The sequence below is a fragment of the Leisingera sp. SA32 genome, assembly GCF_056033425.1.
Genome location: NZ_JBVYHB010000002.1, coordinates 373,939 through 429,568 on the forward strand (window position 1 = coordinate 373,939; position 55,630 = coordinate 429,568).

At 65.0% G+C, this 55,630-nt stretch carries 53 protein-coding genes and 1 other RNA gene (2 of these 54 running past the window's edge); 25 read left to right on the forward strand and 29 right to left on the reverse strand.

The window, feature by feature from the left end; all coding sequences use genetic code 11:
- A protein-coding gene (locus AC0IPL_RS04425; RefSeq protein ID WP_474272439.1) for a helix-turn-helix domain-containing protein crosses the window boundary here: on the forward strand, positions 1–1,244 show its 3' portion. Its footprint begins 145 nt before the window's first position; the window shows 1,244 of its 1,389 coding nt (coding positions 146–1,389); its start codon lies off the left edge, out of view; the stop codon is at positions 1,242–1,244.
- A gap of 115 nt (positions 1,245–1,359) precedes the next feature.
- On the opposite strand, the gene AC0IPL_RS04430 is transcribed toward AC0IPL_RS04425, so the two are convergent.
- The 5 genes from AC0IPL_RS04430 to AC0IPL_RS04450 form a co-directional block, all read right to left on the reverse strand.
- Positions 1,360–1,623: a hypothetical protein gene (locus AC0IPL_RS04430; protein ID WP_474272440.1), complete on the reverse strand. Its 264-nt coding sequence runs from the start codon at positions 1,621–1,623 to the stop codon at positions 1,360–1,362.
- Positions 1,624–1,906: 283 nt separating this feature from the next.
- Positions 1,907–3,562: a choline dehydrogenase gene (gene betA / locus AC0IPL_RS04435; RefSeq protein ID WP_474272441.1), complete on the reverse strand. Its 1,656-nt coding sequence runs from the start codon at positions 3,560–3,562 to the stop codon at positions 1,907–1,909.
- A 109-nt stretch (positions 3,563–3,671) separates the two neighbouring features.
- Entirely contained in the window at positions 3,672–5,129 is a 1,458-nt protein-coding gene (gene betB / locus AC0IPL_RS04440; RefSeq protein ID WP_474272442.1) for a betaine-aldehyde dehydrogenase, read from the reverse strand.
- A gap of 66 nt (positions 5,130–5,195) precedes the next feature.
- Positions 5,196–6,704 carry a choline-sulfatase gene (gene betC / locus AC0IPL_RS04445; protein ID WP_474272589.1) on the reverse strand — a complete coding sequence of 503 codons (1,509 nt, stop codon included), beginning with the start codon at positions 6,702–6,704 and terminating at the stop codon, positions 5,196–5,198.
- Between the two features lie 122 nt (positions 6,705–6,826).
- Entirely contained in the window at positions 6,827–8,035 is a 1,209-nt protein-coding gene (locus AC0IPL_RS04450) for a BCCT family transporter (protein WP_474272443.1), read from the reverse strand.
- Between the two features lie 158 nt (positions 8,036–8,193).
- On the opposite strand from AC0IPL_RS04450, the gene betI reads away from it, so the two are divergent.
- Entirely contained in the window at positions 8,194–8,769 is a 576-nt protein-coding gene (gene betI, locus AC0IPL_RS04455; protein WP_474272444.1) for a choline-binding transcriptional repressor BetI, read from the forward strand.
- Between the two features lie 53 nt (positions 8,770–8,822).
- Here the strand turns inward: betI and AC0IPL_RS04460 are convergent, their stop codons facing one another.
- Together AC0IPL_RS04460 and AC0IPL_RS04465 are read right to left on the reverse strand one after the other, a co-directional pair.
- Positions 8,823–9,767, reverse strand: coding sequence for a DMT family transporter (locus tag AC0IPL_RS04460; protein WP_474272445.1), 945 nt, complete (start codon positions 9,765–9,767; stop codon positions 8,823–8,825).
- Positions 9,768–9,936: 169 nt separating this feature from the next.
- On the reverse strand, positions 9,937–10,539 hold the full coding sequence (locus AC0IPL_RS04465; protein ID WP_474272446.1) for a LysE/ArgO family amino acid transporter: 603 nt from the start codon (positions 10,537–10,539) through the stop codon (positions 9,937–9,939).
- A gap of 89 nt (positions 10,540–10,628) precedes the next feature.
- On the opposite strand from AC0IPL_RS04465, the gene AC0IPL_RS04470 reads away from it, so the two are divergent.
- On the forward strand, positions 10,629–11,513 hold the full coding sequence (locus AC0IPL_RS04470; protein ID WP_474272447.1) for a LysR family transcriptional regulator ArgP: 885 nt from the start codon (positions 10,629–10,631) through the stop codon (positions 11,511–11,513).
- A gap of 126 nt (positions 11,514–11,639) precedes the next feature.
- Entirely contained in the window at positions 11,640–12,488 is an 849-nt protein-coding gene (locus AC0IPL_RS04475) for a COG3904 family protein (protein ID WP_474272448.1), read from the forward strand.
- Positions 12,489–12,649: 161 nt separating this feature from the next.
- Here the strand turns inward: AC0IPL_RS04475 and AC0IPL_RS04480 are convergent, their stop codons facing one another.
- Positions 12,650–13,390: a YebC/PmpR family DNA-binding transcriptional regulator gene (locus AC0IPL_RS04480; protein ID WP_474272449.1), complete on the reverse strand. Its 741-nt coding sequence runs from the start codon at positions 13,388–13,390 to the stop codon at positions 12,650–12,652.
- A 122-nt stretch (positions 13,391–13,512) separates the two neighbouring features.
- Between AC0IPL_RS04480 and AC0IPL_RS04485 the strand changes: the two genes are divergently transcribed.
- Positions 13,513–15,288, forward strand: coding sequence for an SLC13 family permease (locus AC0IPL_RS04485; protein ID WP_474272450.1), 1,776 nt, complete (start codon positions 13,513–13,515; stop codon positions 15,286–15,288).
- Positions 15,289–15,557: 269 nt separating this feature from the next.
- On the opposite strand, the gene AC0IPL_RS04490 is transcribed toward AC0IPL_RS04485, so the two are convergent.
- The 4 genes from AC0IPL_RS04490 to mgtE form a co-directional block, all read right to left on the reverse strand.
- Entirely contained in the window at positions 15,558–17,336 is a 1,779-nt protein-coding gene (locus tag AC0IPL_RS04490) for an SLC13 family permease (protein ID WP_474272451.1), read from the reverse strand.
- Positions 17,337–17,547: 211 nt separating this feature from the next.
- Positions 17,548–18,360 (reverse strand): TIGR00282 family metallophosphoesterase, encoded by an 813-nt coding sequence (locus AC0IPL_RS04495; RefSeq protein ID WP_474272452.1) that lies wholly within the window; start codon positions 18,358–18,360, stop codon positions 17,548–17,550.
- A 113-nt stretch (positions 18,361–18,473) separates the two neighbouring features.
- Positions 18,474–19,046: a 5-formyltetrahydrofolate cyclo-ligase gene (locus AC0IPL_RS04500; protein WP_474272453.1), complete on the reverse strand. Its 573-nt coding sequence runs from the start codon at positions 19,044–19,046 to the stop codon at positions 18,474–18,476.
- Positions 19,047–19,055: 9 nt separating this feature from the next.
- The gene (mgtE, locus tag AC0IPL_RS04505) at positions 19,056–20,444 is read right to left on the reverse strand and encodes a magnesium transporter (RefSeq protein ID WP_474272454.1); all 1,389 of its coding nucleotides are present in this window, start codon (positions 20,442–20,444) and stop codon (positions 19,056–19,058) included.
- A 138-nt stretch (positions 20,445–20,582) separates the two neighbouring features.
- Here mgtE and guaD point away from each other — a divergent pair, with 138 nt between their 5' ends.
- Positions 20,583–21,869, forward strand: coding sequence for a guanine deaminase (gene guaD / locus AC0IPL_RS04510; RefSeq protein ID WP_474272455.1), 1,287 nt, complete (start codon positions 20,583–20,585; stop codon positions 21,867–21,869).
- 42 nt (positions 21,870–21,911) lie between these two features.
- Here the strand turns inward: guaD and AC0IPL_RS04515 are convergent, their stop codons facing one another.
- The 3 genes from AC0IPL_RS04515 to AC0IPL_RS04525 all read right to left on the reverse strand — a co-directional run bounded on the left by AC0IPL_RS04515 (position 21,912) and on the right by AC0IPL_RS04525 (position 24,822).
- Positions 21,912–23,255 carry an 8-oxoguanine deaminase gene (locus AC0IPL_RS04515; RefSeq protein ID WP_474272456.1) on the reverse strand — a complete coding sequence of 448 codons (1,344 nt, stop codon included), beginning with the start codon at positions 23,253–23,255 and terminating at the stop codon, positions 21,912–21,914.
- A 112-nt stretch (positions 23,256–23,367) separates the two neighbouring features.
- Entirely contained in the window at positions 23,368–24,159 is a 792-nt protein-coding gene (hisN, locus tag AC0IPL_RS04520; RefSeq protein WP_474272457.1) for a histidinol-phosphatase, read from the reverse strand.
- Between the two features lie 291 nt (positions 24,160–24,450).
- A complete protein-coding gene (locus AC0IPL_RS04525; RefSeq protein ID WP_474272458.1) occupies positions 24,451–24,822 on the reverse strand; it encodes a helix-turn-helix domain-containing protein in 372 nt (123 codons plus the stop codon).
- A gap of 351 nt (positions 24,823–25,173) precedes the next feature.
- Here AC0IPL_RS04525 and AC0IPL_RS04530 point away from each other — a divergent pair, with 351 nt between their 5' ends.
- Positions 25,174–26,142: an NADPH:quinone oxidoreductase family protein gene (locus AC0IPL_RS04530; protein WP_474272459.1), complete on the forward strand. Its 969-nt coding sequence runs from the start codon at positions 25,174–25,176 to the stop codon at positions 26,140–26,142.
- Between the two features lie 36 nt (positions 26,143–26,178).
- Here the strand turns inward: AC0IPL_RS04530 and AC0IPL_RS04535 are convergent, their stop codons facing one another.
- The gene (locus AC0IPL_RS04535) at positions 26,179–27,060 is read right to left on the reverse strand and encodes a LysR family transcriptional regulator (protein ID WP_474272460.1); all 882 of its coding nucleotides are present in this window, start codon (positions 27,058–27,060) and stop codon (positions 26,179–26,181) included.
- A gap of 126 nt (positions 27,061–27,186) precedes the next feature.
- Between AC0IPL_RS04535 and AC0IPL_RS04540 the strand changes: the two genes are divergently transcribed.
- The 3 genes from AC0IPL_RS04540 to AC0IPL_RS04550 all read left to right on the forward strand — a co-directional run bounded on the left by AC0IPL_RS04540 (position 27,187) and on the right by AC0IPL_RS04550 (position 28,948).
- Positions 27,187–27,408: a DUF1127 domain-containing protein gene (locus AC0IPL_RS04540; protein WP_474272461.1), complete on the forward strand. Its 222-nt coding sequence runs from the start codon at positions 27,187–27,189 to the stop codon at positions 27,406–27,408.
- Between the two features lie 194 nt (positions 27,409–27,602).
- Complete coding sequence (locus AC0IPL_RS04545; protein WP_474272462.1) at positions 27,603–28,379, forward strand: Bax inhibitor-1/YccA family protein; 777 nt, start codon at positions 27,603–27,605, stop codon at positions 28,377–28,379.
- A 95-nt stretch (positions 28,380–28,474) separates the two neighbouring features.
- Complete coding sequence (locus AC0IPL_RS04550; RefSeq protein WP_474272463.1) at positions 28,475–28,948, forward strand: N-acetyltransferase family protein; 474 nt, start codon at positions 28,475–28,477, stop codon at positions 28,946–28,948.
- A 33-nt stretch (positions 28,949–28,981) separates the two neighbouring features.
- Here AC0IPL_RS04550 and AC0IPL_RS04555 read toward each other — a convergent pair whose 3' ends face one another.
- The 7 genes from AC0IPL_RS04555 to gatC form a co-directional block, all read right to left on the reverse strand.
- On the reverse strand, positions 28,982–29,374 hold the full coding sequence (locus AC0IPL_RS04555; protein ID WP_474272464.1) for a hypothetical protein: 393 nt from the start codon (positions 29,372–29,374) through the stop codon (positions 28,982–28,984).
- Positions 29,375–29,612: 238 nt separating this feature from the next.
- Entirely contained in the window at positions 29,613–29,780 is a 168-nt protein-coding gene (gene rpmG, locus AC0IPL_RS04560) for a 50S ribosomal protein L33 (protein ID WP_008554190.1), read from the reverse strand.
- Between the two features lie 118 nt (positions 29,781–29,898).
- Positions 29,899–30,328: RNase P RNA component class A (gene rnpB, locus AC0IPL_RS04565), an RNA gene on the reverse strand.
- 120 nt (positions 30,329–30,448) lie between these two features.
- The gene (locus AC0IPL_RS04570; protein ID WP_474272465.1) at positions 30,449–31,141 is read right to left on the reverse strand and encodes an N-acetylmuramoyl-L-alanine amidase; all 693 of its coding nucleotides are present in this window, start codon (positions 31,139–31,141) and stop codon (positions 30,449–30,451) included.
- Between the two features lie 5 nt (positions 31,142–31,146).
- Positions 31,147–31,938, reverse strand: a complete 792-nt coding sequence (locus tag AC0IPL_RS04575; RefSeq protein WP_474272466.1) for a hypothetical protein — start codon at positions 31,936–31,938, stop codon at positions 31,147–31,149.
- Positions 31,939–31,979: 41 nt separating this feature from the next.
- A complete protein-coding gene (gatA, locus tag AC0IPL_RS04580; RefSeq protein ID WP_474272467.1) occupies positions 31,980–33,467 on the reverse strand; it encodes an Asp-tRNA(Asn)/Glu-tRNA(Gln) amidotransferase subunit GatA in 1,488 nt (495 codons plus the stop codon).
- A gap of 5 nt (positions 33,468–33,472) precedes the next feature.
- Entirely contained in the window at positions 33,473–33,760 is a 288-nt protein-coding gene (gene gatC / locus AC0IPL_RS04585) for an Asp-tRNA(Asn)/Glu-tRNA(Gln) amidotransferase subunit GatC (protein WP_019295734.1), read from the reverse strand.
- On the opposite strand from gatC, the gene AC0IPL_RS04590 reads away from it, so the two are divergent.
- Both AC0IPL_RS04590 and AC0IPL_RS04595 read left to right on the forward strand, forming a co-directional pair.
- Positions 33,759–33,989, forward strand: a complete 231-nt coding sequence (locus tag AC0IPL_RS04590) for a hypothetical protein (RefSeq protein WP_474272468.1) — start codon at positions 33,759–33,761, stop codon at positions 33,987–33,989. The genes gatC and AC0IPL_RS04590 overlap by 2 nt on opposite strands.
- Positions 33,949–34,641, forward strand: a complete 693-nt coding sequence (locus AC0IPL_RS04595; protein ID WP_474272469.1) for a metal-dependent hydrolase — start codon at positions 33,949–33,951, stop codon at positions 34,639–34,641. Before AC0IPL_RS04590 ends, AC0IPL_RS04595 begins: the two co-directional genes overlap by 41 nt.
- A 111-nt stretch (positions 34,642–34,752) precedes the next feature.
- Here AC0IPL_RS04595 and AC0IPL_RS04600 read toward each other — a convergent pair whose 3' ends face one another.
- From AC0IPL_RS04600 to AC0IPL_RS04610, 3 genes are all read right to left on the reverse strand, one after another.
- Positions 34,753–35,376: a DNA-3-methyladenine glycosylase I gene (locus tag AC0IPL_RS04600; RefSeq protein WP_474272470.1), complete on the reverse strand. Its 624-nt coding sequence runs from the start codon at positions 35,374–35,376 to the stop codon at positions 34,753–34,755.
- Entirely contained in the window at positions 35,373–35,666 is a 294-nt protein-coding gene (locus tag AC0IPL_RS04605; protein ID WP_474272471.1) for a YciI family protein, read from the reverse strand. Before AC0IPL_RS04605 ends, AC0IPL_RS04600 begins: the two co-directional genes overlap by 4 nt.
- A gap of 124 nt (positions 35,667–35,790) precedes the next feature.
- Positions 35,791–36,240 (reverse strand): nucleoside deaminase, encoded by a 450-nt coding sequence (locus AC0IPL_RS04610; RefSeq protein ID WP_474272472.1) that lies wholly within the window; start codon positions 36,238–36,240, stop codon positions 35,791–35,793.
- Between the two features lie 61 nt (positions 36,241–36,301).
- Between AC0IPL_RS04610 and AC0IPL_RS04615 the strand changes: the two genes are divergently transcribed.
- The 13 genes from AC0IPL_RS04615 to AC0IPL_RS04675 all read left to right on the forward strand — a co-directional run bounded on the left by AC0IPL_RS04615 (position 36,302) and on the right by AC0IPL_RS04675 (position 50,641).
- Positions 36,302–37,441: a pseudouridine synthase gene (locus tag AC0IPL_RS04615; RefSeq protein WP_474272473.1), complete on the forward strand. Its 1,140-nt coding sequence runs from the start codon at positions 36,302–36,304 to the stop codon at positions 37,439–37,441.
- Between the two features lie 173 nt (positions 37,442–37,614).
- Positions 37,615–38,520 (forward strand): 5-bromo-4-chloroindolyl phosphate hydrolysis family protein, encoded by a 906-nt coding sequence (locus AC0IPL_RS04620; protein ID WP_474272474.1) that lies wholly within the window; start codon positions 37,615–37,617, stop codon positions 38,518–38,520.
- Positions 38,521–38,538: 18 nt separating this feature from the next.
- Positions 38,539–39,729, forward strand: coding sequence for a toxic anion resistance protein (locus AC0IPL_RS04625; protein ID WP_474272475.1), 1,191 nt, complete (start codon positions 38,539–38,541; stop codon positions 39,727–39,729).
- Positions 39,730–39,732: 3 nt separating this feature from the next.
- Positions 39,733–40,674, forward strand: a complete 942-nt coding sequence (locus AC0IPL_RS04630) for a DUF2927 domain-containing protein (protein ID WP_474272476.1) — start codon at positions 39,733–39,735, stop codon at positions 40,672–40,674.
- A 26-nt stretch (positions 40,675–40,700) separates the two neighbouring features.
- Positions 40,701–41,891 (forward strand): SPFH domain-containing protein, encoded by a 1,191-nt coding sequence (locus tag AC0IPL_RS04635; RefSeq protein WP_474272477.1) that lies wholly within the window; start codon positions 40,701–40,703, stop codon positions 41,889–41,891.
- Between the two features lie 84 nt (positions 41,892–41,975).
- Positions 41,976–43,097 (forward strand): TFIIB-type zinc ribbon-containing protein, encoded by a 1,122-nt coding sequence (locus AC0IPL_RS04640; protein ID WP_474272590.1) that lies wholly within the window; start codon positions 41,976–41,978, stop codon positions 43,095–43,097.
- 48 nt (positions 43,098–43,145) lie between these two features.
- Positions 43,146–43,592, forward strand: coding sequence for a D-aminoacyl-tRNA deacylase (gene dtd / locus AC0IPL_RS04645; RefSeq protein ID WP_474272478.1), 447 nt, complete (start codon positions 43,146–43,148; stop codon positions 43,590–43,592).
- A 362-nt stretch (positions 43,593–43,954) separates the two neighbouring features.
- The gene (locus AC0IPL_RS04650) at positions 43,955–45,538 is read left to right on the forward strand and encodes an ABC transporter substrate-binding protein (RefSeq protein ID WP_474272479.1); all 1,584 of its coding nucleotides are present in this window, start codon (positions 43,955–43,957) and stop codon (positions 45,536–45,538) included.
- Position 45,539: 1 nt separating this feature from the next.
- Entirely contained in the window at positions 45,540–46,496 is a 957-nt protein-coding gene (locus AC0IPL_RS04655) for an ABC transporter permease (protein ID WP_474272480.1), read from the forward strand.
- The gene (locus tag AC0IPL_RS04660; protein WP_474272481.1) at positions 46,493–47,308 is read left to right on the forward strand and encodes an ABC transporter permease; all 816 of its coding nucleotides are present in this window, start codon (positions 46,493–46,495) and stop codon (positions 47,306–47,308) included. Before AC0IPL_RS04655 ends, AC0IPL_RS04660 begins: the two co-directional genes overlap by 4 nt.
- Entirely contained in the window at positions 47,305–48,942 is a 1,638-nt protein-coding gene (locus AC0IPL_RS04665) for an ABC transporter ATP-binding protein (protein WP_474272482.1), read from the forward strand. The genes AC0IPL_RS04660 and AC0IPL_RS04665 overlap by 4 nt, the downstream gene beginning before the upstream one ends.
- 236 nt (positions 48,943–49,178) lie before the next feature.
- Positions 49,179–50,015 carry an alkaline phosphatase family protein gene (locus AC0IPL_RS04670; RefSeq protein ID WP_474272483.1) on the forward strand — a complete coding sequence of 279 codons (837 nt, stop codon included), beginning with the start codon at positions 49,179–49,181 and terminating at the stop codon, positions 50,013–50,015.
- Between the two features lie 68 nt (positions 50,016–50,083).
- Positions 50,084–50,641 carry a DUF4453 domain-containing protein gene (locus tag AC0IPL_RS04675; RefSeq protein ID WP_474272484.1) on the forward strand — a complete coding sequence of 186 codons (558 nt, stop codon included), beginning with the start codon at positions 50,084–50,086 and terminating at the stop codon, positions 50,639–50,641.
- Between the two features lie 6 nt (positions 50,642–50,647).
- Here AC0IPL_RS04675 and AC0IPL_RS04680 read toward each other — a convergent pair whose 3' ends face one another.
- From AC0IPL_RS04680 to AC0IPL_RS04690, 3 genes are all read right to left on the reverse strand, one after another.
- The gene (locus AC0IPL_RS04680; RefSeq protein ID WP_474272485.1) at positions 50,648–51,574 is read right to left on the reverse strand and encodes an alpha/beta hydrolase; all 927 of its coding nucleotides are present in this window, start codon (positions 51,572–51,574) and stop codon (positions 50,648–50,650) included.
- A gap of 123 nt (positions 51,575–51,697) precedes the next feature.
- Positions 51,698–53,593 carry an acyl-CoA synthetase gene (locus AC0IPL_RS04685; RefSeq protein WP_474272486.1) on the reverse strand — a complete coding sequence of 632 codons (1,896 nt, stop codon included), beginning with the start codon at positions 53,591–53,593 and terminating at the stop codon, positions 51,698–51,700.
- A gap of 307 nt (positions 53,594–53,900) precedes the next feature.
- Positions 53,901–55,630, reverse strand: partial view of an ABC transporter transmembrane domain-containing protein gene (locus tag AC0IPL_RS04690; protein WP_474272487.1) — the 3' portion only. The gene runs 70 nt beyond the window's last position; only the last 1,730 of its 1,800 coding nucleotides appear in the window; the start codon falls outside the window, past its right edge; its stop codon occupies positions 53,901–53,903.

Genomic DNA, 55,630 nt, shown 5'->3' on the forward strand with positions numbered 1-55,630 from the left:
CCACGGTGGTTCTGGCCCTGGCGCAGGAATTCGGCATGGATGTGACCGAGCTGAATGCCGGTGACAGCGAACGACTGGTCAGCGACATGCGCGAGGCGATGGCCGACCCGGTGTTCGCCGATGATGCGCCCCCCCTGGCGGACCTGCGGCTGACGGCCTCCAACGCCCCGGCGCTGGCGCGGGCGTTTCTGTCGCTGCATCGGGCGTATCGGCAGACGCATGAACGCCTCGCTTCGCTGGATGAGGCGCTGGGGCGGGAGGATGCGCGCATTCAGGCCTCGCCGTGGGAAGAGGTGCGCGATTTCTTCCATTACTGCGACAATTACATCGACGCGGTGGATCACGCGGCGGAGCATTTTGCCGCCGGCCACGACATCCGCGCCGCCGCCCTGGCAGAGCTGGAGCGCGCCGGTGTCAGCCTGCGCCAAAGCGAGATCGAGGGGCTGCGCCACTATGATGCCGACGCGGGCGTGCTGCATCTGTCAAACCGTGCCGCCCCACAAACGCAGCTGTTTCAGATGCTGTTGCAGGTGGCGCTGTTGCGGCAGAACAAGCTTCTGGAGGCGACGCTGGATTTCGCAAGGTTCCAAAGCGACGAGGCCCGCGCCATCGCCAAGATCGGGCTAGCGAACTACTTCGCAGGTGCCGCTTTGATGCCCTATGGCCGGTTCCTGGCCGCGGCGCAGGCCTGCCGTCACGATCTGGAATTGCTGGCGATCCGCTTTGGCGCCTCGATCGAGCAGGTGGCGCATCGGCTATCGACGTTGCAGCGGCCCGGTGCCAAGGGGGTGCCATTCTTTTTCGTGCGGGTCGATCAGGCGGGCACGATCACCAAGCGCCACTCGGCCACGCGGCTGCAATTTGCCCGGTTTGGCGGCGCCTGCCCTTTGTGGAACGTGCACCGGGCGTTTGAGACTCCGGGGCGGTTCCTGCGGCAGCTGGCGGAGACGCCGGACGGGGTGCGCTACATCTCGCTGGCGCGGGACGTGTCCAAGCCCGGCGGCTCCTTCGGGGCGCCGGTGCGGCGCTATGCAATCGGTCTGGGCTGCGAGGTGCGCCATGCCGAGGCGCTGGTCTATGCCGATACGCTGGACGTCAGCCAGGACAGTGCCTTTGAGCCGATTGGCATTTCCTGCCGCATCTGCGAGCGCAAGGACTGCCACCAGAGGTCCGTGCCGCCCTTGGAGCGGCGCCTGACCATCAACACCGACCAGCGCGGCGTGCTGCCCTATGAGGTAAGCTGAGTGGCGTTGAGACGCAAAACGGGCCCTTGCGGCCCGTGACGGCACCAGCGGCACCGGTAAAGTCTTCAGCAAGTATTTTGCCAAGGATTTTACAGATGATCCTTGGGGGCCGCGATCAGCCGCGCAGACGGCCGAAGATCTGGGTGACCAGGGACTGTTTGGCCGCAGGTGTGGCAGCTGCGGTGCGCTGCGGTCTTGGTGCGCTGTCCCAGAACCGGCTACGGCTGGCGATCTCGTGATGCTCGCGCTCGACCTCGGGGTGCGAGACCTCCTCGGCGGTCAGAACCGCGCGCACCGCGGCCAGAATTTCCGCCTCGCTGGTTTCGACACTCTTGCCCTGGATCTCCAGCACGGCACCGGTCTGATAGTACTGTTCCATTTAAGGTCTCCTCGGCTTGATCCGCAAAGGCTGCGGTGCGGCGGGGCCCGACGGCCCATCGCGTCACTTCAATTCAAATTTAACCTATCCGCCGCAAAAGGGATGCATTTACCTAGAATTTGCCGAAATTGCCCGAAAAGCGGCCAAATTCCGGAAACAATACAGGGCGTCGTGGGCATTGTTGCCAAGCCGGCGCAACAACGGCGAGAATCATCGGACGTGGCGGCAAGAAAAAAGGGCGCCTGTGGCGCCCTTTTCCGTATATGTCCGACCCGCTCCGCGCTTAGCGCTGCGCCGCCTGCCAGTTCGGGTGGAACCAGGGTTCGGCGTTTGACGATGGCAAGCGCCGGCCAAGGATATGATCCGACGCTTTCTCGCCGGTCATGATCGACGGGCCGTTGAGGTTGCCATTGGTGATGCGCGGGAAGATCGAACTGTCGGCCACCCGCAGGCCGTCGACGCCGATCACCCGGCATTCGGGATCGACCACCGCCATCGGGTCATCCTGCGCGCCCATCTTGCAAGTGCCGCAGGGGTGATAGGCGCTTTCGGCATGTTCGCGGATGAAGGCGTCGATCTCATCATCGCTCTGCACATCAGCGCCCGGCTGGATCTCGTGCTTGACGAAGGGGTGCATCGCCTCCTGCGCAAAAATCTCCCGCGTGAGGCGCACGCACTTGCGGAAGTCGATCCAGTCCTGCTCGGTCGACATGTAGTTGAACAGGATGTTCGGCGCGTCTCTGGGATCGCTGGAAGCCAGGGTCACATGCCCGCGCGACGGCGAGCGCATTGGGCCGACATGGGTCTGGAAGCCGTGGCCCTCGGCTGCGGCCTGGCCGTCGTAGCGCACCGCGATGGGCAGGAAGTGATATTGGATGTCCGGGTAGTCGACGCCGGTGTCCGAACGAATGAAGGCGGCGCTTTCGAACTGGTTCGACGCCCCCAGACCGGTCTTGGTGAACAGCCACTGCGCCCCAACCATCGCCTTGCCGAAGAGGTTCCAGTATTTGTAGAGCGTGATCGGCTGTTTGGAGGCAAACTGGAAGTAGAACTCCAGATGGTCCTGCAGGTTCTGGCCGACACCGGGGCGGTCGGCGACCAGGTCGATGCCGTGTTCGGCCAGATGCGCCGCGGGGCCGATGCCGGACAGCATCAGCAGCTTGGGCGAGTTCAGCGAGGACGCCGCGAGGATCACCTCGGCTCCGGCACGGATCACCTCGACCTTGCCGCCGCGTTCGACCTCGACGCCGACAGCGCGGCCGTCTTCGATCACCACCTTGCGGGCGAAGGCGCGGATCAGGTCGCAGTTGTCCCGCTTCAGTGCAGGTTTGAGGTAGGCGTTGGCGGCGGACCAGCGGCGGCCCTTGTGGACCGTCATCTCCATCGGGCCAAAGCCTTCCTGCTGCTCGCCGTTGTAGTCCTCGGTCACCGGGTAGCCGGCCTGCACGCCCGCCTTGACGAAGGCGTCATGCAGCGGGTTGTCGCGGGGGCCTCGGGTGACGTGCAGCGGGCCGTCGCTGCCGCGCCAGTCCGCATCACCACCGTGGCCGTTGTCATCCCAGGTTTCCATGCGTTTGAAATAGGGCAGCACATCGGCATAGGACCAGCCTGCCGCACCGCTCTCGGCCCAGTGGTTGTAGTCGCCCGCATGGCCGCGCACATAGACCATGCCGTTGATCGAGGAGGAGCCGCCGATCACCTTGCCGCGCGGGCAGACCAGCTCGCGGCCGCCCAGATGCGGTTCGGGCTGGGATTTGTAACCCCAGTCATACAGCGGCATGTTCATCGGATAGCTGAGCGCGCCCGGCATCTGGATGAACGGCCCGGCGTCGGTGCCACCGTGTTCGATCACCAGCACCGACTTGCCCGCCTCGCTGAGACGATAGGCCATGGCGCAGCCGGCGGACCCGGCCCCGACAATCACGTAATCCGCGTTCATTTCTTCTCTCCATCCGGCAGCCGGTACGTCTGGACCGCTGCCGCTTTGTTCAAATGGGGCGGGCGCGCGGGGCGCCCTGCCCGGTCGTTGCTTGTCCGACGGGTGCCGATCAGAAGGCGGCTTCGACGTCGCCCATGCGCACGTAGACGGATTTCACCTGGCTGAAGTGCTTGATCGCCTCTTTCGAGTTTTCGCGGCCCACGCCCGACGCCTTGACGCCGCCGAACGGTGCTTCGACCGGCGCATCATTGTAGGAGTTGATGAAGCAGCTGCCGGCTTCGAGCTGGCCGATCACCCGGTGGGCGCGACTGAAGTCGTTGGTGAAGACGCCGGCGGAGAGGCCGAATTCAGTGTCATTGGCGCGGGCGATCACCTCTTCTTCGGTGTCGAAGTCCAGCACCGACATCACCGGGCCGAAGATTTCCTCGCGGGCGATGGTCATATCGTCGGTCACATCCGCAAAGACGGTGGGTTCGACGAAGTAGCCGTCCATGTCTGCGCGTTTGCCACCACAGATCAGGCGCGCGCCTTCTTCCTTGCCCTTCTCGATGTAGCCCAGCACGATGTTCATCTGGTTTTCCGACACCATCGGGCCAAAGTTGGTCGCCTCATCCATCGGGTCGCCGAGGACGGCGTTGCCGGTGCGTTCGGCCAGACGGGCGAGGAACTTTCCCTTGATGCCTTTTTGCACGAACACGCGGGTGCCGTTCGAACACACCTGGCCGGAGGAGTAGAAGTTCCCGTTGATGGCGCCACCGACGGCGTTGTCGATGTCGGCGTCGTCAAAGATGATCAGCGGCGACTTGCCGCCCAGTTCCATGGTGACATGCTTCATGCCCTCAGCCGCGGCGGCATAGACCTTCTTGCCGGTCGGCACCGAGCCGGTCAGCGAGACCTTGTCGACGCGGGGGTCAGTGACCAGCGCACTGCCGACTTCGCCCATACCCTGGATCACGTTGTAGAGACCCGCGGGCAGGCCCGCCTCATGCAGGATCTCGGCCACTTTCAGCGCGCAGAGCGGCGTGGTCTCAGACGGTTTGAACACCATGGAATTGCCGCAGGCCAGCGCAGGCGCGCCCTTCCAGCAGGCGATCTGGGTCGGGTAGTTCCAGGCGCCGATGCCGACGCACAGGCCCAGTGCCTCGCGCACGGTGTAGACCCAGTCCTCGCCCATCGGGATGTGCTCGCCGGTCAGCGACCCTGCAAGGCCACCGAAATATTCCAGCGCATCGGCGCCGGAGGTGGCGTCGGCGACCAGGGTTTCCTGCAAAGGCTTGCCGGTGTCGTAGGTTTCCAGAACCGACAGTTCGTGGTTGCGCTCGCGCATCATGTCGGCGGCGCGGCGCAGGATGCGGCCCCGCTCGGTGCCGGTCATCTTGGCCCATTGCTTTTGCGCTTCCTTGGCAGTGGAGAGCGCCTGCTCCACGATCGCGGGGGTGGCCGCGTAGACGGTTGCGATCTGCTCGCCCGTCGCGGCGTAGATCACCGGGATCGGGGTGCCGTTGGTGTCTTCGACGTATTCGCCGTTGATGAAGTGGCTGGCTTTGGGTTGGGCGGGGTGTGTCATGGTTTTCATGCCTCCGGCGGGGATATTTGGGGCCAGAAGAACTGGCGGGATTTATTGATGATCGGGTTACTCGCCGCGGGGAAAGCGTTTGCCTTCCTCCAACGTGTTGAGATCCATGTGGTTGCGCATGTAGCGCTCGGATGCCTTTTGCAGCGGCTGGTAGTCCCAGGGGTAGTAGCCGCCCTGGCGCAGCGCCTCATACACCACCCAGCGGCGGGCCTGGCTGGCGCGCACATCGGCGTCGAACTGGTCGAGGTTCCAGGGGGCGTCCGATTTGGCGCGCAGGGTTTGCAGGGTCCCGGCGTGGGCCGGGTCCTCTGCGAGGTTGGTGAGCTCGTGCGGGTCGGCGTCCAGATCGAACAGCTGATCGGGGTCCAGCGCACAGCGGGTGTACTTCCACTTGCCGTAGCGCATGCAAACCAGCGGCGCGTAGGACGCCTCTGCCGCGTATTCCATCAGCACCGGGTCGGTGCGGTCCTCCCCTTGGGCCAGCGGCACCAGGCTGTAGCCGTCGGTCCAGGGCGCGATCTCATCCATGTCGACACCGGCCAGCGCACCCAAGGTGGGCGTCACGTCGATGGTGGACACCGGCGTGTCGATGCGCCCCGCAGGCAGATCGGGGGCAGAGATCATCAGCGGCACGCGGGCGGAGCCCTCGTAGAAGCTCATCTTGAACCACAATCCGCGCTCGCCCAGCATGTCGCCGTGGTCGGAGACGAAGAGGATGATCGCCTCTTGCCGGGTGGTTTCCAGCACGTTCAGGATCTCGCCGATCTTGTCGTCGAGATAGGAGATATTGGCGAAATAGGCGCGGCGGGCGCGTTTGATATGGTCTTGCGAGATGTCGAAGCTGCGCCAGTCGTTGGCGTCAAAGATCCGCTGCGCGTGGGGGTCGTGATCGTCGTAGGCCATTGCCGGGACTTCCGGCAGCAGATGCGCGCAATCCTCGTAGAGATCCCAGTATTTGCGGCGCGCCACGTAAGGATCATGCGGGTGGGTGAAGCTGACGGTCAGCGCCCAGGGGCGGTCGTCCAGCCCGCGCGACAGCTCATACAGCTTGGCGGTGGCGTTGTAGGCGACCTCGTCATCGTATTCCATCTGGTTGGAGGTCTCGGCGACCCCTGCCCCGGTGACGGAGCCCATGTTGTGATACCACCAGTCGATGCGCTCGCCCGGTTTGCGGTAATCCGGCGTCCAGCCGAAGTCGGCCGGGTAGATGTCGGTGGTCAGCCGGTCCTCGAACCCGTGCAGCTGGTCGGGGCCGACAAAATGCATCTTGCCGCTGAGGCAGGTGTAATAGCCCGCGCGGCGCAGGTGGTGGGCGTAGGTGGGGATGTCACTGCGGAACTCGGCCGCGTTGTCATAGACGCCGGTGCGCGAGGGCAGCTGGCCCGACATGAAGCTGGCACGCCCCGGCGCGCAGAGCGGCGACGCGGTATAGGCATTGGCAAAGCGGGTGGAGCGCGCCGCCAGTTTCTTGAGGTTCGGGGCGTGCAGCCAGTCGGCCGGGCCGTCGGGAAACAACGTCCCGTTCAGCTGGTCGACCATCAGGATCAGGATATTCGGAGCACGCATCATGGACCTCTCAAACCGGGCAGTTTCTGTAAAGGCGCCCGGCAGGCCCGAAGGCGCTGCCAGGCAGGTGATGGTCGGCCCCCATTATCGGGGAGACAGGGGACCGACCAAAGTCGGTGGCGTCAGTGCGCCATCTTGATCTTTTCGAAATCGAGCGCATTCTCCTCAGGCGATGACGTGATGGCCATGACGTCGCGGCGCTTGAACAGCACGATATAGCCAAGGCAGGCCACGTAGATGCCGATCACCACGGTTCCGATCCACTGAATTTGCAGCCATTGGCTTTGGAAGGCGACGGTGAGGCCGAAGAGCACCACGGCATTGCCCAGCACGTAAGGCAGGGTGCCGAAACGCTTGGTCGTCAGGTTCAGGTTGTCGGTGTAAAGGCGGATCAGCGAGTCAAAGGAGTTGACCACGAAGATGATGCCCACGACCACCATGGAGACATTGATCAGCAGCGTCGTTTCGATGCTGTTGAGGTGGTAGTAGTAGAGAACCGAGAACCACACCCCCAGCGGGATCGACGGGAAGATCAGCAGCGAAGCCAGGACCTGCCAGGTGCGCAACCCGCCGACAAAGCGCGAGGTGAACTGGCCGATCATGATCGACCAGGCGAACCACCAGAACAGGTAGAATTCGTGGTAGTCGGTCAGCGGCAGGATGAACTTGTGGATGTTGGTGAAATAGCCGCCGATGTTGCCTGCGGTCTCGGCAAAGGCGTCCAGCCCCATGCCCGCATAGGCCCACATGCCCAGGATCAACACGGCAAACAGCGCGGTGGAGCCCAGCGACAGGATGCGCACGTATTTGATGTCGGTCGAGGAAAAGGCGGCAAACAGGATCACCAGGAAGGTGATGAGGTAGAAGGCCGGGATCACCGTCTCGCCGTCGCCCATGAAGGTGGCGTAATAGGGCAGATAGATCAGGAACAGCGCGCCGGTGAAGGCACAGGTGCCGATGATAACGATGTTGTTCAGCAGCTTGACCAGCGGGATCTCGAAGAACTTCACCCGCGGCTCGATCACGCAGAAATAGAAGGTCGTCAGGAAGTAGAAGCCCCAGATCAGGAAGCCCCAGAAACCGAACTCCAACGCCAGCGGGTTGGTGAAACCATAGGCCGGTTCCGCCGCTGTGTCCGCATACAGCGGGAAATCCCAGGCCAGCGGGAACATGATCAACCCGACATCAAGGCCCGAGGTGAACAGAATGGCGATGAAGGTGAAAAGGTGAACCGGTGTGACGCCGACGATGCGCAGGTTCCACCATTTGATCACGCAGAATGCCACCAGCGCAAAGGCCAGCAGGATCCCGAACGAGATGATTGCAGTCATGTGTTCCTCCCATTGCGGGGCAGTTCGCGCCCCTTGTCATTGGCAGGAGGCATAGCACAGACGGGTGACTGGCCCAATGATTTTTTGAACCGCCATTCAAGTTTTGGAGCAATGGAACAGTAGTTGAAACGCAAACCCTTTTGCCGCAAAAGGTTGAGATGAGCAGAAAACGTATCCGCGACATCCGTAACGAAGAGCTGATCGAAGCCACGATCATCGCCGTGCACAAGCGCGGCTATGGTGTTGTCACGATGGCGGAAATCGCGCGCGAGGCCGGGGCTTCGGCGGCCTCGATCAACTATTACTTCGGCTCCAAGGAAGGGCTGATGGAAGCCACCATGCGCCACCTTCTGGGCAAGCTTCGGCGCGCCATGGTCGAAGGCTACGCCACCGCAAGCACCCCGCGCGAGCGGCTCTATGCGGTGATGGACGCCAATTTCTCGGACGGGCTGTTCACTGTGCCGCAATGCAGCATCTGGATGCAATTCTGGGCCAATGCGCCCTATTCGCCGCGGCTGAGCCGGCTGCATCGAATCAACCGCGCCCGCGTGCGCAGCCATTTCCTGGCCGAATTGCGCGCCCTGCTGCCCGAGACGCAGCTGGAGACCGCGCGGCAGGCCTTGCAGTCCTATATGGACGGGGTCTGGTTGCAGGCGGCGCAGTCGGAGACGCCGCTGGACCCTGCCGCCGCCCGCGCAGCCGCGCATCGGGTCGTGGATCTGGTCACCGCCTGAGCGACAGGCCGCCGGTGTGAACGGGGGGGCGTGATGGGCGCCGACCCGGCGGATCAGGCGGCGGGCGGATTTGCGATGCTGGCCTGGGCGCGTTTCTTCGTCACCGCCTCGCGCCAGGCGATGAAGCTGACCGCCCCGAGGATCAGCCCGCCACCACCGACCACCCAGATGTCGGCTGGCTCGCCAAAGACCAATGCGCCCAGAAGCGTCGCCCAGACCAGTTGCAGAAAGGTGACCGGCTGGGTCACCGCCACCGGGGCGGCGGCAAAGGCCAGTGTCATGGTGTAATGGCCCGCAGTGGCAAAACAGGCGACCGCGAACAGCAGGCCCAGCTCTGGCACAGTCGGCGTCACCCAGACCGCCAATGCAAAGGGCGCAAGGCCAATGGTCACAAAGACCGACAGCATGGCCACCACCACCGCCGGGCTGTTGCTGCCAACGGTGAACTTGGCAATCAGGTAGGACGCGCCAAAGGTGATCGCGGTGAACAGCATGGCGATATGACCGGGGGAGATCTCGCGGAACCCCGGCCGCAGAATGATGAGCGCCCCCACCAGCGCCACCGCAATCGCCGAGATGCGGCGAAAGGCCAGCTTCTCGCCCAGGAACAACGCCGCCCCCAGCGTCACGTAGACCGGCGACAGGTAGTTCATCGCCGTGACCTCGGCCAGCGGGATCTGGGTCATGGCAAAGAACCACAGGATCACCCCGGCGGTGTGTACCACGCCGCGCCCGGCAAACAGCGCCCAGAGCCGCGGCGTCAGCTGTGCGCGGCGCAGCGCGCCGATCATGGGGATCAGAAATACGAGCCCCAACAGATAGCGCAGAAAGGCGCTTTCAGCGGGCGGGATGCGGTCGCCCAGATGTTTGACCAGCGCCGTGACCGCGACAAAGCACAGCCCCGTCACCACCATCCAGAACACACCGCGCAGCGGGCTTTGTGTTCTGTCACTGACGGGTTGGGCGGGGCTTTTGCGGCTGGCGGCGGTGTGGGTCATGACTGGACAGAACACCCATTCGGTCGTGGAGACAAGGCTTCACATGTGAATTACTTTTGACAGTCGTGGGCTGGACCTCTGCTGCCCTCGTCTTGCCGGGCCGCGGTCACGAGACCTGACCGGCGTCGGCAGTCAACTTTCGCCGGACAGAATGGCGCCGCGCGGGCCGTCACATCAGCAACAGCTTGGCGGCGATCGCCCACATGGTGAGGCCAACGATGGCGTCCAGAACCTGCCAGGCGCGCGGGCGGGCAAAGACCGGCGCCAGCAGGCTGGCACCATAGCCCAGGCTGAAGAAAAAGGTGAAGCTGGCGATGGCCGCCCCGGCGGCAAAGACCATGGGCTCTGGGTATTGCGCCGAGATCGATCCCAGCAGCACCACCGTGTCCAGGTAGACATGTGGGTTCAGCCAGGTCAGCGCCAGCACCGTCGCCAGCACGGGCAGCAGCGCCGCGCCGACGCCCTCGCCGCTGCTGTCCAGCGTCTCGCCGCCGCGCCAGGCCGACCGCAGGGCGCGCGCGCCGTACCAGAGCAGAAAGGCAGCGCCGCCGAGCCGCATCGCGGTTTCAAACCACGGCAGCGCCAGCGCCAGCGAGCCGAAGCCCAGCACCCCGGCGGTAATCAGCACCGCGTCAGAGGCCGCGCAGGTGAGGCAGATCCAGAACACGTGCTGACGGCGCAGCCCCTGGCGCAGCACAAAGGCGTTCTGCGCCCCGATCGCCATGATAAGGCTGAGACCAAGGGCAAATCCGGCGATGAGGCTGGGGGGCATGGCGGGCTCCTGTGGGGTTGTCGGGTTTGACTAGCCGCCCGCGCCCGATTAATCCAGTTAAAGAGATTTAGGCCAGATTAGGACTTCTAATGCTGATGGACCCCAGCCAGTTGGCGGCGCTGAGCGCGGTCTTGCGCCTTGGCTCCTTCGAGGCGGCGGCGCAGGCGCTGGCGGTGACGCCCTCGGCCATCTCGCAGCGGATTAAGGCGCTGGAGGAGCGCATTGGCACCGCGCTGGTGCGCCGGGGCGCCCCCTGCACCGGCACAGCGGCGGGGCGGCGGATTGCCAAGCACGCAGAGGACATCGGCCTGCTGGAAGCGCAGCTGGCGCGCGAGCTGGCGCTGGAGGGCGGCCAGGGGCCGGTGCGGCTGCGGGTGGCGGTCAATGCCGACAGCCTGGCCAGCTGGTTCATTGACGCAATGGCGGCGGTGGACGGCGTGCTGTTTGACCTGGTGGTGGACGATCAGGACCACAGCGCCGACTGGTTGCGGCGCGGCGAGGTCTCGGCGGCGGTGACCGCCAGCACCCGACCCGTGACCGGGTTCGAGGCCTACCCCCTGGGCGCGCTGAACTATGTCGCCACCGCCAGCCCGGCCTTCATGGCGCGCTGGTTTGCTGACGGGGTCACACCAAAGGCGGCGGGCCGCGCGCCCTGCCTGATCTTCAACGCCAAGGACAATCTGCAAACCCTGTGGCTGGCGCGGAACGTGGCTGCCGGGCTGACGCCGCCCGCGCATTTCCTGCCTTCGACCCAGGCCTTTATCGATGCGGCGGCGGCGGGGCTGGGCTGGGGCATGAACCCGCTGGAAATGGTGCGCGCGGACATGCGTGCGGGGCGGTTGGTGCCGTTGATCCGCGACACGGCGCTACCGGTGCCGCTGACCTGGCAGGTGGCGCGGGTGATGGCGCCGGCCCTTGCCGATCTGACCCGTGCCGTGCAGACTTCGGCGAAACGGTACCTGGCCCAGGGCTGAGGACGCCCCCGTTAAAGGAGTTTGTCGCATCGCCAGAGAGACGCGCGGCCACCGTCGCCGGAAGTTTCACGGTCTCGGGCCGATATTTCCCCCGGTGTCTCCCCCCGTTCGCCGCAGGCGCCGGGAATGAACGCGCCAGCCGACTCTCTGCTGGGGTGCCTCGTCCGGCAGCTGTTGCTGCCAAGGGCGGCGGTTTTTCTGGGTTGGCTGGCGGCGCTGCACTGGCTGCATCTGCCCAAGGGCCTGGTGCTGGCCCTGATGGCGGCGGATGCGCTTTTGCTGCTGTGGCAGGCGCGCGCGGTGCTGCGCGGCACGGACGCGCATGTGGCCAGCACTGGCGCCATGGCCCCGGTCTGGGGCAGCTATCTGCTGGTGCTGCTGGCGATCTTTGTCGCGCCGGTGCTTTGGTGGGATGCCCTGCTGAGCGCCCGCTTGGACGACTCCCTGCCCTACGCCGAACAGCGCCGCCAGGCCCGCGAGGCGCTGTACCGGCTGAGCCTGACAGAGGACGGGCGCACCCTGGTGCTGGAGGGCGAGATCACCCACGGGCTGACCCGCCGGATCGACGCGCAGCTGGCCGCGACCCCCGGCCTGCGACGCCTGCGGCTGACCAGCCCCGGCGGGCTGATTTATGAAGCGCGTGGCGCGGCGCGGCTGATCGAGCAGCACCGGCTGGACACCGAGGCGGCGGGGCTGTGCGCGTCAGCCTGCACGCTGCTGTTTGCGGCTGGCCACCACCGCCGACTGGCACCGGGCGGGTCGCTTGGGTTTCACGGCTATGGTCTGATGTTCGAGGGCGGGTTGCCGCAGGTGGACCTGCGGGCGGAACAGCGGCGCGACCTGGCGTTCTTGCAAAAGCAGGGTATCGATGCGGATTTCGCCCGCCGCGCCCTGGCGGTGGACCACCGCGGCCTGTGGCGTCCGACCCCGGCCGAGCTGCGTGCGGCAGGGGTTGTGACCGACGGCCTGCCCTGAGGGGGCGCTGCCCCCGCCGCAGGCGCGGCGCCCCCGGAGTATTTCCATCCAGAAAGAAACCGGAGCCGCGCCCGGAGCCGCAGTGGCTGGCCCGACAGGCCCCCACGCATGAAAAAGGCAGCCGCAAGGGCTGCCTTGTCTTGATCGGCGGGGGACGTGGATCAGAGCTGCGCCATGACCTCGTCGGACGCCTCGAAATTGGTGGTGACGCGCTGCACGTCGTCGTCATCCTCCAGCGCGTCGACCAGGCGCATCAGCTTCTGCATGCCTTCGAGGTCCAGCTCGGTGGTGGTTGTAGGCTTCCAGACCAGCTTGGTCGACTCGGACTCGCCCAGTTCGGCCTCCAGCGCGTTGGACACCTCGTTGAGGTCGGTGTCGGCGCAGTAGATGATGTGGCCGTCCTCGGAGCTTTCGACATCTTCGGCGCCGGCCTCGATCGCGGCCATCATCACGGTGTCGGCATCGCCCACGGCGGCGGGATAGGTCACCTCGCCCTTGCGTTCGAACATGAAGCCGACGGACCCGGTTTCGCCGAGGTTGCCGCCGTTCTTGGAGAAGGTGGAGCGCACAGTGGAGGCGGTGCGGTTCTTGTTGTCGGTCATGGTCTCGACGATCACCGCGACACCGTTGGGGCCATAGCCCTCATAGCGGATTTCGTCATAGTTCTCCGCATCGCCGCCGCTGGCCTTCTTGATGGCGCGCTCGATCACATCCTTGGGGACGGATTGCGACTTGGCTTCCTTGACCGCCAGGCGCAGGCGCGGGTTCTTGTCGGGATCGGGGTCGCCCATCTTGGCGGCCACGGTGATCTCCTTGGCCAGTTTGGAAAACAGTTTGGACCGCGCCGCGTCCTGACGGCCCTTGCGGTGCTGAATGTTTGCCCATTTTGAGTGGCCTGCCATGGTGCATCCTTGCTGCTGAATATCCGAATTGGCGCCCATATAGCCCGTGCGCGCCCCTGCTTTCAAGCACGCAGGCCCGCAGCCCCCCTTGCTGCGCGCCGCGCAGCGACTAAGGTGACGGAATGACACTTGATCAAACCATTCTGTTTTCACTGTTTGCTGCCGTTTTTGCCCTGCTTCTGTGGGGGCGCTGGCGTTATGATCTGGTGGCTTTCGCCGCGTTGATGGCCGGCGTGGTGCTGGGGGTGGTGCCTGCCGAGGACGCCTTTGCCGGGTTTGGCCATCCGGCGACGCTGGTGGTGGCGCTGGTGCTGATCGTCTCGGCCGGGCTGGTGCGCTCGGGCGCGGTGTTCCTGATCACCCGCACGCTGGTGGACAGCGCCCGCGGGCTGGGCGCGCATATTGCGCTGATGGGCGGTGTCGGGGCGGTGCTGTCGGCCTTCATGAACAACGTGGCGGCGCTGGCGCTGCTGATGCCGGTGGACATCCAGACCGCGCGCAAGGCGGGGCGCGCCCCGGGGTTGAGCCTGATGCCGCTGTCCTTTGCCACCATTCTGGGCGGCATGGTGACGCTGATCGGCACGCCGCCCAACATCATCATCGCCGCCATTCGCGAAGAGCAGCTAGGCGCGCCGTTCCGCATGTTTGATTTTGCCCCGGTGGGCGGCGTGGCGGCGGTGGCGGGGCTGGCCTTTGTGGCGCTGGTCGGCTGGCGGCTGATCCCGGCGCGGCAGAATGCGGCCGGGGCGTCGGAGGCGCAGCTGGCCCCCTATATCGCAGAGCTGACCGTGGCCGAAGACTCAGCACTGATCGGACGGCGGCTGGGGGAACTGGATGAGGAGGCCGAGAAGGCGGATGTTGCCATTCTGGGGCTGATGCGGGACGGCAAGCGGATGTACGGGCGTGGGTCTTCTGCCACCCTGCGGGCGGGCGACGCGCTGGTGATCGAGGCCGAGCCGGAGGCGCTGGACGAGTTCCGCAGTGCCCTGAAGCTGGATTTTGCCGACGCCGCCCGGCAGGAGAAACTGGCCGCCGCAGGCGAAGGCCTGGACCTGTTGGAGCTGGTGGTGCCGGAGACCGCCCGCATCAACGGCCGCAGCGCCCAGTCGGTTGGCCTTGCCTGGCGCCAGAACACGGTTCTGCTGGGGATCTCGCGGCAGGGCAAGCGGCTGACCCGGCATGTGCGCCAGAGCCAGATCGAGGCGGGAGACATCCTGCTGCTGCTGTGCCCGCGCGGACGCAGCAATGACGTCACCGAATGGCTGGGCTGCCTGCCGCTGGCGGAACGCGGGCTGTCGGTGACGGCAGATGACAAGACCTGGGCCGCGATTGGCCTGTTTGCGGCCGCTGTGCTGGCCGCCTCTGTGGGGCTGTTGTATCTGCCGGTGGCGCTGGGGCTGGTGGCGATTGGATATGTGCTGTTGAAGATCCTGCCGGTGGCGGAGATCTATGACCATGTGGAATGGCCGGTGGTGGTGCTTTTGGGGTCGATGATTCCCCTCGGGGCGGCGCTGGATGCCTCTGGCGGGACAGCGCTGATCGCGGGCGCGCTGACCGGGCTGACAGCGGGCCTGCCGGTCTGGGCGGTGCTGACGGTGTTGATGGTGGTCACCATGACGCTGTCGGATGTGCTGAACAACACTGCCACCGCAATTGTTGCCGCCCCGGTGGCGATCCAGATGGCCGATGCCCTGCAGGTGTCGCCGGATCCATTCCTGATGGCGGTGGCGGTGGCGGCCTCCGCGGCCTTTCTGACGCCAATCGGACATAAGAACAACACGCTGGTTCTGGGGCCTGGCGGGTACCGTTTCGGCGACTACTGGCGCATGGGGCTGCCGCTGGAGGCGCTGGTGATCGCGGTGTCGATCCCGGCTATCCTGTTGTTCTGGCCTTTATAAGACGCACCCCATCTGGCCTCCGGCGACAAAAATTTTGGCTAACGTTTTGCCAAGACCTTTCAAAAGGGTCGTGCCGCCGCTACCGCGGACTGCCCTGCCCGTGCGGTGTCCACCTTCAATGCCTGCGACGCCAGCGCGATTGCGGTCGCCCCCGCCAGCACGGTGACCAAGAAAACGTTTCTGAAATTCATCTGCTGCCCTGTTCTTGTCTTGCTTTGCAACACAATGCGCAGGACGCGCAGAAGTTCCCCCATAGGGCGACGACAGGATCAGAGCGGCCAGAAAACCGGGATCAGCAGCGAGGCGAGCAGGCCCACCGTCAGGTTCAGCGGAATGCCGACCCGCAGGAAATCGGTGAACTTATAGCCGCCGGGGCCATAGACCAGCATGTTGGTCTGATAGCCGATCGGGGTGGCAAAACTGGCCGAAGCCGCCACCATCACCGCCACCACCAGCGGTCGCGGGTCCACCCCCATGGCCTGCGCCAGGCCGATGGCAATCGGTGTCACCACCACGGCCACGGCATTGTTTGAGACCAGCTCTGTCAGCACAGAGGTCAGAAGATAGACCGCCCAGACCAGCAGGACGGGCGGCAACATGGACAGTCCCGGTGCCAGCGCATTTACGATCAGGCTGACCGCGCCGGAGCTTTCCAGTGCAGCACCGATGGCCAACATTGAAAAGATGAGCGACAAGAGCCGCCCGTCGACAAAGGAAAACGCCTCATCCGCGTCGATGCAGCGGGTGACGAAGACCAGCGCCACGGCAAACAGCGAGAGCATCAGGATCGGCGCGACACCGAAAGCGGCCAGCACAACGATGGAGAACAGCGCCACGATGGCAATCGGCGCATGGCTGCGGCGGTAGGCGCGCTGGGTCGGCTGCGAGACATCGGCCAGCTCCATATCCGCCGCCAGACGCTGGATGTCGGCGGGCGCGCCCTCCAGCAGCAGGGTGTCGCCAACCCGCACCACCAGATCCTCCAGCTGCACGCCGATATTCTGATTGCGCCGATGCACCGCCAGCGTATAGACGCCGTAGCGCCGCCGCAGGCGCATGGCGCCGAGGCTGCGGCCCACCATGCGGCAGCCGGGGGTGATCAGCACCTCCACCGTCTGGGTCTCCACCGCGGAGACCTGGTCCACCCGTTTCAGCTCCTTGTTGGACTGCAGGCTCAGCAGCTCCGTCATTCTTGTACGCAGGACGACCCGGTCGCCGACCTGAAGCTCCACCCCTTTGAGGTTGCGGCGCAGCGAATCGTCGCCGCGGATCACGTCGATCAGCCGCACGCCGGGGCGTTTGAACAGCTGCACGCCGGTGACTTCGCGGCCAATGAGGTTGCTTTCGGGCGGGATCACCGCCTCGGTGAAGAATTTCATCTTGGATTTGTCGCTGAGCATCGCGGCCATGCTGTCGCGTTCGGGCAGCAGCCGCGGCGCGATGAAGCGCAGGTACACCATGCCATAGACAACCAGGATCAGCCCCAGCGGCGTGACCTCGAAAATGGTAAAGGGCGCCAGCCCCTGAGCCCGCGCCACACCGTCGACCAGAAGGTTCGTGGACGTGCCGATCAGCGTCAGCGTGCCGCCCAGAATCGCCGCATAGCTCAGCGGGATCAGCATCTTGGAGGCGGAGACATTCAGCGTGCGGGCAATCTGGATGAACACCGGGATCATCACCACCACCACCGGCGTGTTGGAGACCACCGCAGAGGCCGCCACCACAAAAGCCATCAGCAGGGCCACCGCCAGCCGGGGGCTGACCTCGGCCTTTTTCTTGGCAATCTGGGTGAAGGCATCCAGCGCCCCGGTGCGCACCAGCGCGCCCATAATGATGAACATTGCGGCAATGGTCCAGGGCGCCGGGTTGGACAGCACCGGCAGCGCCTGCTCGTAGGGCAGCACGCCGGTGGCCAGCATTGCGGCAACACCGGTGAGGGCAACCACCTCTGTCGGGTAGGTTTCGCGCAGGAAGGCCAGGAACATGGCCAGCACGATGACAATTGCCACCACGGCGCTGCCGGTATCACCAGAGAGGAAAAACTGCATGTACTGTGACTATGCCCATGTTGTTGTCGGCAGCGGTGTCGCAGCCGCAGGCGCGCGGCCACTGCGCAGTTTCCCCGAAACCGGGTGGCTGGGCAAGACGTTCAGCACGCCTTGGGGCCAGAGACCGGTATCGGGGATCTTTTTCAAGAATTCCTTATCCCGGCAGAACAGAAGCGGCGACCGCGCCCGTTTACCAGTGCCGCGGTCCGCATCAGGGGGCGGCCTCTTGCAGCAGCCCGCCGTTGCGCACCATGCGAATCTGCTTGGCAGCACCGGTGCGGTCGTCGGTTTCGACAAAGACGCCGGACAGCGTCGCCGCGCCATTGGCCGGGGTGAAGCGCGCCTTGGGCATGCCGGTCAGGAAGCGGCGCATCGGTTCGGCCTTGTCCATGCCGATGACAGAGTTGTAGTCCCCGCACATGCCCGCATCGGTCAGATAGCCGGTGCCCTCGGACAGGATCTGCGCATCCGCGGTCGGCACATGCGTATGGGTGCCCACCACCAGCGACGCGCGGCCGTTGCAGAAATGCCCCATCGCCATCTTCTCGGAGGTGGCCTCGCAATGCACATCGACGATGATCGCCTGCGCCAGCCCGCCGCGGGGATGCGATTTCAGCACGGCCTCCAGCCCGCCGAAGGGATCGTCAAAGGCCCGTTTCATGAACACCTGTCCCAGCACCTGCACCACGAGCACCTTGCGCCCGCCCGGCGCCTGAAACAGCCGGTATCCGCGCCCCGGTGCGCCCTTGGCAAAGTTCAGCGGCCGGATGACGCGCTGTTCCTTTTCAATGAATTGCAGCATGTCCTTCTGGTCGAAGGCATGATCGCCCAGCGTCAGGCAGTCAACGCCCGCGTCCAGCAGCAGCTTGGCGTGTTCGCCGCTCAGCCCCATGCCATTGGAGGCGTTTTCGCCATTCACCACAACAAAATCGAGCCGCCACTCGTCGCGCAGACGCGGCAGGGTTTCGGTGATGGCGCGGCGCCCGGCGCGGCCCATCACATCGCCAAGAAACAGAATTCGCATCCGCGGGTGGTACGCCGATGCGCCCGCCAGAACAAGGCCCGCGGCGCGCGCACAAAACTATTCTGAATGGTTTTGCCAAGATTTTTCACAAAAATCTTGGGGCGACGCGGGGCTCAGCGGCTGAATTGCAGGATGCGGCTCTCCGTCACCAGCATGTCCAGCGGCTGGTCGGTGGGCTCCAGCGGCAGATCGTCCGCCTCCTGCGCATCAAAGGCAAAGCCAATCGCCAGCGTCGCCCGCTTGCGGCGCAGCTGCTCCAGCGTGCGGTCATAGAAGCCGCCGCCATAGCCCAGCCGCCCGCCCTGCTCATCGAAGGCCACCAGCGGCACGATCAGGATTTCGGGCTCCATGAAGTCATCAACCTGCGGCACCATGGCGCCAAAGGGGCCTTCACGCAGCGCGCCCTCCGGTTGCCAGCGGCTGAACTTCAGCGGTAGCCCCGCCCCCATGATGACCGGCACGCCCACCGGACCATGGGCCGCCGCCTCTGCCATGGCGGGGCGGGGGTCGATCTCGGTGCGGATTGGCAGAAAGCCCGACAGCGGCACGCCGCGATAGCCCGCCAGAACTTCTGACAGGTGGCCCGCGGCGCCGGGGGTGTTGCGGTCAAACGCAGCCTTGCGGCGGGCAAAGGCGGCCTTGCGGGCGGTGGCTTTGCGTTCACTCAGATCGGCAGGGTTGGTCATAACGCGCTCCTACAGCAAGACAGCCGCGGCCAGGCCGAGGAAGGCAAAGAAGCCCACCACATCGGTCACCGTGGTGACAAAGGCCCCCGAGGCCAGGGCCGGGTCAATTCCGCTCTTCTCCAGTACAACCGGGATCACGGTGCCTGCCAGCCCCGCCACGACCATATTGACCACCATCGCGACGGCAATCACGCCGCCCAGCGCCGGGGAGCCGAACCAGATCAGCCCCACCAACCCCATCGCCACCGCAAAGATCAGCCCGTTGACCAGCCCCACCAGCACCTCACGCCGGATCACCCGCCAGACGTTGGAGCCGGTCAAGTCGCGGGTGGCAATAGCGCGCACCGCCACCGTCAGCGACTGGGTGCCCGCATTGCCGCCCATTGAAGCAACAATCGGCATCAAGACCGCCAGCGCCACGATCTGCGCAATCGCCGCCTCGAACTGGGCGATCACGAGCGAGGCCATCACCGCCGTCACCAGGTTCACCGCCAGCCAGGGGAATCGGCGCTTGGTGGTCTCGATCACCCGGTCAGCCAGCGAGCTTTCCTCGCCCACACCGGCCAGACGCAGGATGTCTTCTTCGTGTTCCTCGTCCAGCACCGCCATCGCGTCGTCGATGGTGATGACCCCGACCAGCCGCCCCTCGCCGTCCACCACGGGGGCCGAAATGAGGTGATACTGGTTGAAGGCGTAGGCCACGTCTTCCTCGTCCTGATCGGCGGGGATGACCTGAAAGGTGTCCTCCAGCAGGTCGGTCAGCGGCACCTCGCGTTTGGCGCCCATGATCCGGCCAAGGGTGACATTGCCCACCGGATGGGTGCGCGGATCGACGATCACCATGTGGTAGAACTGCTCTGGCAGGCCCTCGGATTCGCGCATGAAATCAATGGCCTGCCCGACATTCCAATGCTCCGGCGCCATCACCACCGCGCGTTGCATCAGGCGCCCGGCAGAGTTCTCCGGGAAGCTCAGCGACTGTTCGACGGCAACCCGGTCGGCATCCTCCAGCACATCGAGGATGGCTTCCTGCTGCGGCTCCTCGAGGTCCTCCAGCAGGTCGACCACATCGTCGCTTTCCAGCTCTCGCACCGCGTCCGCCAGCACCGAGGGGGTCAGCGTGGCGATCACCTCCTCGCGGATGCTTTCGTCCAGTTCCGACAGAATCTCACCGTCGAACTCGCGGTCATAAAGCCGGATCAGCCGCGCCCGGTCCGCCGAGTCGACCTGTTCCAGAAGGTCGGCGATGTCCGCTGCGTGCAAATGCTCCAGCAGGCCGGTCAGTTGCTGCTGGTCTCCCTGTTCCACCGCCAGCAAGACCTGCGTGACCAGCTGGCGGTCCAACTCGTAGGCGTCCTCGACGGGCGTTTCGCCGGTGATATTGTCGCCGCTGCTCATCTGGCACCCCCAGAACTCTTGTGAATATCTGCAAAATAGAAGAAGCGGTTACCGGAAAACAATGACAATGGCATAATTTACCGGAACTGATGCGCCGGGTACCCTGCATCCGGCGATTTGGCAAGAAAGGCTGCGACGATGAGCACGGAAACGATCCTGAAGGGCCAGGTGCTGAGTTTTGACGGCTCTCCGTTTGCGGGAGGGCGGCCCGAGGACGCCTGCCGGATCGACGAGGCCGTGGCGCTGCGCGATGGCAAAGTGGCCGCGGTGGGGACGCTGGCGGCGCTGCGGGCGGACATGCCGCAGGCCCCTGTCAGCGACCATGGCCCGCGGCTGATCCTGGCCGGATTTGTCGACGCCCATGTGCATTACCCGCAGACCGCCATCATCGCCAGCTGGGGCAAGCGGCTGATCGATTGGCTGAACAGCTATACGTTCCCCGAGGAGGAACGCTTTGGCGATCGCGCCTACGCCGATGAGATCGCCGCCCGCTATCTGGATCTGACGACGGCGCATGGCACCACCACGGTGGCCAGCTACTGCACCATCCACCCCGAAAGCGTGGAGGCGTTTTTCGCCGCTGCGCAGGCGCGTGGGCGGCGGGTGGTGGCGGGCAAAACCTGCATGGACCGCAATGCCCCCCCCGGCCTGCAGGACACCGCGCAAACGGCGCATGACCAGTCGGCGGCGCTGATTGCGCGCTGGCACCGGGTGGACCGGCTGGAATACGCCATCACGCCACGGTTCTCGCCAACCTCCACGCCAGAGCAGCTGGAGGCGCTCGGCGCCTTGTGGGCGCAGCATCCCGACTGCCTGATGCAAACCCATCTGAGCGAGCAGACCGACGAGATCGCATGGGTGAAATCGCTGTTCCCGCAGGCACGGGACTATCTGGACACCTATGAGGAGTTCGGCCTGCTGGGCGCGCGCGGTCTGTATGGCCACGCCATCCATCTGGAGGAGCGCGAGCGCCACCGGCTGCGCGACTACGGCGCGGCGCTGGTGCATTGCCCGACGTCGAACACCTTTATCGGTTCCGGCCTGTTCGACCTGCACGGGCTGATGGCAGAGGGGCAGCGCATCGGCCTTGCCACCGACACCGGCGGTGGTTCCAGCTTTTCCATGCTGCGCACCATGGCGGCGGCTTATGAGATCGGCCAGTTGCGCGGCACGCCGCTGCATGCGGCGCAGCTGTTGTGGCTGGCGACCCAAGGATCGGCCACGGCGCTGCGCATGCAGGACAAGATCGGCAACATCGCACCCGGCATGGAGGCGGATTTGGTGGTGCTGGACCTCGGCTCGACCCCGGCGATCGCGCAGCGCAGCGCCCGCGCCGAGGATGTTTGGGAGGCGGTGTTCCCGACCCTCATGATGGGCGACGACCGCGCGATTGCCGAGGTCTGGATCGGCGGCCGCCGGGTGTAGGGAGAGACGCGGGCGCGCCTCTGCCCTCGGCATTGGGTATTTTCAGAAAGATGACGCCAGCGCCTGCGCCAACCTGCCGTGGCGTTCGATCAGCTGCGGCAGGTCAAGCGTGGTGATCTCGCCGCCGCGGATGATCTGCTTGCCCTCGACAAACAGGTGTTTGACCTGCGTGGGACCCGCCAGCAGCAGCGCCGCCGGATCCCAGCTGCCGCTGGAGGCGATGCCGGTGGTGTCCCAGACGGCCACGTCGGCGCGTTTGCCCGGTTGCAACCGACCGCAGTCAGGACGGCCCAGAACATCGGCGCCGCCGCGGGTGGCGATCTCCAGCGTTTCATAGGCGCTCATCGCGTCGGCGCCATTGGCCACCCGTTGCAGCAGCATGGCCTGCCGGGCCTCGGCGCTGAGACTGGCCATGTCGTTGCTGGCGGAGCCGTCGACGCCCAGCCCCACCGCAACACCCGCGTCCCGCATGGCGCGCACCGGCGCGATGCCGCTGCCCAGGCGACAGTTGGAACAGGGACAATGCGCCACTCCGGTTCGGGTTCTGGCAAAGAGATCAATCTCTTGCACATCGAGTTTGACGCAATGCGCGTGCCAGACGTCGTCACCAGTCCAGCCCAGTTCCTCAGCGTACTGGCCGGGGCGACAGCCGAATTTCTCTTGGGAATACGCGATGTCCTCGTCGTTTTCGGCCAGGTGGGTGTGCAGCATCACCCCCTTGTCCCGCGCCAGCAGCGCCGCATCGCGCATCAGGTCGCGGCTGACCGAGAAGGGCGAGCATGGCGCCAGGCCGACGCGGCACATGGAGCCTTCGGACGCGTCGTGAAAGCTGTCCACCACCCGGATCATGTCGTCGAGGATGGCCCGTTCATCTTCGACCAGGCTGTCGGGCGGCAGGCCGCCGTCACTTTCGCCGATGCTCATGGCGCCGCGGGTCGGGTGAAACCGCAGGCCGATCTCGCGGGCGGCGTGGATCGTGTCCTCCAGCCGGGAGCCGTTGGGGTAGAGATAGAGGTGGTCGGAGCTGAGCGTGCAGCCCGAGAGCGCCAGTTCCGCAAGGCCGAGTTGGGCGGAGGTGAACATCTCATCCGGGGTGAAGCGGGCCCAGATCGGGTAAAGCCGCTGCAGCCAGCCGAACAGCAGCGCGTCCTGCGCCCCCGGCACCGCGCGGGTCAGGTTCTGGTACAGATGGTGGTGGGTGTTCACCAGCCCCGGGGTCACCACGCAGCCGCGGCCCGAAACGATCTCGCCCGCCGTCTGCAGCCCCTGCCCGACACACGCAATCTGGCCGCCGCGGATCAGCACGTCGGCACCGTGCAACACCCGGCGGGCATCGTCCATGGTCAGGACGGTATCGGCATTTTGAATCAGGATTTCTGCCGTCATCACACACTCCTTTTGACAGCCCGCTTCATAGGAATGTGTGGAGCGCGGTGGAAAACGGGACAAGAACCGCGCCGCCCCACAATATGGGGGGCACGCGGGCTTTTCAAGCCGCTCAGCCGCCGTTCAGAAGCGCTAGCGCCGCACGGTGCAGCTCCGGAGTGGCGGCGGCGATCACCTGGCCGCCGTCATGCACCGGCCCGCCCTGCCAGTCCGTAACCAAGCCGCCTGCGGCCTGGATTACAGCAATCGGGGCCTGGATGTCATAGGCGTTGAGGCCTGCCTCGATCACCAGATCCACCTGCCCCGCCGCAAGCAGCGCATAGGCATAGCAATCCATCCCGAAACGGGTCAGCCGCACGCGGGCGGCGACGCGCTCAAAGCCTGCCCGCTCGGCGGCGGTGCCGACCTCTGGGAAGGTGGTGAAGAGGATGGCCTCCTCCAGCGCGGCTGTTGTGCGGGTTTTCAAGGGCGCTTGCCCCAGCGGGCCGGTCATGAAGGCCGCACCCGGACCGCCGCAGAACCGCTCGCCGGTGTAGGGCTGGTCGATCACCCCCAGGAAGGGGCCGCCCGCGTCACCGAGCGCGATCAGCACGCCCCAGGTCGGGGTACCACTGATGAAACCGCGGGTGCCGTCAATCGGATCCAGAACCCAAGTGCGCCCGGAGGTGCCGACGGTTGTGCCAAATTCCTCGCCCAGGATGGCATCCTGCGGGCGCAGCTCCGCCAGCACGGCGCGCATCGCCTGTTCGGCGGCGCGGTCTGCCACGGTGACCGGGTCAAACCCCTGTGCCAGCTTGTTTTCAGCTGTCAGACTGGTGCTGCGGAAATGCGGCAGGATGGCGGCGCGGGCGGCGTCTGCCATTCTGTGCGCAACGTCAAGATCGGAGATGTCGGCCTGTGTCATGCTGAAACGGGTGCCATCCGGAGGCGACCATTGCAAGTATAAATGCGCAGGCGCACAGGCGCCGAGGGTCTGCCGCGCAGAGCAAGCCGGACCCCACAGATCAGTGGGCGGTTTTCTGTCATAGTTTGTCTTTGCAGGCCGGTTTTCACCCCGCCCAACAGCCCTGCGCCCATGACCGTCGGGATGTCTGGCTGTCGCCCCCTAGGCCCGTTTGGCGAACGACTATCACGGAACAGCACCCTTGGTGCTGCTCCGTGTCGGATTTATTCGGGCCGACCAGGTTCCGGGCGATCAGGCTGCGTCGCTCAGTACGCGGGCCAGTTCGAACAGGCGGCGGCGCTGGTTCTCCGGGATCGCATAGTAGGACCGCACCAAGTCCAGTGCTTCCTTGTCCCCCATCAGATCCTCCGGCACGGCGGGCTTGTCGCCGGTCGCCTTGTCCTCGTCCTGCAAACCTTCGAAAAAGAAGCTGACAGACACCTCAAGCGTGTCCGCGATGTCCCAGAGCCGGGACGCGCTGACCCGGTTGGCACCGGTTTCATACTTTTGAATTTGCTGGAACTTGATACCGACCTGTTCGGCCAGCTGCTGCTGTGTCATACCAATCAGCCACCGGCGGTGGCGAATGCGCTTTCCCACATGCACGTCAACGGGATGAGCCATGCGTTTCTCCTAAATCTGTAAATCCGGTTGCATCCCGGATCACCTCTACCATCAAACCAGGTTCGGCAGCGCCTAAATCCTGCCGGAAACACGGTTCCCCATCAGGGCAATCCAAGCTCAACCTCCAAGTAAAAGTGTACAACCATTGCGATTGATTGCAAGAACGCAAACGCCCCGTGCGCAAATCGCACACCCAAATGATTGATTTCCCCTGCCATTTTTTAAACGTTTTATTGACAGGTAACTGTAGATCCGGCCCCTCCCCAGAAATAGCGAGGTGAAGCTGCCTGTGATACCCACCCAATGTGGTCGGCGAATCACCCTGATTCCCGCACAAGCTGAGGAGACGACATGCAGGCATTTCAGGTGAACAGCTTTGACAGCCCGGCGGTCCTGACCGCGCTCGCCGCCCCCCGGCCCGGCCCCGGCCAGGTCGCGGTCGCCTTGCGCGCCTGCGGGTTGAACTTTGCCGATCTGCTGATGCAGACGGGCCAGTATCAGGACACGCCCAAACCGCCCTTCACCCTGGGGCTGGAGGCCGCGGGCGTTGTCACCGAGCTGGGCGCGGGCGCCGAAGGGTTCGCGCCGGGCGACCGGGTGGCGGTCTTTGCAGGTGCGGGCGGTCTGGCTGAGGTCGGGGTATTTGACGCGGCGCGGCTGATCCACATCCCCGACACAATGCACTTTGAGCACGCAGCAGCGATGCAGATCGCCTATGGCACCAGCCACATCGCCCTGGACCACTGTGCGCGACTGCAACCGGGCGAGACGCTGCTGGTGACCGGTGCAGCCGGCGGTGTCGGGCTGACCGCGGTGGAGATCGGCAAGCTGATGGGCGCCACGGTGATCGCCCAGGCGCGCAACCGGGCCAAGCTGGAGGTCGCCGCCGCCGCCGGCGCCGATCACCTGATCGACGCCGAGCAGGATCTGCGCCGCGCGGTCAAGGATCTGGGCGGTGCGGATGTGGTTTATGACGCCGTGGGCGGTGACGTGTGGACCGCTGCTTTCCGCGCGGCCAACCCCGGTGCGCGGCTGCTGCCGATCGGATTTGCCGGCGGCGCGGTGCCGCAGATCCCGGCCAATCACTTGCTGGTCAAAAACCTGACGGTGATCGGTTTCTATCTGGGCGGCTACATGAAAATCCGGCCCGAAGTTGTGCGACGCTCCTTCGAGACGCTGTTTGCTTGGCACGGCGAAGGCCGCATCAAGCCGCATATCAGCCATTGCCTGCCGCTGGCCTGCGCTGACGAGGGGCTGGAGCTCCTGCGCAGCCGCGCCTCCACCGGCAAGGTGGTCATCACCATGGGCGCCGACACCTGAGGCCGGGCGCGGGACCCGGCCCTGCGCCGCTCGGGCCTAGCTCGCGACCCGCAGCGGCACCGAGCGCATGGTTGAAAAACCCTGCCGGATCAAGCTGGCCAGTTCCTCGACATAGGGCGCGCGCACCTTGTCGCCGCCATAAAGGTTGATGTGCTGCCCCGGCAGTTCCGGCAGCGCACCGCCGTGGTCGATCAGTTCCTGATGCGGCGGCTGGGTGCCTTCCAGCAGAACCCCCACCGCCAGATCAGCGCTGACCGTGGCCTCGACCGTGCGGTCGGATTCACTGTCGAGCGCCATCTCCCATTTGCGCCCCGCCGCATCCAGCGCCGCCGTCGCCACCGAGCGGAAACTGCAGTTGCGGCAGAACCCCAGCCGCAGCGGCCGCTGCCGCCAGGCCGAACCGTTCACCGCCCCGACCCAGCGCAGCGGCATTTTGTGAATGGTCTCGCTGCCCGGCTCGGCGCCGGTTTCGGTGGTCAGGATCAGGTCCAGCCTGCCACGGGAGAAGCCGTCCTTCAGCTCGCGGGTGTTGGAGGTCAGCAGATTGACGTTCACCCGCGGGAAGCTGGCGTTGAACCGCTGCAACACCTGCGGGATCGCCGGGTAGACGATGTCATGCGGCACGCCGAGGATCACCTCGCCCTCGTACGCCTGATCGGTAAGCCGCCCGATCACCTCGTCGTTCAGCGCCACCATGCGACGGGCATAGGCCAGCAGCTGCTCGCCCGAAGCGGTGAGCGCTATGCCGCGCCCGGAACGGTCCAGCAGGTTCAGCCCCAGCACGTCCTCCAGCCGCTTGAGCTGCATCGAGACCGCCGATTGGGTCAGGTGCAAAAAGCCCGCCGCCCGCGTCACGCCGCCATGGTCCGCCACCGCTACAAAGGAGCGCAGCGTGGTTACATCGAGATTTCTAGCCATCACAACACCTGATGCTTGCCATCAAAAACATTCGTTTTGAAAATATGACAGAGGACGGCATATATATCAACATAATTGATCGCCCCAAAGGTAAGCATCACAAACCCCACTGAAGGACCCGTCGCCATGACCCACGCAACAGCCTCTCGCCCCGCCTGCTGCACCCCGCATAAGCCGAAGCTTTCGCTGTTCAGCCGCCTGCGCCTGTACATGGCGGTCCGCCGCCAGCGGGACCACCTCGCGGCACTGGACGACCGGGCCCTCAAGGACATCGGGCTGACCCGCGCCGAAGCCGAGACCGAGGCCGACCGCGGTTTTTGGAGCGCACCGGCCCACTGGCTGCGCTGAGCTGCCGAACCGACCGTTCCCCGGTTTTCCACGGGCTGCCTGCGGGCGGCCCGTTTGCTTGGTTTTTCATGTATTTCTTTGCCGGAAATACTTGAACAGCAACGCCGTTGCCCCGATATTCAACGAGAAAGCTGCGGCTGGCGTCCCCGGACCCGTGTCGGCAGCGAGGGAGTAGATTACGGAGACCACCTGAGATGGCACAATTCGACACCATCCGCTCTGCCGCCGGCGCCAGCGCCGCGCAGATCGATGCGGGCCTACGCGCCCACATGAACAAAGTCTACGGAACCATGGCCGTGGGCACGTTCATCACCTTTCTGGCCGCCTGGGCCATTTCCGGGCTGGCCGTAACCGCTGACCCGGCGAATGCCGTGGCCCAGCTGAACAGCGACAAATATCTGACCAACATCGGCTATGCGCTGTACGCCTCGCCGCTGAAGTGGGTCATCATGTTTGCCCCGCTGGCCTTTGTGTTCGGCATCGGCGCCGCTGCCAACCGTATGTCCGCGGCTGGTGTGCAGCTGCTGTTCTACGCTTTTGCCACCGTTATGGGCCTGTCGATCAGCTCGATCTTCCTGGTGTTCACCGGCGAAAGCATCGTGCAGGTGTTCCTGATCACCTCGATCGCCTTCGCGGGTCTGTCGCTGGTTGGCTACACCACCAAGAAGGACCTGTCCGGCATGGGCGCCTTCCTGATCATGGGTCTGATCGGCCTGATCGTGGCCTCGATCGTCAACATCTTCCTGGCCTCCTCGGCCATGGCGTTTGCGATCTCGGTCATTGGTGTGCTGATCTTTGCAGGCCTCACCGCCTATGACACCCAGCGGATCAAGAACGACTACCTGCAGCACGCCCACATGGGCGACCAGGAATGGCTGGCAAAATCCGCCATCATGGGCGCGCTGAGCCTGTATCTGGACTTCATCAACATGTTCATGATGCTGCTCCAGCTGCTGGGCAATCGCGAATAAGCGACCCAGACAATCCAGACACAGCGGGGGCGGATCTGAGAGGATCCGCCCCTTTTCCGTTTTGGCGGGGACGACGACAAGAAAGCAGTTTTGAGATGCAAATCGTTGATATTCCCGCAACCGGAGCCGACCGGTTGCTGCCGTTGCTGAAGGACCTGCACGCCCTGCATGCGGCGCATCAGCCGAGCCGCCACCTTGCCGCCCCCGCAGAGACAGAGCTGTCGGCGTGGCTGACGGGCTGGCTGGCGGAGGACGGCGTCACCGCGCTGGCGGCGGAAAGCCCGCAGGGCGCAGTGCTGGGCTATGCGATCTACCAGACTGAGGCGCGCCCGGCGCTGCCGGTCCGCGCCGCGGAGACCCGCGCGATGCTGCACCATATCGCGGTGAGCGAGAACTGGCGGCGCATGGGCGTCGGCAAGGCCCTGGTGCACGCGGTGCGCACGCGCGCCCTGGCCGCGGGCGCGACGGTACTGGCGACAACTTACGCGCCGTTCAACACCGCCTCTGCCGGGCTGATGCAGAGCATGGGGCTGGAACCGGTTCTGACCATGGCCGAGTGGCGGGCCTGACCTTCGCCCCCTCTTGCGACGCCAGGCGCGCGATCAGCCGTCGGCGGGCAGCGGACACGCCACCCCGGCCGACAGCGCAAGGGTGCCCCGGGCCCCGGAGATCCGCACAACGTCGCCCGCAGGACGGCAGCCCGTAAGCTCGGTCACCAAGGCCTGGAACTGCTGATCGCCGATCTGCGGCAGGGTTGGCAGCAGGCTGCCCTCAGCAGCGCTGAGAACGGCCGTTCCTGCGCCTGCGGCCTGCATCACCGCCAGCGTCAGTTTTCGCCCCATCAGGCGCAGCGCCTGACGCTGCACCGCCCCCGTGTCGCCGTCCCTGGCAGCTGCTGGCGGGGCCGCGTCGGAAGCCGCGGTTGCCGCCAAGGTCCGAACAGAGACCAGTGGTGCCAACGGTACCGCGATGCCGGGCTGAAAAGAACTGGACACCGGCGCCCCGACCACTGCCAGAAGCGTTGAAATGAGTAAAACCCGCACCGCACATCCCCCCGAATGTTCAAAAACCCACGTCTGCCAGGCTAGGCCGACAATGCGGCACAAACATGCTGCAGCGCGCCGTGCGGGGAGACAGGCGGCGGGAAGTTGCGGACAAGTTTAACAATTCGTAAACGCAAAACGGGCCGCGGCAGCCGCGACCCGTTTTGATATTCTTCCCGAGGGGAAAGGCTTACTTGATCTTGCCTTCCTTGTACTCGACGTGCTTGCGGACAACCGGGTCGTACTTCCGCACGACCATTTTCTCGGTCATGGTACGGGCGTTCTTCTTGGTGACATAGAAGTGGCCGGTGCCCGCGCTCGAGTTCAGGCGGATCTTGATGGTGGTCGGCTTCGCCATGGTGCTTCTCCTGCGTCCGGAAAGGCTGGAAGCCCTTCGGTAAATTCCTGTCTGAAGCCCGGCTTTTACCCGCCCCAGCCTGCAAGTCAATAGGTTTCTCCCCGGCCCTGGGGGATTTATGCACAGAAGGCCTGTAAGCCGGATCCTGTCCCCCCAACCCCGTGGGATTGGGATCGATGACCATTCATCTGGGCAGCACATTGCTGCGCCGCTCTAGCTGCCAACCCGGTCCCTCTCGGCTGAAGCGAACCTAGCGGCGGTTTTCCGGAAGCCCGGAACCTGCCCGCGCGGGGACCCTATTTGGCATTGCTCCCGGTGGGGCTTGCCGTGCCGCCCCTGTTGCCAGGGGCGCGGTGGGCTCTTACCCCACCGTTTCACCCTTACCCGCGCGGCTGATCCCTTGGCGAACCGCAGGGCCGGCGGGCGGTCTGTTTTCTGTGGCGCTTTCCGTCGGGTCTCCCCGCCCGGGCGTTACCCGGCACCGTTGCTTCATGGAGTCCGGACTTTCCTCGCGGGGGCAAGCCCCACGCGGCCATCCAGCCTTCTGTGCGGGTCGAGGCCTAGGAACTATGCCCGGCGGCGTCAAGCGCATAGTTTGACACAGGGGCGTCGCCCGGCTTGGCCATGCGGCCGAATTCCCCGCTGCGCGCGGCGGTGCCGCGCACGGGTCAGACCTGCCGCGCCATCCCGCCGAGCGCTGCGAAATCCGCGCCGCACAGCGCCCCCCTGCCCCAGGGGCGAAAGCGCAGCCGGACCGCCTGCAAAAGCGCCTCATCCGTCGTCGGCGCAGTAAAACCGGCAGCCTGGGCGGCGGCGCGGAAGGCTTGGACGTTGGGCGCGCCCGGCTCTTCGCCGTTGCCGCCAGCCGTCGCCAGCCCCTGTCGCGCCAGCCGCACCCAATCGAACCTCGGACCGGGATCGAATTTACGCCCCGGGGCCATGCAGGAATGGCCGATGACACCGCTGGGCGGGATCTGCCAACGGGCCATGATGCCCCGCATCAACGCCTCCAGCCGGGTCATTTGCGACGCGCTGAACGGATGGGTGCCGCGGTTATCAAGCTCAATCCCGATGGAGCGGGAATTGATGTCCTCCTGCCCGCACCAGGTGCCCGCCCCGGCGTGCCAGGCGCGGTCAGCCTCGGCCACCATTTGCCACAAAGAGCCGTCCGCACCGATCAGGTAATGCGCCGAGACCTCGGACGCGGGGTCGCACAGCCGGTCCAGCGCCGCGCTGGCGCTGTCCATGGCCGTGTAATGCAGGACGATCAGCGTGGGGGGCAGCCCGCCCCGGCGCACACCGTAATTCGGGCTGGGCCGCCAGCTTGCGCCCTCTGTCGCTGCCTCTGTCGGGGAGGCCACGGCGGTCAGTTCCGCACCACCTGCCGATAGGGTGACGGATCCCAGCCACAGGCGTAGCCATCGCCGTCCGGGTCCAGCGCCTGGCGGTCCCGCTTGGGGCCACCGGCCTCGAGGAAGGCGATCTGGGCCTGGTCGGGCGAGGCAAAGGCGGCGCAATTGCGCTGGTTGCGCGCGCTGAGGTTCAACCCGGAGCGGCTGTAGATGCGCACGCCCTTGGGATTGGAGGTGCTGAGCGCGTAGCGCACGATGTTGGGGCCGATATCCTCGGTCCCTTGCGGCACCGCCACGGGCTGCACCTGTTGATACTGCGCGCGTTGGCGCTCCAGCCGGGCCGCGTCACTTTCGATCGACTGGCGGGCGGCAACGGCCTCAAAATCGTTCTCGTCCGAGATGCCGACATTCCCGGCCAGTTGCGGCGCCGGGTTGTCAGGGCTGGCCTCCAGCGGAGCGACGCCGGAGTTGGCCCGGCTGGCCGCCAGCGCCGCGGCGGTTTCGCGGGCAAGATCGGCGTCGCTGCCCGGACGCGCGGCGGCAGGCACGGAGGCGCTGCTGCGGAAGGTTCCTGCGGCCGCGGTGGACCCGGCGCTGCGCTGCGCCGCGGCGACCTGATAGGGCTCGCTGGACACCCGCGCTGGCGGCACCAGAGGCGCACCTGTGATGGTGGTGCCGACAGCGGGCGGCGGCGCGAAGGGATCGCCGTCGATGCCAACGCCTGCGGCGCTGTCGGGAACCTGAGGGGAACAGGCAGCCATAACCAGGAGGCTGCCTGCGGCGGCGTAGGATGCGAATGCGCGCATGGGGTTACCTGTCTGCTCTGCTCACGTGCTGAGGCCGAGGTTTACCACCATTGCTGCGGCTTGGCTACAAAGCCCGCCGCCGTCTCAAGCGCATAGGCGGTGTTCAGCAAATCGCCCTCTTCCCAGGGTTTGCCGATCAGCTGAAGGCCCAGCGGCAGACCCTTGGCGTCCAACCCGGCAGGTACCACAATGCCCGGCAGGCCGGCCAGGTTCACCGTGACCGTGAAGACATCGTTCAGGTACATCTGCACCGGATCCGCCTCTGTCATCTCACCCAGCCCAAAGGCCGCCGAGGGCGTGGCCGGGGTCAGGATGGCGTCGACACCTGCGGCAAAGACGTCTTCGAAGTCTTTCTTGATCAGGGTGCGGACTTTGCGGGCGCGGTTGTAGTAGGCGTCATAGAATCCCGCCGACAGGACGTAAGTGCCAACCATGACGCGGCGCTGCACCTCGGGGCCAAAGCCTGCGGCGCGGGTCTTTTCGTACATCTCGGTGATGCCGTCGCCCGCCTCCAGCGTGGCGCGCTGGCCGTAGCGCACGCCATCATAACGCGCGAGATTCGACGAGGCCTCCGCCGGGGCAATCACGTAATACGCCGGCAGCGCGTATTTGGTGTGCGGCAGCGAAATGTCGACGATCTCGGCGCCCGCAGCCTTCAGCATCTCGGCGCCGTCCGCCCAGAGTTTGCTGATTGCTTCCGGCATGCCGTCCATGCGGTATTCCTTGGGGATACCGATTTTCTTGCCGCGGATGTCGCCGGTCAGCATCGCCTCGAAATCCGGCACCGCCAGATCGGCGCTGGTGGAATCCTTGGGATCGTGGCCGCACATCGCCTCGAGCATGATCGCCGCGTCGCGCACCGATTTGGTCATCGGCCCTGCCTGATCCAGCGAGGAGGCAAAGGCCACAACGCCCCAGCGCGAACAGCGCCCATAGGTGGGCTTGATGCCCACGGTGCCGGTAAAGGCCGCGGGCTGGCGGATCGAGCCGCCGGTGTCGGTGCCGGTGGCGGCCAGACACAGATCCGCTGCAACGGCCGAGGCCGAGCCGCCGGAGGAGCCGCCGGGGGTCAGCTCGGCGGTGTCGCCATCGCGCCGCCAGGGGCTGACCGCATTGCCATAGGCCGAGGTCTCGTTCGAGGACCCCATGGCGAATTCGTCCATGTTCAGCTTGCCCAGCATCACAGCGCCGGCATCGGCCAGCTGCTGCGAGACGGTGGATTCATACTCGGGCTTGAAGCCTTCGAGGATGTTGGACGCTGCCTGGCTGGGCACGCCCTTGGTGCAGAACAGATCCTTGATGCCCACCGGCAGGCCGCACATGGAGGGCGCGTCACCCGCCTTGATGCGCGCATCTGCCGCGCGGGCGCGCTCCAGCGCGATGTCGGGGGTTTTGTGCACAAATGCGTTCAGCGCATCGGCTGCATCAATCGCCTTGAGACAGGCCTCTGTCAGCTCAACCGAGGTGGTGTCGCCCTTGCGCAGCGCGTCGCGAGCCTCTGCCAGGCCCAGTTTGTTCAGATCGCTCATGTCTCTTACTCCACAACCTTGGGCACTGCGAAAAAGCCTTCGCGGGCGTCCGGCGCATTGGCCAGGACCTTGTCCTGCTGGCTGCCGTCGGTCACTTCATCCTTGCGACGCTTGAGCCGCTGCGGGGTGACGGAGGTCATTGGCTCAACGCCCTCGACATCCACCTCGTTCAGCTGTTCGATGAAGCCCAGGATGTTGTTGAATTCGTCTGCCAGCGCCGGCAGCGCGTCATCCTCGACCTTGATCCGGGCCAGTTTGGCCACCTTGGCGGCGGTGCTTTGGTCAATCGACATGGAAACCCTCATCTCGTGTTGGCTAGGCATTTACCGCCGCAAGGGGCGCGCCGCAAGCCTGCAAGGGCGAACAGGCGCATCTGTCCGCCGCAACGGCGATTTTACGGGCGCCAGCGCATTCCATTTCCGCCGCGGGCTGATAGGCTGGCGCGTGATTGGCAACCTGCAACGGCATAAGGAATTTGGCAATGAAGGTGATTTGGCTGGGGCATGGCTCCTTTCGCATTGAAACCGCAGGTCAGGTGCTGCTGGTGGACCCCTGGCTGAGCGGCAATCCGGTGCTGGCCGAAGAACAGCACGAGGCCGCGATCGAAGGCGCCACCCATATCGTGCTGACCCATGTGCATTTCGACCACGTGATTGACGTGCTGCCGCTGGCCAAACGGCTGGGCGTGCCGGTGGTGGGCCAGTACGACCTGATGGGCCTGTGGGCGGAGACCGAAGAGATCGAGACCATCGGTTTCAACAAAGGCGGCACGGTGGATCTGGGCGGGGTGCAGTTGACGATGGTGCCGGCCTCGCACAGTTCCACCTTTTCGACGCCCGAGGGGCTGCGCACCGGCGGCAGCGAGGTGGGCTACATGCTCCGTGCCGAAGGCAAGACCGTCTACCTGTCGGGGGATACCGACATCATGGCCGATATGGACTGGATGGGCGATTTCTACAAACCCGACGTGGGCATCCTGTCGGCAGGCGGGCATTTCACCATGGACATGAAGGGCGCGGCCTATGCGGCCAAGCGCTACTTCAACTTCAAGACCGTGATCCCCTGCCATTACAAAAGCTTCCCGATCCTGGAGCAATCGGCGCAGGCCTTGATCGAGGCTTTGCCGGACGTGGATGTGATCGAGCCCGAGGTGATGGCGCCGATCGAGATCTGAACCGGTTCCTGGGCGGGACAGCGTGTGCTCCCGCCCGCTCCTGGACCTGCCAAGCAGATCCGCAGCCGTTGGGCCGCGCACCGGGCCTGTCGGCCCGGCGCGGCGCCAGGTTCAGACGACGGCTTGCAGCTGCGGCGGCGTGAAGTCCGCCCGCGCCGCCGCCGCGCGATCACGACAGATGCAGCCGCGCGCGTGGTCATTCACCAGCCCCATCGCCTGCATGAAGGCAAAGGCGGTGGTGGGACCGACAAATTTCCACCCCCGCTTCTTCAACGCCTTGGACAGCGCAACGGAGTCAGGGGTCGTGGCGGCGGTCTGCGGCACCGGCAGGTCTTCGGGCTTTGGCTCAAAGCTCCAGAAAAACGCCGCCAGGGAGCCCGCCTTCGCCACCAGCTCCTGTGCGCGTGCGGCGTTGTTGATCACCGCCTCGATCTTGCCGCGATGGCGGATGATGCCCTTGTCCTGCAAGAGCCGTTCCACATCCGCGGGGCCAAAACCTGCCATCACGTTGAAATCAAAGCCGACAAAGGCGGCGCGGAAGTTCTCGCGCTTGTCAAGGATTGTGCGCCAGCTAAGACCGGACTGAAAGCTTTCGAGGCAGACCTTCTCGAACAGGCGGATGTCATCGCCCACGGGGTAGCCCCACTCCTCGTCGTGGTAGCGCAGGAAATCCGGCGCAGAGGCGGCCCAAGCGCACCGTGGCTGACCATCGGGGGCGATGTAGGTGCGGTTCATTCCTCAGCCCGCAAGAAATCCAGTCGCGGGTCCATCATGGTGGGGGCCACGCCGATGATCTCCGGCTCTACCACTCCGTTGGTCACAAAAGGATCCTTCGCCACGCGCGCGGTCAGCGTCGCCTCGTCTTCCCCAACGGCGAGGATCGCACCGCCTTCGCCGTCGGTCATGGACCCGGCCGCGAGAAAGACGCCATCCTCGAATCCCTGCTGAATCCAGGCCTTATGGCCCTCGAGAAACTCCGCCAGGCGGTCCTTTTCAGCCGCAAATGAGAGCAGAATGAAGTACATGTGTGTCTCCTTTGGTGTAAACTATTCGGCATGACCCGGCGGCAGCTGTCCCCAAGACCAAGCCTGCGTATGGTCCGCTTCGCACTCGATGACACCCGCAGCACCAAGGCCCGAGCCAGCGCCGTCAGCGTCGTTCGGCGAAGAAATCCCGCAGCATCTCGCTGGCCTCCGTTTCGGCAATGCCGTCATAAACCTCTGGCACATGATGTGCCTGCGGGTGCGAGAACACGCAGGCACCATGGGCGACGCCGCCGGATTTCGGGTCCGACGCCCCGTAATACACCCGCCGGATGCGGGCGGCGGCGATGGCGGCGGCGCACATCGCGCAAGGCTCCAACGTCACATAGAGATCATAACCAGTCAGACGCTCGCGGCCCAGGCGAGCGCAGGCGTCGCGGATCGTCAGGATCTCGGCATGGGCGGTGGGGTCGTTCAGCTCGCGGGTGCGATTGCCGGCCAGCGCCGCCACCTGCCCGTCAGGCGCGATCAGCACAGCGCCCACCGGCACCTCGCCGCGGCTGGCGGCGGCACGCGCCTGCTCCAGCGCCTTGTCCATATGCGATTTGAATGCCATGCCCCTTCCTGCCCGCGATTGCGCGCTTTCGCAAGGCGGCGGAATGTTCTATGGCAATCTCATGAGCAAAACACCCGCATCCCCCAAGGGCAAACCGGCCCCCAAAGCCGCGGCAGGCAAAGCGCCCGCCGCCAATCCGACTGACGGCAAGACGCCCGAGGGCGACCGTATCGCCAAGGTGCTGTCGCGCGCCGGCGTGGCCTCGCGCCGCGAGGCCGAACGGATGATCGCCGAGGGCCGTGTGTCGGTGAACGGCGCGATAATCGACAGCCCGGCCCTGAACGTCTCTGCGCAGGATCGCATCAGCGTCGATGGCCAGCCCCTGCCCGAGGCCGAGGCACCGCGGATGTGGCTGTATTACAAACCCATCGGGTTGGTGACTTCGAACAGCGACGAGAAGGGCCGCAAGACCATTTTCGACGAGCTGCCCGAGGATCTGCCGCGGGTGATGACGGTGGGGCGGCTTGACATCAACTCCGAGGGGCTGCTGCTGCTGACCAATGACGGCGCCATCAAGCGCAAGCTGGAGCTGCCCGCGACTGGATGGCTGCGCCGCTACCGTGTCCGCATCAATGGCCGCCCGCGGGACGAGGATTTTGCGCCGCTGCGCAAGGGAGCCGTGATCGACGGTGAGACCTTCCAGCCGATGACCGTGTCGCTGGACCGCCAGCAGGGCGCCAATGCCTGGCTGACCGTGGGCCTGCGCGAGGGCAAGAACCGCGAAATCCGCCGCGCGATGGAATACGTCGGTTTCAACGTGAACCGGCTGCTGCGGGTGTCCTATGGCCCGTTCCAGCTGGGCGAGCTGAAGCCGGGCGAGGTCGAGGAGCTGCGGTCGCGGGTGGTGCGCGACCAGCTGGGGCTGGAGCCGGAAGAGGAAAAGTCTGCCGCCCGCCCAACCCGTCCGAGCCGCGCCCGTGGCAAGCCGGGGAGCAAGCCGGGCGGCAAACCGGGCAGCAGGCCGGGGACCGGGACCGCGGCAAGAGCCGGTGGCGCCGCAGGCAAGCCCGGCGGCCGACCGGGCGGCGGGTTTGGCGGCAAGCCCGCTGACAGGGCTCCCCGGTCCGCGGCCGACAAACCGGGGCAGAAAGGTCCCGGGGGCCGCAGCAGTGGCGGTGGCCGGGGCACGACCCAGGGTGCAGGTCGACCCGCACCGCGCGGTGGTGGCAAGCCCTCTGGTGGCAAGAAACCCCGGCGCTGAGGCATTTGCGGCAGACTTCCCCCTAGTAAGATCGTCGACTATCCCCTAGATTTCCAATCAGTTAATCGTTTCTGGCTGCTTGGGGGATGCTCGCGTGCAAAATATTGCCTATGCTGCCCTACTGATCTTGTTGCTCGGGCTGAGCACCGGTTGGATCGTGGGGGGCTGAACCGATGGCACAGCGTTACGGCGGCAAATACAGCCCCGACGAAAAAACCACCGATTCAGCCGCGCCCGCGGGCGCTCCCCCGGCGCGGCGCCAGTCCCGAATACAGGTCGATCCGGTTGGCCTGCGCGCGAACCTGATGTTTGTGCCCCCGGCGCTGCTGGCGCTGTTGTCGCTGACGGACGGGGCCACCGGACTGGCACTGGGGCTGGTCGGGGCGCTGTCGTGGACGGCTGGTGCTGTGATGCTGCGCGAAGGGTTGAAAGCCGAGGCCGCCTATGACGCCCGCAAGGTGGCGCGCCGCCCCGCCCTGCCCCGCAAGATCCTCGCTGCCGTTCTGACAGGCGCAGGGGCTGCGCTGGCTGCCTGGAAGGGCGAGCCGGGGCTGCTGGCCGCTGCGATCTATGCCGCCGCTGGCGCGGGCCTGCATCTGGCCGCCTTTGGCATTGATCCGATGCGCGACAAGGGGGCCGAGGGCGTGGATGACTTCCAGCGTTCCCGCGTGGCTCGCGCCGTGGATGAGGCCGAGGCCAGCCTGGCCGCGATGAAGGACGCCGCCCTGCGCGCCCGTGACCGCAAGGTCGAGGCGCGGGTGGAGGAGTTCCAGTCTGTCGCGCGCGAGCTGTTTCGAACCGTCGAGGAAGACCCGCGTGACCTGACCGCCGCCCGCAAATATCTGACCGTTTACTTGCAGGGCGCCCGCGACGCGACGGTGAAATTCGCCGACATCTATGACCGCAGTGGCGATGCGCAGGCCCGCGCCGACTACCTGTCGTTGCTGGACGATCTGGAACAGAATTTCGCCGCCCGCACCGCCAAGCTGCTGGTCGAGGATCGCACCGATCTGACCGTTGAAATTGACGTGCTGCGCGATCGCTTGCAGCGCGAAGGCGTCCATCTGGACGAAAACTGATGAGTGAGGAAGCCGTTCATGTCCCAAGCCGTTCAAACCAAAGCCGCCGAGGCTGAGACCTTGGTTCAGGAAGTCACCGCAATCGAATTGCCCGAACCAAAGGCGGAGGTGCAGAGGCTGGACCAGGCCGATGGGCCGACTTCCGCGGCGATCCGGCAGCGGATGGAGCAGATCGACATGGGCGATACCAACTCGATCATCCATTTCGGCTCTGCCGCGCAGGCGGAATTGCAGACCATCAGCCAGGCGATGCTGGCGGATGTGCGCAACAAGGATGTCGGCCCGGCGGGCGACAGCCTGCGCGATATCGTCACCACCATTCGCGGCTTTTCGGTGTCGGAGCTGGACATGCGCCGCAAGCCCTCCTTCTGGGAGCGGCTGCTGGGACGGGCAGCGCCTTTTGCAAAGTTCACCGCGCGCTATGAGACGGTGCAGGATCAGATCGACCGGATCACCGACCAGCTGCTGGCCCATGAACACACCCTGCTCAAAGACATCAAGTCGCTGGATCTGCTGTATGAGAAGACGCTGGAGTTCTACGACGAACTGGCGCTCTACATCGCCGCGGGCGAGGCCAAGCTGGCGGAGCTGGACGAGACTGCAATCCCCGCCAAGGACGCCGAGGTACAGGCCGCCCCCGAGGGCGATCAGGTGATGAAGGCGCAGGAGCTGCGGGATCTGCGTGCCGCGCGCGACGATCTGGAACGCCGCGTGCATGACCTGAAGCTGACCCGCCAGGTCACCATGCAGTCGCTGCCCTCGATCCGGCTGGTGCAGGAGAACGACAAATCGCTGGTGACCAAGATCAACTCGACGCTGGTCAACACCGTGCCGCTTTGGGAGACCCAGCTGGCGCAGGCGCTGACCATCCAGCGCTCGGCGCAGGCTGCCGCAGCGGTGCGCGACGCCAATGATCTGACCAATGAGCTGCTGACCTCGAACGCCGCCAACCTGCGTCAGTCAAACGAGATGATCCGGCAGGAAATGGAACGCGGCGTCTTTGACATCGAGGCTGTGAAACAGGCCAATGCCGATCTGATCGGCACCATCCAGGACAGCCTGCGCATCGCTGACGACGGCAAGGCCAAGCGCGCCGCCGCCGAAGCCGACCTGCAAAAGATGGAAGCCGAGCTGCGCGATACGCTGGCCGCGGCCAAGGCGCGCCGCGACGGGGTGGGCGACAACGCCGGAACCGCGGTTCCGGGCTGAGGCATGCTGCGCGCGTCGGCATATCAGGCTGTGCTGCGCCGCGGTGCCGCGCTGTGTGGACTGGCCGCGACGGCAGCCTGCCTGCCGATGTCGCAGCCGGAATCACTGGTGCCGCGCCCGCGCCCCGCAACGCTGAAACCGGCGGTGTATGAACCTTCGCCCGACAGCGCCCAGCTGGCCTATTACTATCGGGCCTTGCAGCGCGACCTGCTGACACGCGGGCTGCTGCGTACCGATGGCGGCGGCCCCGACACGCCGTTTGACGCCGAGGATCTGGCGGAGAGCTTTGAGGCGCTGGCGTTTTACGACGAATACGGCGGCTCCGACCAGGCCGGAGAACTGGGCCGCTGGGATCAGCCAGTGCGGATTGCGGCGGAATTCGGCCCCTCGGTGTCCCAGTCCCAACGCGCGGCCGACCAGGCGGTGCTCAGCGATTATGCCGCCCGATTGGCGCGGATCACCAGCCACCCCGTCAGCACCGTCAGCAGCCGGGCGAATTTCCACGTGATCTTTGCCAGCCTGGACGACAGCGCCTTTGTCGCCGAACGGGTGCGCGAACTGCTGCCCGCGATCGGCGCCAAGGATCTGTCGCTGCTGGCGGCACCACCGCGCAGCTATTACTGCCTGGTGATTGCGGGCGGACCGCAGAGCGATCCGCTGTCCTACAGCCGCGGCGTGGCGCTGATCCGGGCCGAACACCCGGATCTGGTCCGCAAGAGCTGCGTGCATGAGGAAGTCGCCCAAGGGCTGGGCCTGCGCAACGACAGCCCGAAAGCGCGGCCTTCGATTTTCAATGACGACGATGAATTTGCGCTGCTGACCAGCTTTGACGAAAAGCTGCTGCAGATGTTGTATGATCCAAGACTGAAGACGGGCATGAGCGCCGAGGACGCGCGCCCGGTGATCCGCATTCTCGCCCGCGAGGCGATGGGCCTGGAACTGTAGGCCGCCATAGAAAGAGGACCTGACCGATGGGTATTTTCGATTTTCTCAAGGGCGAATTCATTGATGTCATTCACTGGGTGGATGACACGCATGACACCATGGTCTGGCGGTTCGAGCGCGAGGGCCATGCGATCAAATACGGCGCCAAGCTGACAGTGCGCGAGGGTCAGGCGGCGGTATTCGTGCATGAAGGCCAGCTGGCAGATGTGTTCACCCCCGGTCTCTACATGCTGGAGACCAACAACATGCCGATCATGACCACCTTGCAGCACTGGGACCACGGGTTTCAGTCGCCGTTCAAATCGGAGATCTATTTCGTTGATACCACCCGGTTCAGCGACCTGAAGTGGGGCACCAAGAACCCGATCATCTGCCGCGACCCCGAATTTGGCCCGGTGCGGCTGCGTGCCTTTGGCAGCTATACTGTCAAGGTCGCCGACCCGGCCCGCTTCCTGACCGAAATCGTCGGCACCGATGGTGAATTCACCATGGACGAGATCTCGTTTCAGGTCCGCAACATCATCGTGCAGGAATTCTCCCGCGTGGTGGCGGGCAGTGGCATTCCGGTGCTGGACATGGCGGCCAATACGGCGGATCTGGGCAAGCTGGTGGCGGCAGAGATCTCCGGCACGCTGGCGGACTACGGCCTGATGATCCCGGAGCTGTATATCGAAAACATCTCGCTGCCGCCCGCGGTGGAGGAGGCGCTGGACAAGCGTACCCAGATGGGGGTGCTGGGCGACCTAGGCCGCTACACCCAGTTTTCGGCGGCCGAGGCGATGACGGCCGCGGCCCAGACCCCCAACAGCGGCATGGGCGCCGGCATGGGAATCGGCATGGGGATGGCCATGGCGCAGCAGATGGGCCAGCAGATGGCTCCGGGTGCGGCGGGTCAGCCCTCTGGTCCCTGGGGCGCCCGCCCCGCCCCCGCTGCGGCAGCTTCTGGGGCGCCTGCCGCCAGCCCGCAGGCCGCCCCCGTCGCCCCGCCGCCGCCACCGGTCGAACATGTCTGGCACATTGCCGTGGACGGTCAGACCTCGGGGCCGTTCTCCAAGGCGCGGATGGGCAGGATGGCGCAGGAGGGGGCGCTGACCCGCGACACCCACGTCTGGACCCCCGGCCAGGATGGCTGGAAACGCGCAGGCGAGGTGACCGAACTGGCGCAGCTGTTCACTGTGCTGCCCCCGCCGCCCCCGCCGCCGACGGCGGCCGGGTAACCGCGCCACCCGGCGCAGGGCCACGGCCCGTCGCCCCGCCACGCCCCTCACCAATATTGCCCAACAGGTAGCCCACCCGTGACGATGCCCCCGCCGACGCCCAGTGACCCCACGACCGCCGCCGCCAAGGAGACCCATCGCTTTCCCTGTGAAAACTGCGGTGCCGATTACACGTATGACCCCGCAACGGGCCAGCTGACCTGCGACCATTGCGGCCATACTGACCACATCCGCAGCGGCCCCTGGGCGGGCAGCGCCTTGCAGGAGCTCGACTTTGGTGCCGCGGTGGCACAGCAGCTGCCGGCGGTCGAAACCGAGGTCACCCGCGTCAGCACCTGTCCGAACTGTGCAGCCCAGGTGGAGTTTGACCCCGGCACGCACGCGCAGGAGTGCCCGTTCTGCGCCACGCCCGTGGTCACCGGCACCGGCGAGAACCGGCAGGTGAAGCCCAAAGGGGTGCTGCCCTTTGCGATCACCGAACGCAGTGCCCACCAGGCGATGAGCACCTGGCTGGGGCAGCTGTGGTTTGCGCCCAACGGGCTGAAGCAATACGCCCGGAAGGGGCGGCGCATGCAGGGCATCTATGTTCCCTACTGGACCTACGACGCCCAGACCCGCAGCCGCTACAGCGGTGAGCGCGGCACGGTGTACTACGTTACCGAACGGGTTCAGCGCGACGGCAGGACCGAGACCCGGCAGGTGGCCAAGGTGCGCTGGCGGCCTGCCTCGGGCCGGGTACAGCGGTTCTTTGACGACGTGCTGGTACTGGCCTCCAAGAGCTTGCCCAAACGCTATACCGATGCGCTGGAGCCCTGGGATCTGTCTCAGCTGGAGCCCTATCAGCCGCAGTACCTGGCCGGTTTTCGGGCCGAGGCCTATGGCGTTGATCTGGAGACGGGCTTTACCGAGGCGCGGCAGCGGATGGACCGGGTGATCGAACGCGACGTGCGTTTTGACATCGGCGGCGACCGTCAGCGGATCCATGGCATCGACACCGACGTGTCGGATGTGACGTTCAAGCATATCCTGCTGCCGGTCTGGCTGGCGGCCTACAAGTACCGCGGCAAGACCTATCGCTTTGTGGTCAATGGCCAGTCAGGTCGGGTGCAGGGTGAGCGCCCCTATTCCACCATCAAGATCATTCTGGCGGCGCTGATCGCCGCCGTTGTGGTGGCCGCCGTGGCCTATCTGGCCGGGCAGCAGTAGCCGCCAACCAACCTCCGCCAACAGGCAACAACAGAAAAGGAAGCATTCATGCGTGCCTTGGTACAACGGGTCAGTGAAGCCTCGGTCACGGTGGAGGGCGAGGTCTGCGGCGTCATCGGCCCCGGCTTGCTGGTGCTGGTCTGCGCCATGCAGGGCGACGGCGATCCCGAAGCTGATCTGCTGGCTGCCAAAATCGCCAAGCTGAGGATTTTCAAGGATGATACGGGCCGGATGAACCGCGCGATCCGCGACAGTGGCGGTAGCGTTCTGGTTGTCAGCCAGTTCACCCTGGCCGCGGACACGCGCAGCGGCAACCGGCCCGGGTTTTCGCAGGCCGCCGCCCCGGAGACCGGCGCGCGGCTCTACACCCGGTTCGTCGCGGCAATGCAACAGCAGGGTTTGCCGACCGCCACTGGCCGTTTTGGTGCCGATATGCAGGTTTCGCTGGTCAATGACGGTCCGGTGACCATCTGGCTGGATACCGCGCAACGGTGACTCGTCGGTCTTTTGCAGGCCCGCCCGCCGGGCCAGCTTCTCGGCACGGCCCCGTGGACACACAACCCAAGGGTGATATCTGGGCCTGCCTGCGCAATTTCATTACTCCTCAGCCCTGTCGGGGAAAGAAAAGTTTCTGGTCGCATTCCGGCTGCAAATTTGATTTACACGGCGCACAACACTCTGAATACGGCACCTTACCCCCAAAAGGCGACGCAACGCAGCATCGCCTGATCCCTGCATCTGCGCCCGATTCGGGCCCGCCGCGATTAATCCTTGCGAGGTTGCGGCAAATGCGCAAATCTTGAACCATCAATCAAAAAACGGGTGTTTCCAGCACCTAAACAATCCGGGAGATTTTCATGAACAGACACATCCAGTATCTGGCCAGCCAGGCCGTGGCGGGCAAACTGTCGCGCCGCGACTTCCTGGGCAAGGCCGCCGCATTGGGGCTTACCGCCGTTTCCGCCAATCTTGTGCTGGCCAACAGCGCCCGCGCGGCCGGGCCGCAAAAAGGCGGCACCCTGCGCATGGGCTTGCAGGGCGGCTCCACCACCGACAGCCTGGACCCGGCGCTGGTCACCAACACCGTTGGCCTGATGGTCACCCGGTTGTGGGGGGAAACCCTGGTTGAACTGGCCGAGGACGGCGGCATCGAAGGCAAGCTGGCCGAAAGCTATGAAGCCTCCGCCGACGCCAAGACCTGGACCTTCAAACTGCGCCCTGGCGTGACCTATTCCAACGGCCAGAACGTCACCGCGGACGACGTGGTGAAAACCATGGAGCGTCACAGCGGCGAGGACACCAAGTCGGGCGCCCTGGGCATCATGCGGGGCATCAAGGACGTGCGCGCCGACGGCGACAGCGTTGTCTTCGAACTGGACAGCCCGAACGCCGACCTGCCCTATCTGCTGGCCGACTATCACCTGATCGTCCAGCCGAACGGCGGCATGGACGACCCGGCGGCGGCCATCGGCACCGGTCCCTACATCATGAAGTCGGCCGATATGGGCGTGCGCTTCGTGGCCGAGAAGAACCCGAACTACTGGGGCGATCTGGGCCATGCGGACACCGTCGAAATCATCGTCATCAACGATGACACCGCCCGCGTCGCAGCGCTGCAATCCGGCCAGGTCGACGTGATCGACCGGGTACCGCCGCGCACCGCGAAACTGGTGGAGAGAGCGCCGAACATCACCGTGCATTCGACCTCCGCGGCCGGCCATTACGTGTTCATCATGCATTGCAACACCGCGCCGTTCGACAACAACGATGTGCGCATGGCGCTGAAATACGGCATCAACCGCCAGGAAATGGTCGACAAGATCCTGAACGGCTATGGCACGGTGGGCAACGACACGCCGATCAACGCCTCCTATCCGATGTATACCGAGCTGGAGCAGCGCACGTATGACCCGGACAAGGCCATGCACCACCTGAAAAAGGCGGGCTATGACGGTGAAATCCTGCTGCGCACCTCGGACAACTCGTTCCCGGGCGCACCGGATGCCGCGGCCCTGTTCCAGCAGTCGCTGTCCAGCGCCGGTATCAATCTGGACGTCAAGCGCGAGCCAAACGACGGCTACTGGTCGGAAGTGTGGAACAACAAGCCCTTCTGCACCAGCTACTGGGGCGGCCGTCCGACCCAGGACCAGATGTTCACCACCGCCTATCTGTCGACTGCGGACTGGAACGACACCCGGTTCAACAACGAGCAGTTCGACCAGATGCTGGTTGCCGCCCGCGGTGAACTGGACGAGGCCAAGCGGACGCAGATGTATGCGGACATGTCCACCATTCTGCGCGACGAGGGCGGCTTGATCTGCCCGATGTTCAACGACTTCGTCGAGGCGACCGGTGACAAGGTCGACGGCTTTGTGCCAGGCCTGCCGGGCCAGGTTCTGATGAACGGCTATGCCGCCAGCAAGCTGTGGGTCAAAGCCTAAGATGTCCCCAATCGTGAAACTTCTGGCTCAGCGCATCGCGCTGAGCCTTCTCCTGCTGCTGATGATCTCGGTGGTGATCTTTGCCGGAACGATCGTGCTGCCCGGCGATGTGGCCCAATCCATCCTGGGGCAGAGCGCCACCCCCGAAGCCCTGGCCAACCTGCGCGCAGAGCTGGGCGTGAACGATCCGCCGGTGGAACGCTATTTCTCCTGGCTGTTTGGCGCCATCCAAGGCGACCTTGGCACCGCGCTGACCAGTGGGCAGGATATTGCAACAGCCCTCACCAACCGGTTCTGGAACACCTTGTTCCTGGCCTTCTGGGCCGCCGTGATCGCGGTTCCGCTGGCGATCTTTCTGGGCCTGCTGGCCGTGCGGTTCAAGGACCGCTGGCCCGACAAGCTGATCTCCGCCGTGACCCTCGCGTCGATCTCGATCCCGGAATTTTTGATCGGCTATGTGCTGATGTATTTCATCGCGGTCAAACTGCGCTGGTTCCCTTCAGTCGCCATGATCAACGACAGCATGAGCCTCTTTGAGAAGCTGGGCGCGATTGCACTGCCGGTTGCGGTGCTGACGCTGGTGGTGCTGGCGCATATGATGCGCATGACCCGCGCCGCGATCCTCAATGTGATGCAGTCGGCGTATATCGAGACCGCCGAACTGAAAGGGCTCAATGCCTTTCAGGTGATCTTCCGCCATGCCTTCCCCAATGCGATCGCGCCGATCGTCAATGTGGTGATGCTGAACCTCGCCTATCTGGTGGTCGGCGTTGTGGTGATCGAAGTGGTCTTTGTTTACCCCGGCATGGGCCAGTATCTGGTTGACCACGTCTCCAAACGCGACGTGCCCGTGGTGCAGGCCTGCGGTCTGATTTTTGCTGCCGTCTATATCGGCCTCAACATGATCGCCGACATCGTCGCCATCCTGAGCAATCCGCGTCTGAGGCATCCGAAATGAAGAATATCCCCATTTCCGCACTCATCGGGCTGTTCTTCACGGCCCTATATTTCCTCGGCGCGATCTTTGCGCCGCTGCTGGCCCCCTACGGCGTCGGCCAGATCGTCGGCGACGTCTGGGAGCCCTCCAGCGCCGACTACCTGCTGGGCACCGACAACATCGGCCGCGACCTGCTCAGCCGGATGATCTATGGCGGGCGCACCACCATCTTCATCGCCACCGCGGCCACGGTGCTGTCGTTCACGCTCGGCTCCGTGCTTGGGTTCTTTGCGGCGGTGGTCGGCGGTTGGGTCGATCAGGTGCTGTCGCGCTTTGTCGATCTGGCCATGTCGATCCCGACGCTGATCTTTGCGCTGGTGGTTCTGTCGGTGGCGCCAGTCACCATTCCGATGCTGATCCTGGTGATGGGTCTGCTGGATTCCACCCGCGTCTATCGCCTGGCCCGTGCCGTTGCCGTCGACATCGAGGTGATGGACTTCGTCGAGGCCGCCCGTCTGCGCGGCGAGAAGACCGCCTGGATCATCTTCCGCGAGATCCTGCCCAACGCCCTGTCGCCGCTGATCGCGGAGATGGGCCTGCGTTTCATTTTTGCGGTTCTGTTTGTGTCCACCCTGTCCTTCCTCGGCCTGGGCGTGCAACCCCCTGAGGCTGACTGGGGCGGCATCGTGAAGGAAAACAAAGAGGGCATCGTCTACGGCATTCCGGCGGCTCTGCTCCCGGCCTTTGCCATCGCCACATTGGCGATCTCGGTCAACCTGGTGGCTGACTGGGTGTTGAACCGGACAACCTCGCTGAAAGGAGGCCGCGGATGAGCGATCCCCTGTTGAAAGTGCGCGACCTGAAAATCGGCGCGACCGTCTATCCGCCCGGCGAAAAGCCGAGGCCCATCGAGATCGTGCACGGGGTCAGCTTTGACCTCGCGCCCGGCAAGGTGCTGGGGCTGATCGGCGAATCCGGTGCCGGCAAATCCACCATCGGGCTTGCCTCCATGGCCTATGGCCGCGGTGGCGTGCAGATCACCGGTGGCGAGGTCTGGGTGAACGGTCGCGACATCCTCAAGTCCAAGCTTGGCGACATCCGCCGCCTGCGCGGCGGTGAGGTTACCTATGTGTCGCAATCGGCGGCAGCCTCATTCAACCCGGCCAAGAAGATCATGGACCAGGTTGTCGAGGCCGCGGTGGAGCAGAACAAGTTCTCCCGCAAGGACGCCGAGGCGCGCGCGCGCGCCCTGTTCGCCAAGCTGGGCCTGCCGGATCCCGACAACATCGGCGAACGCTATCCGCACCAGGTGTCGGGCGGCCAGCTGCAACGCTGCATGACCGCGCTGGCGCTGTGTCCGGAACCGGATCTGGTGGTCTTTGACGAGCCGACAACGGCGCTGGACGTGACCACCCAGATCGACGTGCTGATGGCGATCAAGGAGGCGATCCGCGACACCGGCGTGGCGGCGCTCTATATCACCCACGATCTGGCGGTGGTGGCGCAGGTCAGCGATGACATCATGGTGCTGAAGATGGGCGAGACCGTGGAATACGGCCCCGTCGACCAGATCATCAACAACCCGCAGGAAGACTACACCAAGGCGCTGGTCTCGGTCCGCTCGATCGAGCACGAGGAAAAGTCACCCACCAAAGAACCGGTGCTGAGCGTGCGCAACATCACCGCGCGTTACAAAGGCACCAAGTTCGACGTTCTGCACAATGTGAACGTCGATCTCTACCCCGGCCAGACACTGGCGGTGGTGGGCGAGTCCGGTTCCGGCAAATCCACCCTCGCCCGTGTGATCACCGGCTTGCTGCCGCCGCGCGAGGGCGAGATCGAATTTGCCGGCCGCATTCTGTCGTCTGAGCTCAAGGGGCGCTCGCGCGAGGATCTGCGTGAATTGCAGATGATCTACCAGATGGCGGACGTGGCGATGAACCCGCGCCAGACCGTGGGCACAATCATCGGCCGGCCGCTGGAGTTCTACTTTGGGCTGCGCGGTGCGGAGAAGCGCAAGCGGATCATCGAACTGCTGGACGAGATCGAGCTGGGCGAGAAGTTCATCGACCGCTACCCGGCAGAGCTGTCCGGCGGCCAGAAGCAGCGCGTCTGCATCGCCCGCGCGCTGGCAGCCAAACCCAAGATGATCATCTGCGACGAGGTCACCTCGGCGCTGGATCCACTGGTTGCGGATGGCATCCTGAAGCTGCTGCTGGAGCTGCAAAAGATCGAGGACGTGGCCTATCTATTCATCACCCACGATCTGGCGACGGTGCGCGCCATCTCCGACAACATCGCGGTGATGTATCAGGGCAAGGTGCAGCGCTACGGCGGCAAGACCCAGGTGCTGAGCCCGCCGTTCGACGACTATACCGATCTGCTGCTGAACTCGGTGCCGGAAATGCGGCTGGGATGGCTGGAAGAAGTCATCGCCAACCGCAAGATGGAAAGTGCCGGCAACTAACGCCGCCAACAGGCCAGTACGCTGACGGCCCCTGCCCCATCTGCGCGGCAGGGGTCTTTTTCCGCCCGGACCTTCTGCGTCAGCACGGGCAAAGCCCGCCGACCCGCCACCTGTTTTCAAAAGGCAATTCAACACAAACCGCGCATTTGCGACATAACCCTTCGGGTTTGGACCGGCGGTCCTGCACCGCCTCCGCATGATGGCGCAAAACCGATTGCCCCCCGCAAGGATCCCCCATGAACACCAAACTTTTGCTCATCATTCTCGACGGCGTGCCCTGGCGCAATTTTCGCCGCCTGTTCGGCAACCTCGAAGGCTGGGTCGACAGCGGCGAGGCCCGCGTCTGGAAACTGCGCTCCGTGCTGCCGTCGATTTCCGCCAGCTGCTATGCCTCGATCCACACCGGCGTCGCGCCGGCGGTGCATGGCTGCACCGGCAATGCCAACGTGTTCCGGCTGAAGGAGAAGGACGTGTTCTCGCAGGTGCGCGCGGGCGGCGGCGTCACCGGCGCGGTGGCGCACAGCTTCTGGTCGTCGTTCTTCAACCGCCACCCGTTCGATCTGGTGCGCGACATCGAATATGACGAGCCTGACAGCACCACCATCAACCACGGTCGGTTCCACAGCATGACCGGCTATGGCAAGGACAATCAGATGACGCCCTCCGATGTCGATCTGTTCGCCACACTCACCAACCTGTGCCAGCGCTTTGGCCTGGATTACGGCATGCTGCACACCTGCACGCTAGACAGCATGGGGCACCGGTTTTTTCACGACTGCCAGGCGATGGACCACGCCTGTTTCGTCATGGACGAGATGCTGGCCCCCTTCATTCACCGCTGGCGCGACATGGGGTACGAGGTAATCGTGACCGCGGACCACGGCCAGGACGAACGCGGCCATCACGGCGGCCGCAGCCCGCTCCAACAGGAAACCGCGCTCTATTACTTTGGCGCTGCCGATGGCCCGGCGGCGGAGGACGTGATCGATCAGCGGCAGCTGGCTCCCACCATCCTGACCCGGCTGGGCGCGCCTGTGGCTGCAACCATGAAGGCAGCACCGTTCCTGAAATGACAGCCTTGGGCGGCGGTTTCGTGCTACACTGGCCCCGCCGCCCGGTTCATTTCAGAGTGAGGAGTGCCATGAAGTATCTTGTCTGCGCACTGTGCCTACTGGCCGCGCCCGCGTCGGCCAGCGACGCCTGCCACGACCTGTGGTACACCCGCAACGCGCTGATCGACCGGGCCGGATACTGCTTTGGCTCAACCTTGGGCCAGGCCATCTTCTACAACGGCGACTGCACCGGGAAATCGGTCACCCTGCCGCCGCAGACGGAACAAACGGTGGCTGCAATCCGGCACCTCGAAGCGCGCATCGGTTGCCGGGTCAACACCAATCAGACCTTTCTGAACCTCGACGACCTGCACCTTAGGCGGCAGCTGTGGGATCTGCCCGTTCTGGACGAGCTGCAAAGCGCCTGCCTGGGCTGGATCGGCTCCGCCGTCGGACTGCGGGCCGGGCACCGCCGCGATGCGCCCGTGATCGGTCAGATCCGATCCGGAGATTACGTCAAATACGGCCACCACCCGGTGGGCAGCTGGACCTATGTCACTACCTCTGGTCCCGATTGGCGGGTGGTCAGCGGTGGCTGGCTGGACATGTCCGCCGTGCAGGAAAACTGCCGCGACATCGCCGGTTAGGGCGGCCTAGTCCTCATAGGACCAGATCTCCTGGCCCAGAGCCTCGATCGCGATCGAAATCCGCTCAAAGCTGTCGCGCGCCCGGCCCACGCTGTGGCGCGCCCGCAGGTAGCCATGCACCAACCCCGGCTCGTTGATCCAATGGGCCTTGCCGCCCGCTGCCAGGATGCGGTCACGGTAGGCGCGCGAATCGTCGCGCACCGGGTCGCAATCCGCCGTGACCAGAACCGTCGGCGGCAACCCGGCGAAATCGCTGTCGTGCAACGGGGCGAACCGTGGGTCTTTCTGCGGGTCTGCCGCGCCCGCCCGCAGCTGGTTGTAATGCACGACGTCGTCACGCGTGAGCATGGGCGCCTGCGCGTGTTCGACATAGGAGCCCTGGTCCAGGTCGCCTCCAAGGGCCCCGTAGATCAGCACCTGCCCCAGGACCACGTCGCAACGGCTGCGGGCATGATGGGCCACAGCGGCGCATAGATTGGCCCCCGCACTGTCCCCCGCCAGCACGATGCTGCGGCCAAAGGTGTCGCCAGCCCAGGTCAGCACCGTCCAGGCATCCTCAAAGCTGGCCGGGTGCGGATGTTCCGGCGCCAGCCGGTAATCCACCGCCACCACGCGATAGCCGGTCTGCGCGCAAATCTCTGCGCAGACATCGTCGTGGCTGTCCAACCCGCCGACCACAAAGCCGCCGCCGTGGCAGTAGATCACCGTCCGGGTCGGATCACCCGCGGTATAGATCCGCACCGCAACGCCATTGGCCTGCGTGTCCTGCGCTGTCACCACATCCGGCCGCGGCACCCGAAATTCGCGCGACATCGCGTCATAGATTTTGCGCTGTTCGGCGATCGGCAGCTCGACGGCATCATCAGGGTACAGCTCCCCGGTCTTCTGGATGAATTCCCAGGTTTCCTCGTCGATCAGCCTTTCGTAATCCATCCACAGCCTCCCAGTGCTCAGAGTTCAGTCGAGCCTAGGCAGACTTGGCGGCAAATGGAATGCCTTAAACAAAAGAGCGCCCCGCAGGGGCGCTCTGATGCAGTCTGTCGTGTCCCGCAAGGATCAGCTGGCGGCGGCAGGCTCCCACGGGCGGGTGAAACAGTTCAATACGCCTGCGATCTCAGCCTCGGTGCTGCCGTTTGCGGCCACTTGCGCCACCAAGCCCCGCTTCTTGTCGTCGACCACGGACGCAACCCGCGCTGCCAGACCGGCCTGTTCCAGTGCCGAGTCGTAGACGCGGGTGATGGCAAGCTTGCGCAGGTCCGGCTTGAACACCTTGCCCACGGCGGTTTTCGGCAGCTCGTCCAGCACCGTAATATGCTTGGGGATTGCGGCGCGTTCGTGAACATGAACCTTGCAGTAGGCCAGCAGCTCCGCCTCTGTCACGCTGGCACCGTCAACCAGTTCGACGAAGGCGCAGGGCAGCTCACCCGAGTGGGCATCGGGCTGGCCAATCGCCCCGGCAAATGCCACCGCCTCATGGCCCAGCAGCGCCTCTTCGATCTCTGCCGGGTCAATGTTGTGACCGCCGCGAATGATCAGATCCTTGGCCCGCCCAGTGATCCACAGATAGCCGTCAGAATCTATTCGACCCAGGTCGCCGGTGCGCAGAAACTTGTCTTGGTAATAGAGATCGCGATTCTTGTCGGTCTCGGTATAGGTATGCCCGGCATAGACACCGGGGCTTGACACGCAGATCTCGCCCACCTCGTCGGTGCCGCATTCCCGCGCGCCTTGCCCGTTCTGCTGGACGATCCGCACGTCCGTATAGGGAAAGGGAATGCCGACGGAGCCGACCTTCTTTTCGCCGCCCGGCGGGTTGCAGGAGACAAGGCAGGTGGCTTCGGTCAGACCGTAACCTTCGACGATGGCCACGCCGGACGCGGCCTCAAACCGCTTGAACAGCTCCATCGGCATCGGCGCGGAGCCGGAGAAGGCAGTTTTCACGCTGGAGATATCGGCATCCACCTCCCGCTGCATCAGCGCCGAGACAGCGGTGGGCACGGTGATGATAAAGGTGATCTTCCAGCGTTCGATCAGCTTCCAGAAATTGTCGAACACGCCTTCGCCTCGATAGCCCTGCGGGGTCGGGAACACCACATGCGCGCCAGAGGCAACCGCCGCCATCATGATGACATGGACCGCAAAGACGTGGAACAGTGGCAGCGGACACATGATATTGTCCTCTTCGCTGAACAGCAGCGTATGGCCCAGCCAGCCGTTGTAGATCAGGCCTGAGTATTTGTGCTGTGCGACCTTTGGCATGCCGGTGGTGCCGCCGGTGTGGAAATAACAGGCCACCCGGTCGCCCTCGGAATCGGCAAAGCTCAGCTGTTTGGGCTGTTTGGCCATCTCCTTGCTGAAGCTGAGATATCTGGCGTGGGACGCACGCGCCTCCGCTGCCAGTTTTGGCCGGACCAGCGGCACGATCCAGGACTTCGGCGGCGTCAGATAGCGGTTGAGGTCCACCTCCAGCACCGTGGTGACGTCCGGCGCATGACGCACCGCCTCGGCCACCTTCTGGGCGACATCGGTCTTGGGAAAGGGGCGCAGCGTCACCACCACCTTGGCGCCGGTCTCGCGCAGGATGGAGGCGATCTGCTCTGGGTCCAGCAGCGGGTTGATCGGGTTCACGATCCCTGCCACCGCACCGCCCAGCATGGTTACAAGTGTCTCATTGCAGTTGGGCAGCACGTAGGCGACCACGTCGCGCTCTCCCACCCCCAGCGCACGGAACAGGTTGGCCGCCTGGCTGACCTGATCCTTCAGCGCAGACCAGGTCAGGGTTTCCGCCTTGTCCCGAGGCCCTGAGAATATCTGATAGCTGGCCGCGTTGCGGTCCGGAAACTTGCCCGCGGTTCGCGACAGCAAGCCATAGAGCGTGGCCGGCAGGCCGCGTTCCTCAAACGGCATTTCATCGTGCAGCGCGTCTCTGTCCGCCTTGCCGGTAAAAACCATAAAACTCCTCCCTTGTCCCCCGATGTATCGTGGGATGTATTCTTGCCTCGCCAGATTATTGCAAAGTGGGTCTGGCGCAAGCGCCGGCGGGGGTCACGCAAAGTCACCTTGCACCGTGACGTCACGCCATTTTGCGTGCGGCAGCTCCTGCCTAACGCAAAACGCCCCGGACTCTGCCCCCGGCGCCCTCGAACCTCGGCGCGGCACAGCCTGTGGCGGGCGGTGCGCGCCGTGCCGGTTTGCCGACCTGCCCGCCCGTCTGCCTGTCTGCCCATCGGTCTCTGTGCCTGCGGGCCTGTCGCGGCGGTTATTGCGCCGCCATGCCTTCCGTGAATTGCAACCGGGCGAGCCGTGCATAAAGCCCGCCTTCGGCCACCAGTTCGTCATGGGTGCCGGTGGCCACGATGCGGCCCTGGTCCATCACCACGATGCGGTCGGCCTTCTTCACCGTCGCCAGCCGATGCGCCACGATCAGGGTGGTGCGCCCCTGGCTCAGCTCATCCACTGCCGCCTGAACCAGACGCTCGCTCTCGGCATCCAGCGCCGAGGTCGCCTCGTCCAGCAGCAGCACGGGTGCATCGCGCAGGATGGCGCGCGCAATGGCGATGCGCTGTTTCTGTCCACCCGACAGCATCACGCCGCGTTCGCCAAGAAAGCTGTCGTAGCCTTCGGGCAGTTTCTGGATGAATTCATGCGCCGCCGCCGCCCGCGCCGCCGCTTCCACCTCGGCGTCGGACGCTGCCGGGCGGCCAAAACGGATGTTGTCCCGGGCAGAGGCGGCAAAGATCACCGGATCCTGCGGCACCAGCGCGATGTGGCGGCGAAATTCGCTGCGCCGCAGGTTGGTCAGCGGCACCCCGTCCAACTTCACCGCACCGCCACTGGGGTCGTAAAACCGCTGGAGCATCTGAATGATGGTGGTCTTGCCCGCGCCGGACGGCCCAACAAAGGCAACGGTTTCGCCCGGGGCCACATCCAGCGTCACATTCTCCAGCGCCGACACCTCAGGCCGCGACGGGTATCGGAACGAGACGTTCTCAAACGCGATGCCGCCCTTCACCGGCTGCGGCAGCTGACCGGCGCTGGCCGGGTCCACGACGGTGTCTTCTGCGTGCAGCAGTTCCACCAGCCGCTCGGTTGCTCCGGCCGCGCGCTGCAACTCGCTCCAGATTTCCGACAAGGCCGCCACCGAACCCGCGACCAATACCGCGTAGATCACGAACTGGATCAGCGTGCCCTCGCTCATTACCCCGGCGCGGACGTCATTGGCCCCCATCCACAGCACCCCGACGATGCCCGAGAACACCAGGAAGATCACGATCACCGTCAGCTGCGCGCGGGTGCGGATACGGCGGCGGGAGACATCAAAGGCGGTCTCTGTCATCCGGGCAAATTCGGCGCGGCTGTTGTCCTCATGGCTGAAGGCCTGCACGGTCTGCACCGCGCTCAGCGCCTCGCCCGCATTGCCGGAAGAGGCCGCGATCCAGTCCTGGTTTTCCTTGCTGATCCCGCGCAGCCGTCGGCCCAACACCAGAATCGGCACGACCACCGCCGGAACGATCAGCAGCACCATCAACGTCAGCTTGGCCGAGGTCAGCAGCATGAGCACCATACCACCCAGGAAGATCAGCAGGTTGCGCAGCGCAATCGACACCGAGGAGCCCAACACCGACTGAATCAGCGTCGTGTCCGTGGTTATCCGGCTCAGCACCTCGCCGGTCATGATGCGTTCGTAGAAGGCGGGGCTCATACCGATGACCCGATCGAACACCGCCATGCGGATGTCGGCGACCACGCGCTCGCCCAGCCGGGTGACCAGCGCATAGCGCAGCCCGGTGCCAATCGCCAGCAGCGCCGCGATCCCCAGCGCGGCGCTGAAGTACAGGTTCAGCAGTTCGGAGTCCGATACCCGGAAATTGTCGACCACTCGCCGGACCGCCAGCGGCAGCGTCAGCGACAGCCCGGCCGTCATCACCAGCGCGCCCGTGGCGGCAAGCATCAACAAACGATAAGGCCGCATGAAGGGCCAAAGGGCCG

What these genes read in the sequence shown, in the direction of transcription:
- AC0IPL_RS04590 (WP_474272468.1), top strand. Translation starts at nt 33,759, where the DNA reads ATGGAAACCCTCATCTCGTGTTGGCTAGGCATTTACCGCCGCAAGGGG.
- betA (WP_474272441.1), bottom strand. Translation starts at nt 3,562, where the DNA reads ATGAACGCGGATTACGTGATTGTCGGGGCCGGGTCCGCCGGCTGCGCC.
- guaD (WP_474272455.1), top strand. Translation starts at nt 20,583, where the DNA reads ATGAGCACGGAAACGATCCTGAAGGGCCAGGTGCTGAGTTTTGACGGC.
- AC0IPL_RS04545 (WP_474272462.1), top strand. Translation starts at nt 27,603, where the DNA reads ATGGCACAATTCGACACCATCCGCTCTGCCGCCGGCGCCAGCGCCGCG.
- AC0IPL_RS04550 (WP_474272463.1), top strand. Translation starts at nt 28,475, where the DNA reads ATGCAAATCGTTGATATTCCCGCAACCGGAGCCGACCGGTTGCTGCCG.
- AC0IPL_RS04670 (WP_474272483.1), top strand. Translation starts at nt 49,179, where the DNA reads ATGAACACCAAACTTTTGCTCATCATTCTCGACGGCGTGCCCTGGCGC.
- AC0IPL_RS04595 (WP_474272469.1), top strand. Translation starts at nt 33,949, where the DNA reads ATGAAGGTGATTTGGCTGGGGCATGGCTCCTTTCGCATTGAAACCGCA.
- betC (WP_474272589.1), bottom strand. Translation starts at nt 6,704, where the DNA reads ATGCGTGCTCCGAATATCCTGATCCTGATGGTCGACCAGCTGAACGGG.
- AC0IPL_RS04665 (WP_474272482.1), top strand. Translation starts at nt 47,305, where the DNA reads ATGAGCGATCCCCTGTTGAAAGTGCGCGACCTGAAAATCGGCGCGACC.
- AC0IPL_RS04465 (WP_474272446.1), bottom strand. Translation starts at nt 10,539, where the DNA reads ATGCCCCCCAGCCTCATCGCCGGATTTGCCCTTGGTCTCAGCCTTATC.
- AC0IPL_RS04525 (WP_474272458.1), bottom strand. Translation starts at nt 24,822, where the DNA reads ATGGCTCATCCCGTTGACGTGCATGTGGGAAAGCGCATTCGCCACCGC.
- AC0IPL_RS04635 (WP_474272477.1), top strand. Translation starts at nt 40,701, where the DNA reads ATGGGTATTTTCGATTTTCTCAAGGGCGAATTCATTGATGTCATTCAC.
- AC0IPL_RS04620 (WP_474272474.1), top strand. Translation starts at nt 37,615, where the DNA reads ATGGCACAGCGTTACGGCGGCAAATACAGCCCCGACGAAAAAACCACC.
- gatA (WP_474272467.1), bottom strand. Translation starts at nt 33,467, where the DNA reads ATGAGCGATCTGAACAAACTGGGCCTGGCAGAGGCTCGCGACGCGCTG.
- AC0IPL_RS04680 (WP_474272485.1), bottom strand. Translation starts at nt 51,574, where the DNA reads ATGGATTACGAAAGGCTGATCGACGAGGAAACCTGGGAATTCATCCAG.
- AC0IPL_RS04530 (WP_474272459.1), top strand. Translation starts at nt 25,174, where the DNA reads ATGCAGGCATTTCAGGTGAACAGCTTTGACAGCCCGGCGGTCCTGACC.
- AC0IPL_RS04485 (WP_474272450.1), top strand. Translation starts at nt 13,513, where the DNA reads ATGACACTTGATCAAACCATTCTGTTTTCACTGTTTGCTGCCGTTTTT.
- AC0IPL_RS04615 (WP_474272473.1), top strand. Translation starts at nt 36,302, where the DNA reads ATGAGCAAAACACCCGCATCCCCCAAGGGCAAACCGGCCCCCAAAGCC.
- AC0IPL_RS04450 (WP_474272443.1), bottom strand. Translation starts at nt 8,035, where the DNA reads ATGACTGCAATCATCTCGTTCGGGATCCTGCTGGCCTTTGCGCTGGTG.
- AC0IPL_RS04600 (WP_474272470.1), bottom strand. Translation starts at nt 35,376, where the DNA reads ATGAACCGCACCTACATCGCCCCCGATGGTCAGCCACGGTGCGCTTGG.
- AC0IPL_RS04650 (WP_474272479.1), top strand. Translation starts at nt 43,955, where the DNA reads ATGAACAGACACATCCAGTATCTGGCCAGCCAGGCCGTGGCGGGCAAA.
- rpmG (WP_008554190.1), bottom strand. Translation starts at nt 29,780, where the DNA reads ATGGCGAAGCCGACCACCATCAAGATCCGCCTGAACTCGAGCGCGGGC.
- AC0IPL_RS04475 (WP_474272448.1), top strand. Translation starts at nt 11,640, where the DNA reads ATGAACGCGCCAGCCGACTCTCTGCTGGGGTGCCTCGTCCGGCAGCTG.
- AC0IPL_RS04470 (WP_474272447.1), top strand. Translation starts at nt 10,629, where the DNA reads ATGCTGATGGACCCCAGCCAGTTGGCGGCGCTGAGCGCGGTCTTGCGC.
- AC0IPL_RS04490 (WP_474272451.1), bottom strand. Translation starts at nt 17,336, where the DNA reads ATGCAGTTTTTCCTCTCTGGTGATACCGGCAGCGCCGTGGTGGCAATT.
- AC0IPL_RS04675 (WP_474272484.1), top strand. Translation starts at nt 50,084, where the DNA reads ATGAAGTATCTTGTCTGCGCACTGTGCCTACTGGCCGCGCCCGCGTCG.
- AC0IPL_RS04480 (WP_474272449.1), bottom strand. Translation starts at nt 13,390, where the DNA reads ATGGCAGGCCACTCAAAATGGGCAAACATTCAGCACCGCAAGGGCCGT.
- AC0IPL_RS04655 (WP_474272480.1), top strand. Translation starts at nt 45,540, where the DNA reads ATGTCCCCAATCGTGAAACTTCTGGCTCAGCGCATCGCGCTGAGCCTT.
- AC0IPL_RS04495 (WP_474272452.1), bottom strand. Translation starts at nt 18,360, where the DNA reads ATGCGAATTCTGTTTCTTGGCGATGTGATGGGCCGCGCCGGGCGCCGC.
- AC0IPL_RS04625 (WP_474272475.1), top strand. Translation starts at nt 38,539, where the DNA reads ATGTCCCAAGCCGTTCAAACCAAAGCCGCCGAGGCTGAGACCTTGGTT.
- dtd (WP_474272478.1), top strand. Translation starts at nt 43,146, where the DNA reads ATGCGTGCCTTGGTACAACGGGTCAGTGAAGCCTCGGTCACGGTGGAG.
- AC0IPL_RS04660 (WP_474272481.1), top strand. Translation starts at nt 46,493, where the DNA reads ATGAAGAATATCCCCATTTCCGCACTCATCGGGCTGTTCTTCACGGCC.
- AC0IPL_RS04630 (WP_474272476.1), top strand. Translation starts at nt 39,733, where the DNA reads ATGCTGCGCGCGTCGGCATATCAGGCTGTGCTGCGCCGCGGTGCCGCG.
- AC0IPL_RS04640 (WP_474272590.1), top strand. Translation starts at nt 41,976, where the DNA reads ATGCCCCCGCCGACGCCCAGTGACCCCACGACCGCCGCCGCCAAGGAG.
- AC0IPL_RS04535 (WP_474272460.1), bottom strand. Translation starts at nt 27,060, where the DNA reads ATGGCTAGAAATCTCGATGTAACCACGCTGCGCTCCTTTGTAGCGGTG.
- AC0IPL_RS04515 (WP_474272456.1), bottom strand. Translation starts at nt 23,255, where the DNA reads ATGACGGCAGAAATCCTGATTCAAAATGCCGATACCGTCCTGACCATG.
- mgtE (WP_474272454.1), bottom strand. Translation starts at nt 20,444, where the DNA reads ATGAGCAGCGGCGACAATATCACCGGCGAAACGCCCGTCGAGGACGCC.
- AC0IPL_RS04605 (WP_474272471.1), bottom strand. Translation starts at nt 35,666, where the DNA reads ATGTACTTCATTCTGCTCTCATTTGCGGCTGAAAAGGACCGCCTGGCG.
- AC0IPL_RS04460 (WP_474272445.1), bottom strand. Translation starts at nt 9,767, where the DNA reads ATGACCCACACCGCCGCCAGCCGCAAAAGCCCCGCCCAACCCGTCAGT.
- AC0IPL_RS04575 (WP_474272466.1), bottom strand. Translation starts at nt 31,938, where the DNA reads ATGCGCGCATTCGCATCCTACGCCGCCGCAGGCAGCCTCCTGGTTATG.
- gatC (WP_019295734.1), bottom strand. Translation starts at nt 33,760, where the DNA reads ATGTCGATTGACCAAAGCACCGCCGCCAAGGTGGCCAAACTGGCCCGG.
- betI (WP_474272444.1), top strand. Translation starts at nt 8,194, where the DNA reads ATGAGCAGAAAACGTATCCGCGACATCCGTAACGAAGAGCTGATCGAA.
- betB (WP_474272442.1), bottom strand. Translation starts at nt 5,129, where the DNA reads ATGACACACCCCGCCCAACCCAAAGCCAGCCACTTCATCAACGGCGAA.
- AC0IPL_RS04430 (WP_474272440.1), bottom strand. Translation starts at nt 1,623, where the DNA reads ATGGAACAGTACTATCAGACCGGTGCCGTGCTGGAGATCCAGGGCAAG.
- AC0IPL_RS04500 (WP_474272453.1), bottom strand. Translation starts at nt 19,046, where the DNA reads ATGACCAACCCTGCCGATCTGAGTGAACGCAAAGCCACCGCCCGCAAG.
- AC0IPL_RS04685 (WP_474272486.1), bottom strand. Translation starts at nt 53,593, where the DNA reads ATGGTTTTTACCGGCAAGGCGGACAGAGACGCGCTGCACGATGAAATG.
- AC0IPL_RS04610 (WP_474272472.1), bottom strand. Translation starts at nt 36,240, where the DNA reads ATGGCATTCAAATCGCATATGGACAAGGCGCTGGAGCAGGCGCGTGCC.
- hisN (WP_474272457.1), bottom strand. Translation starts at nt 24,159, where the DNA reads ATGACACAGGCCGACATCTCCGATCTTGACGTTGCGCACAGAATGGCA.
- AC0IPL_RS04540 (WP_474272461.1), top strand. Translation starts at nt 27,187, where the DNA reads ATGACCCACGCAACAGCCTCTCGCCCCGCCTGCTGCACCCCGCATAAG.